Consider the following 57,266-nt stretch of genomic DNA (forward strand, 5'->3'; position numbering starts at 1 on the left):
ACAAGAGGCGTTGTTATAAGATTAAGTCGAAGAACTATCGCGAAGCGATTTTGTTCAATAGTAGGAAAGTAAAGTAAAACAGAGTGTCCGTTACTGGACAGAGAAGGAGCAGACTATGGAGTATAAATATCAGACCATAAGGGAAATCATTGAAAAGTATGAAGAAGACCATATCATGGATGCGCTGGATTTCATGCATCTGGAATTTGAGGAAGACGCTACGCTCGAAGAGCTCATAAGCATCCTGGAAGATGGACTGAAGCAGTATGGCATTGAACTTTTCTATATGCTGAGTCACGAAGACATGGTGCATCTTTCTGAGATGAAGAAAAATCATGGACGATTCACCTTCGAGGATGAAAAGGATCTGGAGGCAGGACCTCCTGAAGAGCTCATGGAAATCATCGGACTAATTGATCTATGCCTTGTGTATCCGGAAATGGATGATGAGGATATGAATCTTGTAGCGGTCCATGTGAGCAAGGAATTCATGGATCTTTTCGAAGACTTTCTGGTTCCGGAAAGACTCAGCATGGCTGGCTATCTGGACGAAGCGGCGAAAATCATCAAGGGTGCACTCTACTATTATGGTGCGCTGGAGCTGGAGAAGCTTCATGAAATCGTCATGAAGAATCACGGAAACATGGATCGAAAGCTTTTCAACAGAGTGCTGTCCTACAGACATTCCCTGACCCATGAATATGAATCCGTTTATCTGGAAGACAAGGAATACATCGTGGATATGGATTTTGCGAATTTCTATGAGATCGAAGACACACTGTCATGGAATAGAGGTCAAGGATATAAGGAATTTGAACGTCCTGATTTTCTGGATGCGGCGGACCCTCTTTTTGTGGAAAGAGAAGAAGAGTATGAAGAAATCCATAACTATTTCTTCGATAAGTTCGTAGTGAACGAGGAAGTCAAAGAGAAATATCCCCACATCCCTGACGGTTTCTACTATGCCTATTTCATCGAAATGCTTCTGGACCTGGGCAGAAAATCCCAGGAAACAGATGAGATCGTGGAAGCTTTCCTGGAAGAAATGAACTTCGCTTCCGAGCAGGAGAGGGTTCAGGGCAGAAAGCTTGTCATCGATTATCTCAATAAAATCAGCAGATGGGACAATCTCGGATTCGCCAATGATGAGATGCCGAAACTGAAGCTTGACAATCAGAATGTGGTTCACATGAAAGCCTATATGGGCAAAAAGAAAAAATAGGCATGATTCCCCGAATCTCTGGGCTAAGAGTCCCAGATTCAGTTGTTTGACAAGGGATTATGCATATACTATAATGATTAGGTCAAACGCTGTGAACAGGACAAGTATCTTCTGTGAAGAGGCTTATAGAGAGAGGTTGGCTGCTGAAAAACCTTAGCCTGAAAGAAGAGAATATCACCTGGGAGTGGACCTGCTGAAAAATGGAAGTAAGCGGATACGTTGTTTCGCGTTAAGAAATAGGATATGAAAGAGAAGAAATTCTCCGTGTATCTGAAAATGTATGTATTAGGTGGTATAGCGAGACCTCGCCCTATTTTGGGCGGGTCTTTTTTATATATTTAGGGAAGAAGAAGGAGTTGTAAGCATGTATAAAAAAGTTGATGCGGGAAAATCCTTTGTATCGATGGAAGATGAAGTAAGAGATCTTTGGCAGGAAAAGGAAATCGTGGAAAAGAATTATAAGCTGAACCAGGACGGTGAGGTATTCACATTCTTCGACGGACCTCCGACAGCCAACGGAAAGCCTCATGTTGGGCATGTGCTCACAAGAGTCATCAAGGACCTCATTCCGAGATACAAGGTCATGAAAGGATACAAGGTTCTGAGAAAGGCAGGGTGGGATACCCATGGACTGCCAGTGGAGCTGGAAATCGAGAAGAAGCTGGGAATCGACGGAAAAGAAGGCATCGAAGAATATGGAGTGGAAAACTTCATCAATGAATGTAAGGAAAGTGTATTCAAGTACACCAGCATGTGGAAGGAAATGTCTGAAAAGATCGGTTTCTGGGTAGACATGGAAGATCCTTACATCACCTACAAGAATGATTATATCGAATCTGAATGGTGGGCACTGAAAACCATGTGGGAATCGGATCTTCTCTACAAGGGGTTCAAGGTCATGCCTTATTGTCCACGCTGCGGAACAGGGCTTTCCTCCCACGAAGTGGCACAGGGCTATAAGGATGTCAAAGACAGCACAGCCATCGCCAAGTTCAAGGTGGCAGGAACAGAAAACAAGTACATTCTTGCCTGGACCACCACCCCATGGACACTGCCATCCAATGCAGCCCTTGCGGTGAACAGAACATTCACCTATGTGGAAGCCAAGGTGGAGGATGAAGTCTATATCCTGGCCAAGGAACTGGTGGAAAAGGTTCTGGACGGAAAAGAATATGAAATCGTTCGTGAATTCCTGGGTGAAGAACTGGTTAATATGGATTATGAGCAGCTGATGCCTTTCCATACACCGGAGAAGAGAGCGTTCTTCGTGATTCACGGAGACTTCGTCACACTTTCAGATGGTACCGGTGTGGTTCATACAGCACCTGCTTATGGTGAAGATGACTACATGGTGGGCATGAAGAACAACATTCCGTTCATCCATCTGGTCAATGAAGAAGGAAAGTTTACCGATGAAGTGGAACCTTTCAAGGGCATGGACGTTAGAAAGGCGGATAAGGCGATCTTGGATTGGCTTCATGAGGAGAACAAGCTTTTCCACACGGAAAAGTATACACACTCCTACCCGCACTGCTGGAGATGCGATACACCGCTGCTCTACTATCCAAAGGACAGCTGGTTTATCAGGATGAGCTCACTCCGAGACGAGCTTCTGGAAAACTCCAACAGCGTCAACTGGTATCCTGATAATGTAAGAACAGGCAGAATGGGTAAATTCCTGGAAAATGTCATCGACTGGGGAATCTCCAGAGATAGGTACTGGGGCACACCGCTTCCCATCTGGGAATGCTCCTGTGGTCATAGAGAATGCATCGGTTCCATTGAAGAGCTGAAGGAAAAGGGTATCGACGTTCCAGAAAACATCGAGCTTCATAAGCCCTACATCGACAAAGTGCATCTGAACTGTCCTAAGTGCGGCGGCGTCATGGATAGAACCCATGAAGTCATCGATGCATGGTTTGACTCAGGCTCCATGCCTTTTGCGCAGTGGCACTATCCATTTGAAAACAAGGAAATGTTCGAAGAGAACTTCCCTGCACAGTTCATTTCAGAGGCAGTGGACCAGACCAGAGGATGGTTCTATACACTCCTGGCCATCTCAACGGCCATCTTCAAGAAGAGTCCCTTTGAGAACGTCATTGTCATGGGACATGTACTGGACAAGAAGGGCATCAAGATGTCCAAGCATAAGGGAAATGTGGTTGAGCCTATGAAGGTCATCAACGAGCAGGGGGCTGACGCCACCAGATGGCATTTCTATACCGCTTCCATGCCATGGCTTCCTACAAGATTCTCACAGGATGATGTGGCGGAAAGCCAGAGAAAGTTCCTCTTGACCCTTTACAATGTCTATTCCTTCTATGTGCTCTATGCGGACATCGACAATTTCAATCCGCTGGACTACAAGGATCATGCATCGGACAACGTCATGGACAAATGGATTCTTTCCAAGCTGAACTCCCTGGTGAAGACCGTGACGGAAAACCTGGACGGATACAGAATCACTCAGGCGGCGCTTGCCATAGAAGACTTCACGGATGAGCTGTCCAACTGGTATGTAAGAAGAAACCGTTCCAGATTCTGGTCTGATGAACTCACAGAGGACAAGATCAGTGCTTACACCACGCTTTATAATGTGCTTGTGACGCTAGCCAAGACTGCAGCACCGTTTGTGCCATATATCGCAGAAACCATCTATCAGAATCTGGTGGTGGGTCTCAATAAGGATGCCAAGGAATCCATCCACTTCACAAGCTATCCTGAAGCGGATGAAACCCTCATCAATGAGGAACTGGAAAGAGAGATGGGACTAGCCTATAACCTGGTTACACTGGGAAGAAGTGCAAGAAACACCTCCAACATGAAGAACAGACAGCCTCTTTCACAGATGCTGATTTCCGAGAAGGAGCTGCCTGAGTATTATGGAGACATCATCAAAGATGAGCTGAACATCAAGGACGTTGTACTTGGTGCTGACCTTTCCAAGTATGTAAATTATGAAATCAAGCCGAACCTGCCGGTTCTCGGCAAATCCTACGGAAAGATGATTCCTAAGATCAGAGCTGCCATAAACGGTATGGATCAGATGGATCTCGCCCAGAAGGTCAGCCGCGGAGAAGATGTTTCCGTGTCCATTGATGGAGAGGAGATTCTTCTAAACGGAGACAATCTTCTTGTGACCATGCAGGGACTGGAAGGCTTCGCCTTTGCCGGAGAAGGAGAACTGGGTGTCATCCTGGATACGAACCTGACACCTGAGCTGAAGGAAGAAGGAGATGTACGTGAAATGATCTCCAAGATCCAGAACCTCAGAAAGGAATCCGGATTCCAGGTGGCGGACAAGATCAGACTGTATGTATCAGGAAATGAGAAGCTTACGGCCATCATGAAGAAATTTGAAGACCACCTGAAAAAGGAAACCCTCACGGTGGAAATCAGATACAATGAAGAACATGCAGCGGAAGAATTCAACATCAACGGAGAAGCGATTCAAATCGGCGTTGAAGTGGTGAAATAACCTCAATGTATAGAACAGCTTACAGAAAGAGGACCTGGCAAGGGAAAGCCAGGTCCTCTTTCTATGTTCATATTCAATAAAAACTGCAGATGATGCAGCACGAATGAAGGAATCTCCCATGCTTCATGATCTCGACGCCATTTTCAGAACCTGTCAAAGTATATCTGTCCAGATGGTCATCACATTTATACAGTTCGTATCCGAATTCCTCCACCAGCATTTCAGAAATCGTACTCTTCCCGCAGCATGGCGAACCCCCAATTCAATAGATTCTCACTTCTTCCAGCATAAAAACACCCCCATGTAAATTCAGGCATCACCAAATCCTTACTATGATTTGAACATTTTGACAGACAGATTCGTTCTGTCTTCTACCGGCGTTCCTATTTAATTATACACGCCTGTCATGATTAAATCAGTTTTTAATATGCAATGAAAACACAGGTTAAATTTTCATGAAACATTTTCATTTTTGCGCGGAAGATGTTAAGATAGTAAATAGATAGAATGTAAACTAAGAAAAAGATTTACATTTTCTTGAAAAAACTTGAAGTATTTTCAGTAAATATATATTACAATGTATATGATAAGGTTTACTGTTTAATATTTTAACCGAAATTACACAGAACATTCGTGTGTAAGGTGATATACTGATATAAGATATTGGATTTCAGCGAAGAATGAATATTAATTTATAAATATGAGGAGTGATAACATGGCAGCTTCAATCAAAGATGTTGCAAGAGAAGCGGGCGTATCCATCGCAACCGTATCTCGTGTACTTAACAATGTGGACGTAGTAAATGAAGACACAAAGAAGAGAGTTCAGGATGCTATCAAGAAACTGAGCTATAGACCGAATATCGTGGCGAGAAGCCTGAAGACCCAGAAGACCAAGACCATCGGCATTCTGGTGCCGGATATTTCCAATCAGTTCTATCCTGAAGTAGTTAGAGGAGCGGAAGATGTTGCGAATATCTATGACTACAACATCATTCTCTGTAACTCAGACTCAGATCTGGATAAAGAGAAAGAGTATATCCGTGTACTGAAGGAGAAAATGGTGGATGGTATGCTCTATATGAGTTCATCCCTGGAAGGCGAGATTCTGGATCTTATTGATGAACTGGAACTGAAGACCGTTCTTGTGGAAACAAAGATTTCAGGCGGGAAGCTTCCAAGCGTAACCATCGACAATAAAAAGGCCGCTTATGATGCAACCAAATATCTTCTTGAAAAAGGAAACAAAAAGGTTGCCTACATCGGGCTGAAAAAAGACAGAACCAACGCCGTATCCAGACGTTACAACGGATATGAGAAGGCGCTGAAGGACAGTGGCATCGAAGTGGATCCAGGTCTTGTGTACTTCGGAGGACTGAAAGCCGCTGACGGATACAACGGAATCAATGTGATTCTGGAAGACAGTGAAATCGATGCGGTATTCTGCGCTTCTGATGAAGTAGCCATGGGTGCAATCAACGCATTAAGAGACAAGGGACTGGACTGTCCTAAGGATGTGGATGTCATGGGATTCAACGACAACTCCATGGCCGCGGTGTTCTATCCAAAGATTTCCACAGTAGCTCAGCCTATGTATGACATGGGTTCCGTAGGTATGAGAATGCTCATCAAGATCGTGAACAACAAACCTCTTGATGATGATCAGTATGTACTTCAGTATTATCTGGTGGAAAGAGATTCTGTGAAATAGAAGGAGAGAGTATGGCTTACAAATATAATACGGATGAACTTCATAAGATGACCATTGAAACACTGGAACGAAGAGGCGTCACGCTGGATTCCATAGCGGACATCGTCATGATTCTCCAGGAAAAATATTATCCAGGACTCACCCGGGAATACTGTATAGAAAACATCATGGGTGTTCTTCGTAAAAGAGAAACCATTCATGCTGTGCTCACAGGGATTGCCATAGATGAGCTGGCAGAGAAGAGGCTTCTTCCGGAACCGCTTCAGGATATTGTGGAAAGTGATGAGGGGCTCTATGGGATCGATGAAATTCTCCCCTTGTCCATAGTGAATCTGTATGGAAGCATAGGGCTGACAAACTTCGGTTATCTGGATAAAGAAAAAATCGGAATCATCAAGAAACTGGATGAGGAAAAGCATGGAATACATGTGAACACTTTCCTCGATGACATCGTTGCGGCACTGGCGGCAGCGGCGGCTAGTAGAATAGCCCATTCTGATCGTCCATAGAGTCTTAAAGCAGTACAATTCGAAGAAAGATGCGCAAGGTATTTGTGTATCTTTCTTTTTTGAGTGCAATACAGATTTTTTGTAATGCAACCTGATTTTATGATTTCCCTATACCCATGGAGCTGTAATGGGACTATGATATTAGTTATGTTTATAGAACAGTTTTTTCTGGCTGCAAGATAGAAGGCAGAAGAAGCAAAAACAAAAGAAGGAATCCGCAGAGGATTCACAGTAGATGTCCTTTTGGACTTAGGAGGAATTAGAATTGGGCGATCGAGCTAAATTAATGAGGGAAGAGAAGATTTTCAAGCTGTTCTTGAGATTTTCCATTCCTGCCATCATCGGGATGATCATACAGTCCCTATATAATATTGTAGATAGAATATTCATCGGAAATATTCCGGTGACAGGAGGCCTTGCCATCAGCGGTATCGGTGTAATCCTGCCCATCACGTTCATCATCATGGGATTTTCCATGCTTTTCGGCATCGGTTCCGGCGCGAACATATCCATCAAGCTGGGACAGAACAAAAAGGATGAAGCGGAAAGAATCTTCGGAACAGGTTTCTTCATGCTGGTGGTCACAGGAATCGCCATCACGGTCATAGGACTTCTTTTTCTGGATCAGATCGTTGACCTCTATGGAGCAGACGATACCATCCGGTCCTATGCTACGGGATATTTCAGAATCATTCTCTTCGGGAATGTATTCAACACCATCGCCTTCGGTCTGAACAACATCATCAGAGCGGAAGGGAATGCGAAAATCGGTATGCTGACCATGGTCATCGGAGCCGTGACCAACATCATTCTGGATCCGATTCTGATATATGGACTGGACATGGGCGTTGAGGGTGCAGCGCTTGCTACAATCATTGCACAGTTTGCAAGCTTCGTGTGGACCATGAGATACTTCATGTCAGGAAAGAGCATGCTTACGCTACATAGAAGTTATATCCGATTCAAAAAGGAAACCGTACTGATGATCGTGTCCATCGGATCTTCTCCTTTTGCCATGCAGGTGGCAGGAAGCATCATCGGTATCCTTCTCAACAGAAGTCTTTCCGAATATGGAGGCCCTCTGGCCATTGGTGCCTACGCAGCCATCAACTCCGTTGTGATCCTTTTCTTCATGCCGATTTTTGGTATGAATCAGGGACTTCAGCCCATCATCGGATTCAACTATGGCGCGAAGAACTACAGCAGAGTCAAAGGTGCGCTGAAGGTGGGTATTCTATCGGCGACACTTGTAAGCGTCGTCGGATTCATCTTCATTCAGACAATACCTCATGTATTCATCAATTTCATCTCCAAGGATCCGGAAATCCGTGAAATGGGTGTCATGGGATTACGAAGATTCATGCTGGCCATGCCGGTCATAGGCATGCAGATCATCAGCGCCAATTTCTTCCAGGCCATCGGACAGGCGAAGAAAGCGTTCTTCCTTTCCATGTCCAGACAGGTGATTTTCCTGATTCCCCTGATTCTCATCCTGCCAAGATTCTTCGGGCTCATCGGAATTTTCTCTGCAGCGCCCATAGCGGATAGCGTGGCAACCATCACCACCATTGTGGTTCTCTATTTCCAGATCAGAACCATGAACAAAGAAGAAAAACTTTTCAGAGAGCATAGAATGGATGAAATCGAGGAAAGAGTAGAAGAGAAACTTGGTGTAGAGATCTAGCACAGAAAGTATAATAAAGGAACAGACGCCATGATTGAACCAAACTGGTACAATCACAGCGTCTGTTTTTGTTTTTCTGATAGAAAACAGTCCATAATCCCGAAGAAGTTCGGGATTATACTTTCTTTAATTGGTATAGTATGAGTATAATATCATTATAAGTAAAGATTGAGATACTATAGTGAAAGAATGGAGCATACCTGATCAATCGAAAAAGAAGAGAAGTGAAACAGGTGCTCTTGCATTTGAGAGAAGGAACAGAAATTTCACCTTTTCGCAGGATTTCAATCTGAATCAAAGGGAGGAAAATGATTATGGAACTGGGCATTGCAGCAGGGGTCATACTGATTCTGACATTGGAGTTTTTACGATCTGCCAGGATGATCAGGAGAAACAATGAAGAAATCATAAGACTTCAAAGTCGAGTGACGGAGCTGGAAAAACAGATAAATGAAGAAGGCTGATTAGATGGCTTTCCTTAGAGAAGAAAGGGTGGAGTAGAAATGAGAACCAAAGAAGAGTGGATCAGGGATCTTCATCTGATCCCGCATCCCGAAGGGGGATACTACAGGCAGACGGACCGATCCGAGGAGGTGTTTGGGGAAAAGAGGCTGCCTCTCTACACCAATATCTATTTTCTGCTGACGAAGGAAAGTCCGTCGCACTTTCATAGACTGACATCGGATGAGCTCTGGTTCTATCATGGAGGCAGTCCGCTGACCATTCATTCCATAAAACCGGACGGCGCCTATGTGAAAAATGTTCTGGGCCTTTCAGAAGGGCAGCTTCTTCACCATACTGTACCCGCAGGAGAGATCTTCGGATCCACGGTGGAGGAAGGGTTTGCTCTTGTAAGCTGCACTGTGGTGCCTGGATTTGATTTCTCGGATTTCAGGCTTTTCACAGAAGAGGAGCTTCTGAAAGAATACCCGCAGCATGAAGAAATCATCAGACTGCTGACCATAAAGAAAAAATAAGACGTTTTAAAATGATGATTCAATCGGTAGGCAAAATGGATTAATTTGGTAGAAATAGTTGTTTCAGAGCGAATATCAGACTTAGGGGGGGTATTATGAAGATTATTAAACCGTTTCTTCTTTCAGTGGCAGCCATGGTGCTCATGGCCGGATGCTTCGCATCTGAAGAGGAAAATCCTATCGAGGTTCCAGATGGTGATTCCGGATCAGCTGTAATGGAAAATACTTCCAATGAGACGGTCAAACGACTGGAAGAGAAGATCGTGGAGAAGAATGAAGAGATTCGGACTCTAGAAGAATTAAATGTCCAATACGCTGAGTTTCTTGAAGCTGCATCGGAATATCTGAATGAAGAAGAAATGAAGAATCTGGCAATGCTGAAGCATCGGTATACTTTGACCATTAATGGAGAAGAATATGAAGAAGGACAAGCGGTTACGCTTCCTGAAGGTCCTGTGGAAGTGAAGGTCACATCTGAAATGCTTCTGGACATCAATCTTCCTCAGAAGTTTGAGATGGCCGGATCCTTAACGGGAAACGTGGATGAACACATCAGCTTCAGGGAAGTGGACCCGGAAACCATGGATGTCACCGATGGAACCCGTGTGCAGGCTTTCATCTATACCTTCAGCAAGGAAAAGCCTCTGGAGAGGCTCACAATCTATCTGTCGGATGAACTGAAGGGGCATCTAGGACTGAATGGAAATGAAATTGAAATAAGTATGGAGAAATAAAGCAGCCAAGGTCAATTGAAGCTGACCTTACAAGGGGGAATAATGGAAAGATTTATATTTATGTACCTGATTCTGATACCGGTTTTTGCAGCCATACCGCTTCTGATTCTGTATTTCATCATTAAACTGGCAGTGAAAAACGCGATCAGAGAACTGAGAAAAGAAAACACACTATAGTGGACCGAAATCTCTAATGAATGGAGAAGAGTAAAATGAAGCATTTAGGCACGAAAGAACTTGAAACGGAAAGACTTCTGCTTCGTAGGTTCAGAGCAGATGATGCAGAGGCCATGTACAGAAACTGGGCCAGCGATCCAGAGGTCACAAAATATCTCATGTGGCCGACCCATAAGAACATCAGCGTATCCGAAACGGTGCTGGAGGACTGGGTGGAGAACTATGCCGACAAGACCTATTACCAGTGGGCCATAGTCCTGAAATCTGAAGGTCCTGAACCCATCGGCTCCATCAGTATCGTCAGGCAGGACAAGAACGTCAAGATGGTCCATGTGGGCTACTGCATCGGAAGAGAATGGTGGCATCACGGCATCACGTCAGAAGCCCTAGACAGGGTGGTCCGCTTCTTCTTTGAGGAAGTACGGGTGAATCGTTTTGAATCCAGATTTGATCCGAGAAACGCCAATTCAGGAAAGGTCATGGAAAAATGCGGTCTCCTCTATGAAGGAACCATGAAACAGGGAGACTGGAACAATCAGGGCATCTGTGATTACTCCATGTACGGGCTTGTGCGGGATGACTATGAGAAGAATAGAAATCTGTAAAGGAGAATGGAAATATGAAGAAGAGTGCAGCAGCCCTACTCCTTCTGATTCTGTTGCTTACCATGGGATGCACTGGTCAGGTGTGGTCCTCCTTCGAGGAGAAGGACCTGAACACCGTGCCTGAAATAGAGCTTGGTGAGGTGATACAGGACGGGAACATGCTGACTTATACGCTGTCAAACCATTCAGGTGAAACCATGTGGTATGGAGCCGAGATCCGCCTGGAAACAGAAAAACGCGGGGAGTGGTATAAAGTGGAGCCGGTGGCGGATTTCACCGCAGAGATTTACGGACTTTCTTCCGGTAGCGAAAAGGGGATGCGGCTCAATCTCGACAGCTTCAAGGACATAAAAAGCGGAACACACAGGCTAATAAAGACCTTCTATCTTACAGAGTACAATGAGTTGAGAAAGATGGAAGAACCCGGGAAAGAGATGTATCATGTTTCCTGTGAATTTGAAATAGAACAATAAAACCGTAGGAGGGAGCTTTAATGAAATACTTCCTAGCGTGGATTGGGCTAAGCACGGCAGTAGGATTTCTGCTGTACATCATTGTATCGGTCATGACCCGGGTAACATTTGGTAACATATTCCATGAATTTGAAATCATGCTGATGCTCATCGGGTTTTCGGCGGTGCTGTCCACGGTGACGGTGTGCACGAAAATTCTGACTGACAAACTAAATGCCATGAAATAGCACTTTCAACCTTGCTGTAACCATGAGAAAGAGCCTATGCAGAACCGGAAGATTGATCCGGCACTCTGCATAGGCTCTTGTTTTCAGTTTCAGGAAGCTTTTCTATACTTCAAACTGCGCATTGTACAGTTTTTCGTAGAAGCCCTTCTTTTCGATGAGCTCCTCATGGGTTCCGGTTTCCACGATGTCACCGTCATCCATGACCAGAATCACATCCGCAGTGCGGATGGTGGACAGTCTATGGGCGATGACAAAGCTTGTTCTGCCCTTCATGAGCTCTTCCATGCTTTCCTGTATCAGCACTTCCGTTCTGGTGTCTACGGAGCTTGTGGCTTCATCCAGGATGATGATGGAAGGATCTTTCAGGAACACACGGGCGATGGTCAGAAGCTGCTTCTGTCCCTGGCTGATGTTGGAGGCTTCCTCATTGATTTCCATGTCATACCCGCCAGGCAGGGTCTTCACGAAGTGATGCACATAGGAGGCCTTGGAGGCTTTCACCACATCTTCGTTGGAAGCGTCAAGCTTGCCGTACCGGATGTTATCCATGATGGAGCCGTGGAAGAGCCAGGTATCCTGCAGCACCATACCGATGGATTCACGAAGATCTCTTCGGTTCATTTTCCGGATGTCGATGCCATCAAGCTGAATGGTTCCGCTGTTCAGCTCATAATATCTCATGAGGAGCTTCACAAGGGTGGTCTTACCGGCACCGGTGGGACCCACGATGGCCACTCTCTGACCAGGCTTCACAGTAAGGGTGAAGTCCTTGATGATGATCTCGTCTTCTTTGTAGCCGAACTGGACGTTTTCGAAGGAGACAGCGCCTTTCACTTCATCCGGATTCACGCGGATGCCTTCTTCTTCTTCAATTTCTTCTTCCTCCAGGAATTCGAAGATTCTCTCGGAAGCGGCCACGGTGGACTGCAGCACGTTTGAAATCTGTGCCACCTGGGATATGGGCTGTGTGAACCTTCTGATGTACTGAATGAAGGACAGGATATGTCCGACCTTGATGGTACCTCTGATGGCCAGATATCCGCCCAGGATGGAGACAAATACATAACCGAGGTTTCCCACAAACATCATGATGGGCTGCGTCAGTCCGGAGAAGAACTGGGACTTCCATGCGGATTTCTGCAGTTTCTCATTGATTTCACTGAATTCCTCGATGGCTTTCTCTTCGCGGTTGAAGGCTTTCATGATCACATGTCCGCCATAGGCTTCTTCCACGTATCCGTTGGCCTCCCCGAGAAATGCCTGCTGCTCTTTGAAGAACCGCTGGGAACGCTTGATGATGGTCACCATGAGTCCCATGCTGATGGGGAGGATCAGAAGGGCGATGAGGGTCATGGGTACACTGATGGAAAGCATCATGATCATGATCCCGATGATGGTGGTCACCGAGGTGATGATCTGCGACAGAGACTGGTTAAGGCTCTGGGACACAGTGTCCACGTCATTGGTCATTCTGGAGAGTACGTCTCCATGACTGTTTTTATCGAAGTACTTCAGCGGCAGTTTATTGATCTTGTCTGAAATGCTGGTTCTCAGGTTATAGGATACCTTCTGGGCAACCCCTGATACAATGAAGTTCTGAATGAAGTTCAGAATGGCAGAGATCACATACAGTCCAAGGAGGATCAGAAGGGTTCTCTGGATGCTCTCGAAGTTTATGCCTTCTCCTGTGCCGGCCACTTTTCTCTGGAGTCCCTCGAAGATTTCATTGGTCACATCTCCTAGGATTCTGGGTCCGAGAATGGCGAACACGGTGCTTCCGATGGAAAAAATCATCACGAAGACCAAGGGTACCAGATAGGGCTTCAGAAATGTCCGAAGCTTTCGGAAGGTGTCTTTAAAGTTTTTAGGTTTATCTCCCATGGCGCCGGCTCCGGGATGTCCGAATCCTGGTCCTCTTGGGCCTTTCATTGGAGTCTTTGATTCTTTGCTCATGATGCCATCTCCTCCTTTGAAAGCTGTGATTTGGCGATTTCTATGTAGACCGGACAGTCTTTCAAGAGCTCCTCATGGGTGCCCTGGCCGACGATCTTTCCTTCATCGAGGACGATGATGCGGTCTGCGGTCTTGATGGTGCTGATTCTCTGGGCGACGATGATGACGGTGTTGTTGACTTCCTTCTTCAGGGTCGCTCTCAGTTTTGAATCTGTTTTATAGTCCAGTGCGGAGAAGCTGTCATCAAAGATGATGGCTTCCGCATCCGTGGCAAGGGCTCTGGCGATGGAGAGTCTCTGCCTCTGTCCGCCGGAGACGTTGCTTCCGCCCTGGGCGATACTGAAGTCGAATCTGTCCTCTTTCTCATTGATGAAGTCTTCCGCCTGGGCGATTCTTGCAGCTTTCTTCATTTTCTCATCACTCATATGCTCATCGGCATATTTGATGTTGGTCTCTGCAGTACCGGAGAAAAGGATACCCTTCTGCGGTACATAGGAGATTCTCTTTCTAAGCTCCTTCAGCGGAATGTCCTTGATGTTGACCCCGTTCAGGAGAATTTCTCCCTTGGTCACGTCGTAGAATCTTGGAATCAGGTTCACAAGGGTCGATTTACCCGAACCGGTGGATCCGATGAAGGCAGTGGTCTGGCCGTTGTGAGCCTGGAAGGAGATGTGCTCCAGAACGCAGTCCTCTGCGCCGGGATACCGGAAGGATACATCTTGAAACTCGATTTCTCCCTTGATGCCCGCAGGCAGTGCCTTGGACACTTCCGGATCCAGTATGGCGACTTCCTTGTCCAGAACCTCTCCGATTCTGTTCATGGACACCATAGCTCTTGGTAGAATGATGGAAACCATGGACAGCATCAGGAAGGACATCATGATCTGCATGGTGTACTGGATGTATGCCATCATATCACCTACCTGCATGTTCCCCAGGTCCACCTGGGACGAGCCCACCCAGACGATGAGAATGCTTAAGGCATTCATGATGAGCATCATCAGGGGCTGCATAATACCCATGAGTCTGGATACGAAGAGATTGGTCTTTGTCAGGTCTTTGTTTGCCACGTCGAATTTCTTCTCTTCATGTCTTTCCGTATTGAAGGCTCTGATGACCATGAGCCCCACCAGGGAGTCTCTCACCACCATGTTCACCTTATCCACAAGGGTCTGCAGTTTCTTGAACTTTGGCAGGGCGGTGCTGAACATGATGACCACCACTGTCAGGATGGCCATGACGCCCACAGCGATGACCCATGCCATGGATCTGTTGGTGTTCAGGGCTTTGATGATACCGCCCACACCTAGGATCGGTGCGAAGAACACCATTCTCAGAAGCATGACGGAAAACATCTGCACCTGCTGTATGTCATTGGTGCTTCTTGTAATGAGAGATGCCGTGGAAAAGTCGCCATACTCTTCATTGTTGAAGGAAGCCACTTTCCGAAAGAGTGAGGATCTCAGGTCTCTTCCCAGGAACGCGCTGACTCTGCTGGCGATGAAGCTCACTGAGACAGCCACAAGCATGGCGAGAAATGCGATGCCGATCATCTGAAGACCGGCCATGAGGACATAGTTCGTCTGGATTTTATTGAGATCCGCACCCAGTGCCTCATATTCTCCTCTGGTATATAAAACGGCGGTCTGCCTGATGACCTCTTCAGGCAGGATGGAGAGCTTTTCAAGAACAGTGTCGATGAATGCGCGCATCTCCCCTTCAGGCATCATGGAGATGGCCTGTATGGGTGAAACGCCTGCAGGAAGCTGAGAAAAGTCTCCGCCTGGAATCAGTGTTTCCGCCTGATTCACATCCCTTAACCCATACATCATAAGCAGATAAGGATTGAGATAGCTTAAAGATGCGTCCTCTGTTTTTTCAGTAAGCCTGTAAACGGGTTCGTCTCCGATACCAGGGTATTTTTCCAGAAGGTTCTCCTCTTCTCCTTCAAAAAGGGAATAGGAATCTCTGAATTTCTCGGTTTCTTCCTCTGTCATGAGATCTTCAAGAAGGGAAACTTCACTTTCCCGGATCACTTCAGGGTAGGGGGACTCGATGCCGCCCTGCTGAATGCCCACGTTGACGATCTTTGACATATAATCAGGAAGAGATAGTTCCAGTGCAGCCTGAGCAAACAGCAGTGCAATGACTACTAGAATATGCAGACTGTACTTCTTTAAAAATGACATTAATTTTATCATAATGAGGTCTCTCCTTTTGCGATGATCTGTATTATCCGACTGAACTGTCATAATATCCTATTCATTATATTTTAGAGAAAGTTATAAGTCAATAATAATTATGAATTCATAAATAGTTATTGCAAAACGTCGTGATTCTCCTTATAATCAAATGGAAGGAATGACTTGAAGAAAAGTGAGGAGAATTATTTTGGGAAACAGAGAAAAAATGAAGGAAGCAGGCGAAAACATACTCAGCATGACCATCGTCATGCACAGTAAATTCGTGAACTTCCATACCATATCAAAAACATGCGAAGTGCCGCAGAGCTATATCCGAGTGCTGTTCATCCTGAAGAAGTTCAGAGCCATGACCATGTCGGAAATGGCAAAGATCATGGTGATTTCAAAACCTAATCTCACTCCGGTCATCGACAGACTCATTGAGGATGGTTATGTGGAACGTATGCCGGGTCCCAAAGACCGCAGAAAGCTGGTCATCTCCCTCACGGATCAGGGCAGAACATATCTGGAAGAGGTGGAGGAAAAGGTGAAAGACCACACCGCCGGAAAGCTGGAGAGCCTTTCAGCGGAAGACCTGGATACGCTCAATGAAGCCTCTGGGAAAATCATCGAAATCATCCGAAAGCTGAAATGACAAGAGGAAGAGAAAGGAGCCTGCGGCATCCTGTTTCTCTTCCTCTTTCTGTGTCCTGCAACCGACTCTCTTCCTTACAATGATCTTTAATCGATCAGATGCCAAGCATATCCAGGAAGGGACTGATGTCGATGATTCCCTGAAGGTCCAGATAGTAGGCAATGAAAAATAAAATGGCTACAGTAAGTACAAATTTGAATGCTGATTTCATGATTTTCAAAACCACTACAATCGCAAAAAAGGACAAGGCTATTACGATGAAATCCAAGGGACGCGCCTCCTTTAAGACAAGTTTAATTATAAAAGTTTATAATCCATTATAGCACAAGCTTTCTTAAATATTGTGCGTGTCGCTTTGTTGATTAGGTAGAGGTGAAAACAATGAAAATGTTGATAATAGAGGACGATAAGCTCCTGGCGGAGTCCATAGCAGATTACTTAAGTGACAGTTTTTCTGTGGATCTTGCCCGCGATGGAGAAGAGGGACTTTATGAGGCAGAAAAGGATATATATGACTGCATTCTTCTGGACATCATGATGCCTGAGATGAACGGCTATGAAGTACTGGAGAATCTCAGAAAACAGGGGATCACGACGCCGGTGATCATGATCACGGCAAAAGACGGCCTGGATGACAAGATCAAAGGGTTGAAACTGGGTGCAGACGACTACATCGTCAAGCCTTTCTTCAGAGAAGAACTGCTCGCCCGAGTGGAAGCGGTTCTCAGAAGAAGCGGCAGACTCATGGATATCGCAACCATTAAATATAAGGATCTGACACTGGAGAGAAAGTCCAAGAGAGTGTTTCTAAGGGACAAGGAGATCTTTCTTCAGGGAAAACAGTATGATCTTCTGGAGTATCTCATCTCCAATAAGGACACCATCCTGACCAAGGAGCAGATTTTTGACAGAATCTGGGGATTTGATTCCGACACCATGGTCAGTGTCGTGGAAGTCTACGTGTCCAATCTCAGAAAAGCACTGAAAAATTACGGATATACACTTCCTATCAAGACCGTCAGGGGATTAGGGTATATGTTCTCTGTGGAGGAAGAGTCGGATGAAGAAGAAAAAGCTTAGGATCATCATCGGTTACGTATCCGCCTTTTTCGTCATCATCCTTTTGTTTGCGGTAAGCATCTTCATGTTTGTTTCCACAAACCAGATCAGCAAGGTGGATCAGGACCTGATGCTTTTTAAATCCGCAGTGCAGCGGGTCTATGACAGAGAGCTCAGGGTGGCGCTTCCGCTGAATCCCAAAACCATCACCATTGTAAGAGGGAGTGACGGAAAACTCGACCCCGAGTTTCCTTTAACGGAATTCTATCGGGACGGTCTCAGTGAGATTCAGGATATTCCTCTGGAAGAGATCAGAACCATCTCCTATAAAGGGGGACACTACAGAACCGTGCGCTTCAATCTGTTTCTGGAAGATGAACTAAGAGAAGTCCAGGTGCTCTACAACATCGATTCGGATATCAGGGTGCTGAACAGTCTCAAGAAGATTCTCATAAACGGCAGCATCCTCATCATCCTTACTTCCATCGGCATCAGTTATGTGCTGGCCAACGCCACCATACGGCCCATGAAGGAATCCATCGAAAAGGAAAGAGCTTTTCTTCAGGATGCTTCTCATGAGCTGAGAACACCCATTGCCGTGATTCAGAGCCGTCTGGAAGGACTGCTTCGAAATCCGGAAGAGAAGATCATCGATAAGTACGAGTACATCGAACCGGCCCTTCGTGAAAGCAGAAGAATCTCAAGAATGGTTTCCAATCTCATGATTCTCACAAGAGCCGATGCAGGGGCAACCCTTGATAAGGTGGAGCGGTTTGACCTCAGAAAACTGGGCGATGACATCGCCATCATCTATGGGGAATTCGCCATGATCCAGAACAAGAAATTCATGTATGCCCCTCCTTCCGAAGAAGTGGTTATTGAAGGAAATTATGAAAATCTTCATCAGCTGCTGATCATCCTCATGGACAATGCTTTGAAGTACACCAAGGATGAGGGCATTATAGAACTTGCGATATCTTCCACCAAGGACAGGGGTATCATCCGTGTCATGGACAACGGCGTGGGAATCAAGGAGGAAAACCTTAATAAGGTATTCACCAGATTCTTCAGAGAAGACAAGGCAAGAAACAGGAACAACGGTGGTACCGGGCTGGGCCTTTCCATCGCAAAATGGATTACGGACTGTCATGGTGGAACCATCACCGCGCAGAGAAGAAAAGAGGGCGGCACCATCATAGAAGTGCAGCTGCCCAAGGAAAATAAGAACCGAAACGGGAAACCGAAAGAAAAAGCATAGATAAAAATCATCTGGAGCAGAATGATACACAGTTCAGGCTGTTCCGGATGGTTTTTTTCAGTTTCACACTGGTTTTTCGCAAGAAAATTTCTTGAAAGAGAAATATTGGCAATTTCGCCGATTAAAGATATAATATACCGGAACTGAAAGAAATCAGTGCAATGTGTGTACTACTATTTGAGGGAAACGGGGAGAAAAGATTTGGAGAAATATAAAATCGGACTGATCAGTCTCGGCTGTGACAAGAATCGAGTGGATTCGGAGATCATGCTGGGTATGCTGAAAAATAAATATGAACTGACAGAAGATCCGAAGGAAGCGGAGATCATCATCGTCAATACCTGCGGCTTCATCGAAAGCGCCAAGCAGGAGTCCATCGACACCATCCTGGAGATGGCGGACTACAAGAAGCATCATAACTGCAAACTGCTCATGGCCACAGGATGCCTGACCCAGAGATACGGAGAAGAGCTGCTTACGCTCATGCCGGAGCTGGATATCATTCTAGGGGTGAACAACTACGGGTTCCTGGACCAGTATGTGGAGAAGTTCATCAAAACCAAAGAAAAGATCATGGCCATTGATTACCTGGAAGAAGGAATCAATGAAGGAGAGCGTGTTCTCACCACAGGGTTTGGACAGACAGCTTACCTTAGAATCTCCGAAGGCTGCAGCAATTTCTGTACCTACTGCATCATTCCGAAGATCAGGGGAAGATACAGAAGCAGATCCATGGAGAACATCCTGGAAGAGGCGAAGATCCTGGCCGATGGCGGTGTTTCGGAAATCATCGTGGTGGGACAGGATACCACAAGATACGGCACGGACATCTACGGAAAGAAGAGCCTGACGCTGCTGCTACAGAAGCTGAAGGAGATCGAAGGCATCCGTTGGATCAGAGTGCTTTATCTCTATCCTGAAGAGTTTGACGATGCGCTCATTGCGGAGATCAGAGACAATGAAAAAGTGGTGAAGTATCTGGATCTGCCCATTCAGCATATCAGTGACAGTGTCCTGAAAAGAATGGCCAGAAGAACCACAAAGGATGGCATTCTGACACTCATCGAGAAGCTGAGAAAGGAAGTGCCTGAGATTGTGCTAAGGACCTCTCTTATTGTCGGATTCCCTCAGGAAACGGAAGAGGAGTTCATGGAGCTTTATGACTTCGTGAAGGAAGTGAAGTTTGATAAGCTGGGCGTGTTCACCTATTCCAAGGAAGAAGGCACGGCGGCAGCCCTCATGAAGGGACAGGTGAAGAAGGCGGACAAGGAAAAGAGGCTGGATCTCATCATGACCCGGCAGCAGGAAGTCAGCAGAGAAGTCAATGAGAAGAAAATCGGAAGAGTCTATGACGTGCTGGTGGAAGGGCTGGATGAAAACGGATATTACGGTCGAAGCTACGAGATGGCACCGGAGATCGACGGCATGGTGCTGATTGATTCCAGGGAGGAGCTCATGGTCGGCTCCTTTGTGAAGGTTGTGATCACAGAAGCCATGGAGTATGATCTTGTGGGGGAGCTTGCGGCATCAGTATAAAGCAGTGAGGAAACCTGAAGATCTAATCCTCTAGGGGAGACTGAAGTCCAAAATCAAATCAGGAATATCAATGAGCAATAAGAAGACAAAGAAGGGCATTCGTATACTTATGATACGAATGCCCTTTATAATGGTCTTTTTCGATGATGGATCTGCTTTCAGCCTTCCAGAATCTCTTCCAGACGCTCCATATCGAGAATCTCGATGTTTCTCTGTCCTGACAGAGCAAGGATTCCTTCCTCCTGCATACTGGAGAGTTTTCTGGACAGGGTCTCCTGAGAAGTTCCGATGATGCTGGCCAGGGTCCCCTTGCTGAAGGGAAGCCGGAATGCACCCATGGAGAACTCTCTTGAGAGGTCCAGAAGATACTTTGCGATTCTCTGCTCCACATCATAAAGTCCCATGGATTCCACGATGGCCAGCACCTGAACGTTCTTTTTGGCATACTGAGCCAGAATTTTCAGGCCCATCTCCGGATGCTCCATGATCAGATCTCTGATGTCGGAGCCTTTCAGTATGCAGATGTTGGTCTTTTTCATGGCCTCTGCAGAGTTCATGATGGGTTTCTGGTCAAAGAGCGCATGTTCTCCGAGGAAATCCTTGGGTCCCAGCACATGGAGAATCTGCTGCTTCCCCTGACTGGACAGTTTGTATATTTTCACTTCTCCGCTGTTGATGATGTAGAGATTGTCTCCAGGGTCGCCAGGAGAGAAGATGAGTTCACCTTTTTCGTAGCTCTTATGCAGAGACTTTGAAAGAATGAGATTTTTCTGTTCAGTGGAAAGAGAGTCAAAAAGACTGATTTTATCCACACATGTGACGCCGTTTTTCTTGCAGCCTTCGCATGAGCATCCGCAGCCTGTTTCTAATAGCATGGGTTTCACCTGTCCTTCATTTATGTTGATTTATCTCTAGATTCAGTAAAACACGTATGAGAATAATTATCAATAAAAAAACAGAATGCGGATGCATTCTGTTTCCATTAGAGGATACCCTCTTTTTTCAGCAGTGATTCAAGACTGGATACTTTCTCTGAAAGGGACCTGAACTTTTCCTTGATGAGATCCTGTGCAGGCTCTTCTCCTAGAATCGCTTCCATATCTGATACTTCTGTCAGTGCATCTTCAATATCCTTGTTGATGGCATCAATGATTTCCTTTTTCATGCTTCACCTCTAATTTAATTCTTCGTGTTCTGGTTCCTGATTCATGGCGCCGATGAAAGGTGCTCTGAAAGAAAATTCTCTTTCATGACCACAGTTTTCACAGACACAGTGTGTAATATTTTCAGGTTTCCCGTTCTCAAAGGTGAGTCCTACAGATTCTGTGAGGAAATCTCCACCGCAGATTTCGCACGGGGTGTTGTTGATCACTATATATTCACTTTCCACGAATTTCATTACTTCATTTAAATTCACTAGTTAGCCTCCCTTAGGAATAATTCTTCATTATGTTAGCACTAAGATTCATTTAATGCAACAAAGAAAACTGGGCTAAGTAAAAAAGTTTATTTTATTGGTGGAGAAAAGCATTGTTATAATTTATAATAGGTAATAGACAGAATTTTATATCGATTATTCAGCGGGATAATGAGCGGTGCATGAACATTTCCCCTGAAGCCCTTGAAAAAACAGCGAATCGGGGATGTCGAAAATTCATGATGGAATAAGCTGTGATTTTGAAAAATTTCATGAGGTTTCTGTCTCTGGTCTAAATAATCAGGAAAGGTGGTGGGATTCCCGTGCAGAAGTCGTTCAATTCCTTCGAAGTCATTGATGACGATATCATCATCAAAAGAATAGACAAATCTCTTCTGACCTATGGTGAAATCAGGATTCCCAATTACCTGAGAGATTTCTTCCATTTCCATGAGATGGAAAAGCATGACAGATGGGACATCACCATCCATTACAACAAGACCGAATTTTATGGAGTGCTTTACCTGGATGACTACAAAAGGCTTCGAGGTAAGCTCAGGTGGGGAAAAGATCTTACAAGAGAACTCAGCAACGTCACTTCCAAATATGTGTTTGAAAGCTACGGCTATGAAATCAGAGAAGAAAGCACGCCGCTATTAAGGCTTCAGAAGATCGACAAGAAGACATTCAATGCGGACATCATCTTTCCGGAAGATGTGGAAAGAGATGCCAGGGAATATATGCTTCATGCGGACAAGTTCATCTACGGCGTGAAAGCGAGATTTGAAAACGATCCGGAAATCAGAATGAAGGTTTTGAAGCGCAAAGGCATGAGCTGCGCCATCTGCGGATTCAATTACGAGAATTATTATGGTGATGTGGCCAGGGGATATATTCAGATTCATCACATCATAAGAGATGAGAACCGTATGGAGGAATACGACATCGAGAAGGACTTCATACCCATCTGTGAGAACTGTCATGGGATCCTCCACAGAAACAAGGAGAATAATCTTTCGGTTTCAGAACTGAAACAGATCATAAAGCTCAGGCATGAACTGAGAAAAACAGAGAAAGAGTAAGGGATATCAGTTTTTATGATATGACCTTGCTCTTTTTGTCATTCTGCTCTTTTATGTAAAGGATTTCTTAATAAACAGTCAAATTCTCGTGGAGAGGTTTTATAACTTTTCTCTGTCTGCTATAATGAAGTATATGGACAAATAGAACTATTTGTAAATACACGAAGAACACAGGAGGTTTTGAAATGAGTAAGCTACTGGAAAGATTCCTGACAGAAAATCTGGATGACCTGAAGAAAAAAGGTCTCTACAATGAAATTGACGTATTAGAAGGAAGTAACGGACCAAAGATCACGATAAATGGAAGAGTGCTGATCAATCTCTCTTCAAACAACTATCTGGGCCTTGCGGGCAATGAAAGACTGAAGAAAGCCGCTAAGGATGCAACAGACAAATATGGAGTAGGTGCCGGTGCGGTGAGAACCATCAACGGAACCATGGACATCCATGTGGAGCTGGAAGAGAAGATTGCGAAGTTCAAGGGAACAGAAGCGGCCATCGCCTTCCAGTCCGGATTCAACTGCAACATGGGAGCCATCTCTGCCGTCATGACCAAGAAGGATGCGATTCTTTCAGATGAACTGAATCATGCCTCCATCATTGACGGATGCAGACTGTCCGGTGCAAAGATCATCCGAGTGAAGCACCAGGATATGGACGATCTGAGAGCCAAGGGAAAAGAAGCCATCGAGTCCGGTCTTTACGAAAAGATCATGTACATCAGTGACGGTGTATTCTCCATGGATGGCGATGTGGCGAATATCGACGGAATCGTTGAAGTCTGCAAGGAGCTGGATATCATATCCTACATCGACGATGCACACGGTTCAGGTGTCATGGGCAAAGGAGCAGGAACAGTGAAGCACTTCGGTCATGCCAAGGATATCGACTTCCAGATGGGTACACTTTCAAAAGCCATCGGTGTTGTAGGTGGATATGTGGCGGGAAGCAAGGACCTCATCGACTGGCTGAAAGTCAGAGCCAGACCGTTCCTTTTCTCCACATCCCTGACGCCAGCCAACGCTGCTGCCTGCATCGAAGCCATCACCATCATGGAAGAAGATCCGTCTCTTAATGAGAAACTGTGGGAAAACGGAAAATTCCTGAAGGAAGAGCTGAAGAATCTCGGCTTTGACATCGGACATTCGGAAACACCGATCACACCAGTGATCATCGGGGATGAAAACCTCACGCAGAAGTTCTCGAAGAGACTGAATGAAGAAGGAGTCTATGCAAAGTCCATCGTATTCCCTACAGTGCCACTAGGTACAGGAAGGGTGAGAAACATGCCCACAGCTGAGCATACAAAAGAGATGCTCATGGAAGCAGTGAGAATCTATGAAAAAGTAGGAAAAGAATTAGGTGTAATTTAAGGGAGACAAAGCATGAAGAAAATACTCATAACTGGAGCCATGGGACAACTTGGCTCAGAGCTGACCACTGTACTAAGAGAGCAGTATGGCGTGGATAACGTCATCGGAACAGACATCAGAAGACCGGATGAAGATTCACCTCTTCTGGCAGGACCTTTTGAGATTCTGAATGTGCTGGATGCACAGAATATGGCTGATATCGTGAAGAAGGAAAAGGTGGATACCATCATTCATCTGGCAGCGCTTCTGTCAGCAACTGCGGAAGCCAATCCGCAGCTGGCATGGAACATCAACATGGGTGGTCTTGTCAACGCGCTGGAAGTGGCTCGTGAAAATGATACACAGTTCTTCACCCCCAGCAGCATCGGTGCCTTCGGTCCCAGTACACCGAAGATCGCAACGCCTCAGGATACCATTCAGAGACCCACGACCATTTATGGCGTGACGAAGGTTTCCGGAGAGCTTCTATGCGACTACTACTTCCAGAAATTCGGCCTGGACACCAGAGGCGTAAGATTCCCTGGACTCATCGGGTATGTGACACCTCCTGGAGGTGGAACCACAGACTACGCAGTGGACATCTACTATGATGCCCTTATGAAGGGATCCTATGAATCCTACATAGACAAGGGAACCTTCATGGATATGATGTATATGCCAGATGCACTGGATGCCATCATCCAGCTTATGGAAGCGGATCCTTCGAAACTGATTCACAGAAATGCATTCAATATCTCTGCCATGTCTTTCGATCCTGAAATGATCGCCAGGGAAATCGGGAAGCACATCAAGGATTTCAAGATGACCTATCATGTGGATCCTGTTAGACAGGGCATAGCAGATAACTGGCCTGACAGCATCGATTACTCAGCAGCCATTGAGGAGTGGGGATTCAAGACCAGATACAATCTGGAAACCATGACCATCGATATGCTGGAAAAACTGAGAGTAAAACTTGGTGTAACAGACAGATAATAAAAAATGCGAAGAAGGTGACTAAAATGGACGATGAACTGTATATTGTAAACAGCAGGATTCTGCCGGAGATTTTTTCCAAGGTGCTGGAAGTCAAAACACTGATTCACACGGGAAAGGTCAAGGACATCAGCGAAGGTGTAAAAGCGGTAGGCATCTCCAGAAGTGCTTATTATAAGTACAAGGATCATGTGTTTCTGCTTTCGGAAGGAAGCAAGGGAAGAAAAGCGACCTTTTCATTTCTTATCAGCCATGAAGCGGGTGTGCTTTCCAGAATACTTGAAAAGCTGAGAGAATCGAAAGCCAACATCATAACCATCAATCAGGATATTCCGATCAATAATGCGGCAAGTGTGAATCTCACCGTGGATACTTCAGAAATGAGCATGAGTGTGAAGGAGCTTCTGGACAGTTTCGATCAGGAAGAATACATCATCAACGTGCAGCTGGTGGCTGTGGAATAAATACTGATTGAAGTTGAGTCAATCGGAATACAGATAAAAAACATACCGGATTTCAGAAGATGAAATCCGGTATGTTTTATTTTAAGTACGATCACGTCATGTACAGTATGGATAAGCATCACATGCTACTCAGTGATTTCATCCGCTCTCTCAGCCGCTCCACCAGTTTCAGCACCATGAAGAGCAGAGAGGTGTAGACTGGGAATTCAATGAGGTTCTTTATGACTCTTGCGCCAAGGAGCGCTATAAAGGCATCTCCGTACATCATACTCAGCCAGAGGGTAGTCAGCCCCAGATTGATCACCACGGTGATCACGAGTGCGCTTAGAAGCACGCTCATGAAGGTGAGCTTCTTCCTGTAGAAGAAGAATCCGAAGAACATGCCGATGAGTATGGCGTTCAGGGTGAAGCCTGGGAAGAAGAATCCGTGAGGACGGACGATATAACCCAGAATATCACTGACGAATCCGATGATGGCGCCAACGAAAGGACCGAAGAGCATACCGCCTGCGGCGATGGGCAGAGAAGCGAAGCTGATCTGCAGTGTAGGCCCTAGAGGAACCTTAAACAGAGACAGAACCACGCTGATGGCGATGAACATGCCGCCCAGAGCGATGACTCTGGTTTTCTTCATCTCTTGTGCGGACAACTTGAATAAACTTATCATTTTTTCCATAAAAAATGACCTCCCTTATTGGTGAAATAACCACACAAAGAGAAGACTCTTCTGTGGCAACGGAATGCGGAATAAACACCGTAAACCTCCATGAGGTTTTTCGTCCAGCGGCAACTTCCCGTCCTACTGGCACTTAACGCATCTATTCCTACTTTGCCTGTCTCTATTGTAAACAATCACCGGCGTATTTTCAACGGGGGCATGAAATATAACTGTTATGAGATGAACAGGCTTCTGCCTGACTGATCTGTTTTCCATGAGGGGTATTTTCGTTCAATTTCATCATGAAAAGAGAGCTACAGAACCTTATCCTGTGGTGCAGAAATAATCGATTCCTCTGTTAAGGCTTTCGTCATAGTGTGTTACAATTTAGTAAGAGACTGAAAAAATATCCTTGAGGAGGAAAAGAATGAAAGATTTTCATGTAAGCAGAAGAAATAAAATCGGTGAAATGATGAAAGACAATTCCATGCTGCTTCTTTTTGCCGGACAGGCACCCAAGAAGACAGCGGATGAAGCGTACAAATTCACTCCGAACCGCAATTTCTACTATATGACAGGAATTGATGAGGAACATGTGATTCTGGCCGTGAAGAAGCAGGAAGGAAAGATCACGGAAAGCCTCTTCATCAAAAGAAGAGATCCGGTGATGGTGAAATGGGTGGGAGAAACCATCTCTCCTGAAAAGGCGAAGGAAGTATCCGGTGTGGAGGATATAAAATATCTGGACACTTTTGATGGTTTTCTCAACCTGTCCATCGCAAAGGAAGATCTGTACAGAATCTACCTGGATATGGAGAAGGACAGCTATGACTCATTAGACACCAGAGGAGTGGCTTTTGCCAAAGAGATTCTATCGAAGTATCCTCAGGTGAAGGTGAAAAACATCTACAACGAGATCTGTGCACTGCGTGTGATCAAATCCTCCGAAGAAGTGGATAAGATCAGAAAAGCCATCGAAATCACCGGGGAAGGCATCCTGAATCTCATGAAGCATGCCAAACCTGGTATGAAAGAGAACGAGATGGAGGCCTATTTCGACTTCACACTGAAGTCCCGCGGTGTGAAGGATTTCGCCTTCACCACCATCTGTGCCGGCGGCCATAATGCCACCGTGCTTCATTACGTGGCCAACAATCAGGAAGTGAAAGAGAATGAAATGGTGCTGCTGGACCTGGGTGCACAGTATGAGTATTATCATGGAGACATCTCAAGAACCTTCCCTGTGAGCGGTAAGTTCACGGAAAGGCAGAGAACCTTCTATGAACTGGTCCTGAAAGCCCATGATGAAGTGCTGAAGATGCTGAAGCCTGGGGTGCCTTACAGCAGAATCAACGAACTGGTCCATGAAATCTATGCCAGGGAGCTGAAGGCTCTGGGGCTCATCGAGAAGGATGAGGATGTAAGGAAGTACTACTATCATAATACCTCCCATTATCTGGGCCTTGATACCCATGATGTAGGGAAGCGTGATGTGATTCTGGAAGAAGGTATGGTCATCACTGTAGAGCCTGGACTCTATATCGAGGAAGAAAGCATCGGAATCAGACTGGAAAATGATATTCTCATCACGAATGACGGCTGTGAGAATCTGTCCAAGGACATCCTCATCACGCCTGATGAAGTGGAGAAATTTCTGGCCACCAGATAGAAGCGGAAGGATTGCAGGAAATGAAAAGCAGAGATTTCTCATACGGACGGTATGAGAGACCTCTGCTTTATTCGTTCTGCTGATGATTCAATGAAGTTGTGATGTGTATTGAAAAAAAGGCATGAAAAAAGACTTCATTCTGAAATGAAGTCTTTTTCTGCTGGTGCAGATAACAGGAGTTGAACCTGCACGAGGTTGCCCCCACTAGCACCTGAAGCTAGCGCGTCTGCCAATTCCGCCATATCTGCATAAGTCAACTATTTCATTTTACAGCTTTTCTTCTGTTTTTTCAAGAACATTATTCAATATTTTTTTAAAAAATAGAAAATGAAATGATCAGAAACAGGAAATGTGTTCAGGCCCAGTGCAGAAGGGTGTTTTATTTTCCTGCTTCTGAAAGATTATATATCTAGGCAAGCAATCAATTGTCATCCATGAAATCGGATAACCTGCTGACCACAACATCAAGTTCTTCTCTGGTGGTATATCTTCCCAGACTGAATCGTACTGCACCTCTTCCTGTTTCCTCATCAGCGCCCATGGCTTTCAAGACAGGGGAAATGGCAGTCATACCGGTATGGCATGCTGAACCTGTAGAGACAGCAATGTCTTTCATAAACTGCATTATTTCGTGACCGTTGTGACCGAGAAAAGAGATGTTCAGCGTATTGTGCAGTCTCTTCTCCGGATGCCCATTAAGAACGATGGCTTCACCGAACTTCTTTTTCAGGGTGCGGTAGAAATAATCTGTGAGATCTTTGGTGTCCGAATGCTGCAGCCTATCCTGGGCGATTTCGCAGGCTTTACCTAATCCGACTTCAAGGATCAGGTAAAGCCTGCTCGTCTGCCGCTCTCATGACCGGCTCCATGAATCAGTGGTTCAATTTCGATGCCGTCACGAATGAATAGAGCACCTACACCTTTTGGTGCATACAGTTTATGCCCTGCCACAGTAAGAAAATCAACACCAAGCTCTCTTACATCCACAGGCACTTTCCCTATGGACTGGGCAGCATCAGTGTGGAAAAGCACGTTTCTCCGGCCACAGATCTCTGCAATCTCTTTGATGGGCTGAATGGTCCCCGTTTCATTATTGGCATGCATGATGGTCACCAAAATGGTCTCAGATGTGATGAGGCCATCAATTTCATCTGGATCGACTAATCCGTCCTGGTCCACTGAAACATAACTGACCACATACCCAAGCTCTTCCAGATAGCTTAATGGTTTCATGATCGCAGGGTGCTCCGTCTGAGACGTGATGATGTGATTTCCCTTATTCCTGTAGGTGTGGGCGACACCTTTTATAACCATATTGTTGGATTCACTGCCACCACTGGTAAATACGATTTCTTCGGCATCGCAGCCCAACAGGGCTGCCACCTGAAGGCGTGCTTCTAGAATGGGTTTTCTGGCGGAAAATCCGAAAGCATGACCACTGGATGGATTCCCGAAGGTTCCATAGAGATAGGGCAGCATAGCAGTGGCGACTTCTTCATCTATGGGAGTCGTGGCGTTGTAATCCAGATATATCATGATTTTTCTCCTTCATCTTTTCGGTGCTTCAGTGCGTATAGTCGAAAATCTTCACGCTTTCTCCGACTTTCTTCTCCACAGCGGCGATCATCTGTTCCGCATGAGGGCAGGCGAATCCGATGGGATTCCCTCTGGTGATGCAGGATGCGAATGCGATGGCTTCCGCCCCACGTTTCACCATTTCCGCAGCTCTGGTGACAGACTTTTTGCCGGGACATCCCCCGCAGGTGTTCACTCCGACAATTTCAATATCCTCAAGAACATCCTTAAAGGCAAGTTTATTGATGCTCATGACTTTAAAACAGATGGTGCCAGGGCACATATCCTCTGTCTGCAGGCATCTGATTAATCCGATTTTCATATAACATCTCCCCGATATGATCTTATTTTCATAGTTCCCTGTTTCCTGATTATCGAGAACAAGGTCTAGTAAAATATACCATCAGGGGTATTCCGTGTCAATGAAAGTAAGAACATCTCTTCCGGTGAAACGACAGGAACGGCAGCAAGTCTGAAATCCCGTTATTTTCTTTTCGCGCTGAAAACACAGAAGATACCATCTCCAGAGCCTTCAATGGGCTTCTGATAAATATTCTCCAGTGAGAATATGGTCTGATATTTCGCCTGGACGATGAAATCCGCTTGCTCAAGAAAGATCTCCATCTCCGAAGAGGTATGGAAAACAGCATCTTTATAGCTTTCATGAAGATGCTTGTTCTTTTCATAGAGTGCGCCCAGTGGTGTCGCTTTATCCAGAAAGGCGATGATCAGAATTCCGTCAGGTTTGAGGATCCGATGGATTTCTTCAAATGCCTTCGGTAAATCGGAAAGAAAACAGTCCACTGTAATCATCATGGCATAATCAAAGGCTGCATCCTCAGCAGGAAGATCTTCTGCGGTACCGATTGTAACGCAGATTCCTTTTCTGATGGCTTCTTCAGCCATGTTTTGTGAAGGCTCGATTCCGAATTTCACTCCCGTCCTCGACGCGAAAATGCCTGTGCCTACACCGATTTCGATGCCGGTTCCAGTAGAAGGCAGCACTTGATATATGGCATCCAGTTCCGATTCCAGAAGCTGATCATTGATCTTGAACCATTCTTCATAGTTCCTTACTTCATTGTCAAAGGGATTCTCTTTCTTCATAGTGACCTCCTTGTGTCAAGTTCAGTGGAATGCAGAAAGAAGGAAATTCCGGCAGGAAAACAGCAAAGGAACCTCCTTGCTGTAAGGAGATTCCTTTGCTGTTACGGTTTATTTATGGTGGAGACGATGGGACTCGAACCCACGACTTCCACACTGCCAGTGTGGCACTCTCCCAGCTGAGCTACGCCCCCGTACAAAGTATATTATAGTACAGGAAAGGGCAAATATCTATAGATTATTATAAAAAGTCAGGGGCAGCAGTTCTTCATGTGAATTTTCTGAAGTCTTCGAGGCTGAAAACCAAAGAGATGCATTGCATATTCCCTGATTCTTTGCTAGAATGAAATACGATATAGACTGAAAGACGAAGAAGAGAAGAGTACGAGATGGAATCCTTATAGAGAGCCTACGCATGGTGAAAGAGAGGCAGGAGAGAAGTTTCGGAAGATGGCCTCGGAGTCTTGCATCTGAATAGCTCAGGATGCACGGGTGCTACCGTTACATGGCCTTAGGTGATCTGCATCACCTTTAAAGGCATCGATGCTGCGAGGCAGATGCGAAATAGAGTGGTAACACGTATTGAATACGTCTCTATGGCTTACAGCCATAGAGATTTTTTATATTTTAGGAGGGAATTAAAGAATGAGTAAAACTTATTACATCACAACCCCGATCTACTACCCATCCGCAAATCTTCACATTGGGAACACCTATACCACCGTTGCGGCGGATGCTCTGGCAAGATACAAGAGAAAAGACGGATATGACGTGATGTTCCTCACTGGAAGTGACGAACATGGACAGAAGATCCAGAGACTGGCCGAAGAAAAAGGGGTAACACCGAAAGACTACGTGGATCATATTGTAGCGGGCATCAAGGATCTGTGGAAACTCATGGACATCAGCTATGATAAGTTCATCAGAACCACAGATGATTACCATATCAAAGCGGTACAGGATATCTTCAAGAAGCTTTATGATCAGGGAGACATCTACAAGAGTGTATATGAAGGATGGTACTGCACACCGGATGAGTCCTTCTGGACAGATTCACAGCTGGTGGACGGCAAATGTCCGGACTGCGGAAGAGCCGTGGAAAAGGCCAAGGAAGAAGCCTACTTCTTCAAGATGAGCAAATATGCGGACAGACTCATTAAGCATATTGAGGAGAATCCTCACTTTATCCAGCCGGAGTCCAGAAAGAATGAAATGCTCAACAACTTCTTAAGACCTGGTCTTACGGACCTGTGCGTTTCAAGAACCAGCTTTGACTGGGGAATCCCGGTGACTTTTGATGAGGGGCACGTGGTCTATGTATGGATCGATGCACTTTCAAACTACATCACCGCTTTGGGATACGGCAGCGAGAATACAGACTTCTTCAAGAAGTACTGGCCGGCGGATGTGCATCTCATCGGCAAGGACATCTTAAGGTTCCATACCATCTACTGGCCCATCATGCTCATGGCACTGGAAGTGGAGCTGCCAAAGCAGGTCTTCGGTCATGGATGGCTTCTGGTGGACGGAGGCAAAATGAGCAAGTCCAAGGGCAATGTGGTGGACCCTGTGGTCCTCGTGGAACATTTCGGTGTGGATGCAGTGAGATATTTCCTCCTAAGAGAAATTCCCTTCGGCAGTGATGGCCTGTTCAACAACGAAACGTTCATAAAGAAGATCAATTCGGATCTGGCCAATGATCTTGGAAATCTTCTGTCCCGTTCCGTTTCCATGGTGGACAAGTACTTTGAAGGCGTCATTCCGGAAAAGAAGATTGAAGGAGAATTTGATGCGGATCTCATCGCTTTATGCGAAAAGACACCAAAGCTTGTTTCCGATGCCATTGGCGGACTGAAGATTCCGGAAGCGCTCAGTCACATCTGGACACTGATTGGTCGTGCGAACAAGTATATAGATGAAACAACACCCTGGATTCTTGCAAGGGACGAAGAGCAGAAGGGAAGACTCGGTGGCGTGCTTTATAATCTCGTTGAGGTCCTACGCATCGTGGCGGCACTTGTGGAACCCTTCCTGCCGACAACTGCAGAGAAGATCAGAGTTCAGATCAGCGCGGAAGAAATCTCCTTTGACAGTGTTGCATCCTTCGGTGCCACAAAGTCAGGCGTCAAGGTGAACAAGGGAGAAATCATCTTCCCGAGAATCGATGTGGAAAAGAAACTGGAAGAACTGGCATCCCTTCAGGAAGAAGTGAAACCGAAGAAAGACATCAAGCCTCTCAAAGAGGAAATCACCATCGACGATTTCGCGAAACTTGATTTCAGAGTGGCCAAGGTTCTTGAATGCGAGCCTATGAAGGGCGCAAAGAAGCTTCTGAAGCTGAAAGTGGATCTGGGTAATGAAATCCGTCAGGTCATTTCAGGCATTGCGGAATATTACGATCCCAAGGACATCATCGGAAAGAAAGTGATTCTCGTAGCCAATCTCAAGAGTGCGAAGCTGAGAGGGGAAGTCTCCCAGGGCATGATTCTTGCAGCGGCGACAAAGGACAGTCTTGCGCTGGTGGGACTGGACCAGGACATGGAAGAAGGAACCGTAGTCAGCTAATAGAAAAGTAAATGAAAGAGATGAAGTGGAGCAGACTATGCGGCTCCGACTTCATCTCTTCTTATTTACAGGAATCAGTTTTCACTCTCTGATCTCGTTTTTCAGCTTCTGATTATACTTTCGGAGCTGATAGAGCATATAGATATAGAGCCCGATGATGGTGACATAGAACCAGATGAGCCACTGAAATTTTTCATATCCAGCTATGAGAAGGATCACGAAAAAGATGATCAGCATGTAGAACAGTGGGGTCAAAAGTTTCAGGAGACGGTTGTTCCGCTCGATAAGCGAGCTGTTTTCTGTGAAAATTTCAGGCCTCTGCGTAGTGTATGCCTTTCTCCACAGATACCATCCGCCGCCTCCGCTCCACTTCATCTGCCATCCGTCCTCCTCGAAAATGGACAGATAGTCCTCCTCGATTTCAGGCTGATAGTCCACAGAATACCGGACAGTCTCTTCCTGACCTTTCCTGAATCTGAAACGCAGACCGAAGAAATCCACCTGGAAGAGTTTCCAGCCTGAGGCTTCCATCCTTTCGAGCATATTCTCCATGTGCACAGGGTTCCATCCCCACCACCAGTACCAGACGGTTTTCATACGATTCATTTCTGCACCTCCGTTTCTCTGATTCCGTTTCTGACCAGTTCCTGCAGTCTGTTCAGTTCCAGCTGAAGAACGGCTCTCCCTTTGTCACTGAGACTGTATATTTTCTTGCGGTCCGTTTCCTGCTTCTGTAGAATCAGTTCTTCCTTTTCAAGTTTTGACAGCGTTCCGTAAATGGTTCCTGGCCCGATCCGGATTCTTCCTTCGGTGATTTCCTCCACATGCTGCATGATACCGTAGCCATGCCTTGGTTCATGGAGGCTGAGAAGGATGTAGTAGGCACTTTCCGTCATGGGCAGGAATTGCTTCATTAATATCTCCGTATCCATTGTATCCTCCTATATCATAAGTTGTTATATCAAGTTTCGATACAGTGAGTATATCATGGCGTGATACATCACGTCAAGATGTATCAGCGGGAAAAATCAAGAACCTGCGGAAGTTCCGGTATGGGATCAGAAATCAGAACCGGTGGAAGGAATCCCCATCGGAAAGTTTCTGATCCCATACCAGATGTTTATGGAACAACTCATTCATGTTACACTGAAAGAGTAAGGAATTCTGGCAACGGAAAATATATGACTCTGCTAGGGGTTTACTATGAGAAATCTGGAATATTATGACAGAATTCTTACAAATAGCGCCGGATTTAGAAAGTTTATAGCTGTGAAGATGTCTTCATAACTGCTGTACCCATTGAAATGACTACGTTTGATACATTTATGTACATATTATGAACGTTCGCGTTAATTGTTTACAATTCGTTCATGAATGTAAAGTTTTCACTTCACAAGTCCGGAAAATCGAAAACAGAAAGGTTGATGAAAAAATGGCACAGATATTTGACTCCCATGCCCATTATGACGACGAGCAGTTTGATGAAGACCGTGAAACGCTTCTTGAGGAATTGAAGGAAAATGGAGTAGGAGCAATCCTTAATATGTCCTCGGACTATGCGTCCGTAAAAAAGACCGTGGAGCTCACCGAAAAATATGATTTCATTTATGGAGCAGTAGGAATTCATCCGGAACATGCAGATGAATACAGTGAAGAAGTGAGAAAAGAACTGACGGAAATTCTGAAAGGAGAAAAGTTCAGAGCCGTGGGAGAAGTGGGACTTGATTACTACTGGGATTCGAATCCGCCCAAAGAAGTTCAGATTCGCGTGCTGAGGGATCAGTATGAGCTTGCGAAAAGCCTTGAACTACCTATCATTTTACACGATAGGGAATCTCATGAAGATATTCTCGCCATCGCAAAAGAATATAAAGATGTAGTATCGGTATTTCATTCCTACTCTGGAAGTGTGGAAATGGCCAGAGAGATCATCAAGATCGGAGGGTACATCGGTGTATCCGGAGTGATTACTTTCAAGAATGCGAGAAAGCTTCCTGATGTGGTGAAGGAAATTCCGATGGACCGGATACTCATCGAAACGGATGCACCCTACATGGCACCTGTTCCTTTTCGAGGGAAGAGAAACCGGTCAGATTACCTGCTTGGGGTCGCAGAGAAGATTGCGGAAATCAAAGGACTCACAAGAGAAGAAGTGCTGGAAATCACAGCAGATAATTTAAAACGATTACTTTCTATATAAATTATGATTTTCGATTGTGAAGTCGGGTGTTAACAAATTATTCATATTTAGAAGTTGAAAAAGCGTTACTCATTGATATTTAATGGTTAACGCTGTTTTTTGACACTTGAATTACCCGTAGCTATAATATGTCCGTAGCTCAAAGGAGGGTAATATGAAAAGATTTTTTTCAAAGAGTGTTTTCATTTCATTGTTTGCAGCGGTGGTCATACTGACAGTAGCCATAAGCGTAAACAGCATGAAGAAACACGTTACTATTGTTATCGATGGAAAAGAGCAAGTAGTATCAACATTTAAAAATACCGTGGATGAAGTTTTAGAAGAAAACGGCATCACATTGGAAAAGAAAGATAAAGTAGACAGAAATACATCTGATGTTTTAGCAAAGACAGACAAGATTGAGATCGATCGTGCAGTTCCTGTGGAACTCATTGCCGATGGAGCAGTTCAGTCTTATCTGACACCAGAAAAAACCGTACGAGCTTTCTTAAAAGCAGAAGATGTGACTTTATACGAAAAAGACAAACTATCAGTAGATCTGGATGCGCCAATCATCAGTGGCATGAGCATGACGGTCGATAGAGCAGTTTCAGTGGAACTGACAGCGGATGGTGAAGTAAAGACTTATCTTACACCGGAGAAAACGGTGAAGGAGTTTCTGGAAGCGGAAAAGATTCCTTTCAACGAAAAGGACAAATTCTCTGTAGCTCTGGAAGAACGCATTGAAAGCGGCATGAAAATGAGCATCGTCAGAGTGACTTCAGAAGTCATTGAAGAAACCCAGAGCATCGCATTCGGTGTTCAGGAAAAGAAAGACAGCACTATGCTTAAAGGAAAGAGTGTTGTGAAGCAGGAAGGTGTCAAGGGCGAGAAGAAGATCACGAAGGAAATCACCTATGAAGACGGCGTAGAAGTCGCTGTCGTGGAATTATCCGAAGAAGTGATCAAGGAGCCTGTGGACAAGATTGTTGCAGTAGGAACCAAAGTGGTGCAGACTGTCAAGAAACCTTCCACATCCTCAATCATCGCATCAAGAGGTGGATCTGTTCCAAGCAGCCTGAGTTATTCAAAGGCCTATACTGTGGAAGCCACAGCCTATGCTCTGGATGGCATCACTGCTACAGGAACCGTACCTAGAAGAGTGGAAGGCGGATGGTCTACCATCGCTGTAGATCCAAGAGTCATTCCATATGGTACGAAGGTTTATGTTGAAAACTACGGGTATGCCATTGCAGAAGATACCGGTGGAGCCATTAAAGGCAACAGAGTGGATCTTTACATGAATTCCGTCAGTGCAGCACTGACATGGGGTAGAAGAAACGTAACCATCTATATTTTAAACTAGTATGAAATAGTATTTTAAAATAGAAATCAGGGAATATTCAAGTGGAAAAACTTGTCTATTCCTTTTTTTCATGTATAATGGTTTTTCTGTTATAATAAGGGGTAGAAATTTTGAAGGTGATAATAATATGATAAAAGAAGTGATTGTGGTTGAAGGCAAAGATGATATCTCCGCCGTGAAGAAAGCGGTGGATGCGGAGGTCATTGCAGTCCACGGATACGGAATCAATGAGGATTCCATGAACAAGATCAGAGAAGCTGCAAAAAGAACCGGAGTCATCATTCTGACGGATCCCGACCATGCAGGAGAAAGAATCAGAAGGATGATCTCCAAAAGAGTGCCCGTTGCCAAGCATGCCTATATCATGAGAGACGAAGGCACGAAGAACGGAAACGTGGGTGTGGAGAATGCCGATGCTGCGGCCATCATCCGAGCGCTGGAAAATGCGAAGGCGGTGGTGGAAGACAAGGTGGTGCTGTTCAGCACCAGAGACATGGTCTTCTTCAAACTGTCTGGCGCAAAGGATTCGAAGAAGAGAAGACAGATCCTGGGGAAGGCTTTGGGGATCGGGTACGGAAATACTTCCTCCTTCCTGTCCAGGCTGAATTCCTACAGGATATCCAAGGAAGAATTCGAAAAAGCCATCGTAAGTAACTTTGAGGAGTACAAATATGAATAATTCAACAAAACAGATTGTGGAAAAATACGGGTTCCGTTTCACCAAGAGTCTGGGACAGAATTTCCTGGTGGACATGAATATCGTGAAGGATATCATAAAAGGTGCGGAAATCACAAAGGAAGATCATGTAATTGAAATTGGACCCGGTGTAGGAACCCTCACAAGAGGGCTTCTGGAAGCGGCAGGAAAGGTCACAGCCATTGAACTGGATGAGAAGCTGATTCCGATTCTTAAGGAAGAGCTGAAGGAGTACGAGCATTTCGTGCTTCTCCATGAAGATGCCACCAAGGTGGACCTAAGTGAATTGGCAGAGGGTGATTCCATAAAGCTTGTGGCGAATCTGCCCTATTATGTGACTACGCCCATCATCACGAAGATTCTCAATGACAAGACGGACTTCCAGTCCCTGACCATCATGATCCAGAAGGAAGTGGCGGAGCGCATGAACGCAGGACCGGGCACCAAGGATTATGGTGCACTGTCGGTGCTGGTTCAGTACTACTGTGACTCGAAGATCATTAGGACCGTTCCTCCTGAGTCTTTCATACCAAGACCCAAGGTGGATTCCACGGTCATAAGACTGACGAAGCTTTCTGAGCCTAGAGCGAAGGTCAAAGATGAAGCGCTCTTCTTCAAGCTTGTGAGACAGGTCTTCAACATGAGAAGAAAGACCCTGTCAAACAATCTCAAAGCCATGGGTTATTCCAGGGAATTCATTGAAGAAGCTCTGGAGAAAGCGGACATTGATCTCAAAGCAAGAGGAGAAACGCTGACTGTTGAGAGGTTTGCGCGTCTTGCCAATATCATCAAGGAGCTGAATAGTGGTGAAGACAAGTAAGAAAAACATACTGGTTCTTCTGGTTCTCGCAGTACTGATTCTTGGCGGCTGTACGAGACTGGACTCCCTGAAGGTGAAATACGGTTTCAGAAATACTGATTTTGAGTTCATGAATTCTCAGGAAATCAGTAAGATCATCATCCAAAGCACCAGAGACAAAGGATTCAGATTCATCGTCACAGACAAGAGCACCATAACAGGACTCTATGAGAGTCTCTCCACTGCGAAGAAAGTGGAAGAGATTATTTCCCATGAACCGGATTATGTGTTTGAAATACATGATATGGAGGGGCACATAATCTACTACAATTATGTGGCAGGAGTCTCGGATCAGGAGCAGGCGAATTTCTATAACGAGGAAGGGAGTTATGCCGTTACGGATCGTATCGATAACAACCTCATTCAGAACCTGTACACGATCCGTAAGCCGAAGTTCTTCCAGGAGATCTATTATGGATCCTTCATAGACCTTATCAAAACGGTGAAAGAGGAGTATAATGGGAAGAGCGTTGGCATTAAATTCTATGATGATATAGAAACCTTGAAGTATCAGCTTTCAAGAGATATCGAAGTTTTCAGGGAAGAAGCCTTGAAGGAAGGTGCAGTTGTCCTTTCTCACGGAGAAACGGCGGATGTGGTTCTGGAGGTCAACACCCAGGGGTATACGACAATTGTGTTTAAAGCAGTGGTGACATTGAAGATGAATGCTGAATATGTGAAGAAAGACTACTATATCCTGGGAAATTATGTCAATGACATGGAAGGATGGGAAACCATCATTTCTGATACGAAACCCGAAGGATTCTAGGAGGTAATATATGGTGAAGTGTGCTACATGCGCAGTAAAGAATAAATGTCTGAAAGATATGAAATGCGATCTGATCAAGCCCAAGTATGGCAAGATCAAGCATGTCGTAGGAGTCATAAGCGGTAAAGGTGGTGTCGGTAAATCCACCGTCACTGGAGTTTTAGCCGTACAGCTGAGAAAACTCGGTTATAAAGTAGGTGTCCTGGATGGAGACATCACAGGTCCATCCATGCCCAGATTCTTTGGTCTGGAAAAGGAGAAGACAGGATATGCGCCTACTGACGTGAAGGACGTGTACAAGTTCGTGCCTGTGGAAACAGGTCTTGGCATCAAGTCCATTTCCATGAACTTCATGATCGATGAAGAGGAGCCTCTTCTCTGGAAGGGGCCTGTTCTTGGAAATGTCCTGATGCAGCTGTTTACTGATACAGACTGGGGCGAACTGGACTATCTTCTGATCGATATGCCACCTGGTACAGGAGATGTGGCCATGACCATCATGGAGCAGTTCCCGGTGGACTACCTTGTGGTGGTTTCCACACCACAGAGCATGGTGTCCATGATCGTGCAGAAAGTGGTCAATATGGCAGAAAAGCTGGAGATTCCAGTGAAGGGTGTCATCCAGAACATGTCCTACATCACATGCGGCAAGTGCGGAGAACGCATGAATGTGTTCTCGAACAATTCAGCTGAGAGTCAGGCGGAAAAAATGGGGCTTCCCCTCATTGCAGAGCTGCCGATCAATCCTGAATTCGCGGAGCATATGGAATCAGGTCAGGCTGAAAGGTTTGCAGCGACCAACCCCGAATATGATGTGATCATGGAAGCGTTCAAGGACGATGAAGCGGACATCTATGCAAGAAACAAAGCAGTGAAGAGAAAAGTGATTCCTTTCCTGTAGAACCGGAAAAAGTATATGAAAAAACCGTCAGGGGATGAACCCTGGCGGTTTTTTCGTGTGAAGGTTAAGTTTACTGATGATCTGTGGAGCTCTTCATGGGCAGTCTGGGCTTTGTTCTTTCCAGAACCTTCATGAATCTTTCCCATGGAATCACAGCAAGGATCACAAGAAGAATGATCAGTTCCACCGCAACGAAGGAACCGTTATATCCTGTGGAGTAGATCCAGAGGCCCAGTCCTTCCTGCTGCCCGACAGGGGCATAGGAAGAGAAGAAGATCACTCCGGAAAGGACATGCATGAAAAGCCTAAGAGCCTGACCGATGATGCTGCCGAGATATCGGTTTCTGAAGTAACCGGATGCACCCACCAGCATGAAAGGCAGCGGATAATCCAGCAGCGTCTGCAGAGGATGGATGATATAGGGACCCAGGAACAGATTGACCACACCGAAAAGGAATCCGGTGAGCATGCCCACCTCGGGTCCATAGGCGTAGGCCATGATGATGATGGGGAGTGTGGACGCAAGGGTCACACTTCCACCCTGAGGCATTCTGAACATGGGAAATGCATTCAGTACTGCGCAGATGGCAACAGAAATACTGATCTGTGCCATGAGAAGAGGTGTCAGCTTCACTTTCTTCACCACCATGATGAAGATGATCATCATAAGGACGATTACAAGGGCGGCAAGTGATGCGGGTTCGGCAATGAGTGTGTTCAGTGCCTCCTTGGCACTGCTTAGAAATAGGGTCATTTTTTATACCTCCTTTTGTTAAAAGGCCAGGATAAAATAAAAAACTGCCTTACTTTTAGGTAAGACAGTTAAAACTTTCGTTTATCCGCTTCCCTACGCTGGTACTAACCAGATCAGGTAACAGGGTTGACATCATGTCTCTCAGCTTTTTAAGCACCCCTAGCCATAAATTGATTGTAGTATACGATTGGGACTTCGTCAAGGCTCTACTTTCCGATGATTCTCTCTACGCAGATCCCAACCAGTCCTTTTCCTGTATGAACACCCAGTGCGGGACTGATCTGATCATACTCCAGAGAAAGAATCCCTGGAAGGTCCTTGATGCGTTCTACGATTTTCTGCGCTTCTTTCTTCGCACCGCCATGCATGACCCATACCTTGCACTTGGTTTTCTCCAGATTATCCTTCAGGATGTCAATGAGTTTGCTGTATGCCTGATTGGTACCTCTGGCTTTGTCCACGGTGTAGTAGACGCCTTCTTCATTGACGGAAATGATGGGTTTGATGTTCAGCATCTGACCGATGGTTCCTGAAACTTTTCCGATTCTGCCTCCCTTGATGAGATATTCGAGGGTAGCCAGGCAGTAGTAGGTATCTACGGTCTTCTTCAGCTTTGGCAGAGTTTCCTTGATTTCATTGAAGCTTTTTCCTTCTCTGACCATTTTTGCTGCATTCAGTGCCTGAATGCCTTCTGCCATGGACAGATTCAGTGTATCGAAGATGAATGTCTCGATTTCAGGATGTTCCTGCGCTACCAGCTTTACAGAGTTCGCTGTACCTGAAAGGCCTCCGGAAATAAGAACACCGATGGCGTGGGTATAGCCTTCAGCGACAAGGTCCTTGAATAGCTGGTCGATGTCAACGCCTTTTGGAAGACTGGTTTTGGGCACTTCCTTCTCAAAGTTGTCATAGACTGTATCCGCGCTGATTTCCACACGGTCACGATAGGTTTTGTCTTTATATATGATCTGTAGTGGCAGAAATCTGATTCCATATTCTTCGAGATCTTTGTCCCGCAGGTCGCAGGCACTGTCTGTAAAAATTGCGATTTTTTCCATTAAATTTTCCTCCGAACGAGTTTAGTTGTATCAAGTATACCATTTCAGATTGGCTGTAGCAATGAAGAGACTATGAATAACCTGAGAGACAAAGTAGTACAGAGATTTGGCGAATCCACTATAGATGTATATTCGAGCACCTACTATTTTCAGCGTGCTTATAGTAGAATGAAAGATAGATATGAAAATTGAAAGGGTGATGAATTTGAAAATAACCATCGGACAGAAACAGGAAGCAGAACTGATTCTTGTATGTAAGGATCAGAAAAGTGAGGGATACGAGAAGGTTCTGGAACATCTGAAGAAGAGCAATCTCTTTAAAGGGGAAGCAGAAGAGCTTTTCAGCCATGTGAATGTGGAAAAAGAGACGGTTCAGATTTTCCTCGGACTTGGAGAAGAAGAGAAAGTGGATGAAGAGATTCTGAGACTTGCAGCATTCAAGGGAGCGAAAGAGCTTTCAAAGCTGAAGGTGAAGAAGGCTTCCGCGAAGCTTCCGAAGTTCTCGGGTCTATGCTACAGAAAATCGTCCAAAGCTTTCGCTGAAGGGCTCTATCATGCAGAATACAGATTCGATAAATACCTTTCCAAGAAGCAGGACTTCAATCTGGAGGAAGTATCTCTGATTCTTCTGGAAGGAAAAGAGGAAAAAGTCCTTCCGGAGCTTGCGGAAATCGAAAACATCATGGATGGAATCTTCCTGACACGTAATCTCATCAATGAACCTGCCATAACACTGACACCAGTGGCGCTGGCCAGGATTGCGAAGGAAGAGCTTGAACCGGCAGGTGTTGAAGTGACCATCCTCAGCAGAGAAGAATGCGAGAAGCTCGGTATGACGGCATTCCTGTCCGTTGCAAAGGGATCCACCAACGAGCCTCAGGGCATCATCATGAGATACAGGGGTGGAAAAGATGAAGCGCCCATCGGTCTTGTAGGCAAAGGGGTCACCTTTGATACAGGTGGATACTCACTGAAGCCAGGACCTTCCATGATCACCATGAACGGGGATATGGGCGGTTCAGGAGCTGTCATAGGCGCCATGAAAGCCATCGCGTTGAATAAAGTGGAAAGAAACGTCACGGCTGTGGTTCTGGCCACGGACAATGTCATTTCCGGAGATGCCTATGTACCTGGAGACATTGTGGGGTCCATGGCGGGAAAGACCATCGAAGTTCATAGTACGGATGCGGAAGGAAGACTCACACTGGCAGATGCCGTCTATTACAGCATCAAGCATGAAGGGGTCAGTGAGGTGGTGGATGTGGCCACGCTGACAGGTGCATGCGTGGTGGCGCTGGGTGAGTTCAATACCGGCGGATTCACCAACAACAAGGAACTCTATGCCCGAGTCGAGAAAGCGGCAGAAGAGGCTGGAGAGCCCATGTGGCAGCTTCCATTATCCAAAGGATACAGAGACCTCATCAAGGGAGACCGAGGAGACCTCAAGAACACCGGAGGCAGATGGGGCGGTGCCAGTACGGCAGCGGCCTTCATTGAAGCTTTTGTGGAAGATACGCCTTGGGTGCATCTGGATATCGCAGGCACCTCAGATATCGCTTCCGCCAGAGGCTATCTGCCAAAGGGGGCCACAGGTATGCCTGTGAAGACGCTGTACTACTACGCAAAGGGAAAAAAGAAATAGGGATGCTTCGGCATTTCAGAAACGAATAGAGGAGGGGGACTTTTTGTATTCAGAAAGAATTGTAAAACTGAAAGAACTGATGAAGGAAAAGAATCTGGAACAGCTTCTGGTCACAGACACTGCATCGATTTTCTATCTCACAGGACGCTGGATTGAGGCGGGAGAGAGACTTCTGGTTCTTCTTGTCCGTCCGTCGGGTAAACCGGTGCTCTTCATCAATGAACTGTTTCCGGAAAAGGAATCCGATGATCTGGACTTTGTCTGGATCAAGGATACCACGGACTCCATTTCGCTCCTTGCGGAAAAACTGGAAAAGGAAAAAGTGCTTGGAATCGATAAGAACTGGCCATCAGGATTTCTCATCAGGCTCATGGAAACAACGGGTTCGACAAGATATGTGAACTCATCCCTGCTTCTTGATCTGATAAGGTCTCAGAAAGACGAAGAAGAGATCCGTTTCATGAAAGAGGCATCGAAGCTCAATGATGATGCCATGACCATGCTCATTGATGCCATCCATGAAGACATGACGGAAAAAGAGATGGAGGAGAGACTCAGGGAGATCTATGAAACATTAGGCGCTGACGGGTTCTCTTTCACACCGATCATCGCCTATGGGAAAAACGGAGCGAATCCCCATCATGAAAACAGCCATAGGCTGCTCAAAGAGGGAGATTCCATCATTCTGGACATCGGATGCAGAAAAGACAACTATGCTTCAGATATGACGAGGACCGTGTTCTATGTGGAACTGGATGAAAAAGCGGGAGAAGTCTATGAAACCGTGCTGGAAGCGAACCGCAAAGCCATAGAAATGGTGAAGCCCGGCGTCAGATTCAGCGATATCGATAAAGCGGCAAGAGAAGTCATCGAGCAGAAAGGATATGGAGAATTCTTCACCCACAGGACAGGTCATTCCATCGGAATTGAAGTCCACGAGTATGGAGATGTATCCTCAGTCAATGATGATGTGCTGAAGCCTGGTATGATTTTTTCCGTGGAGCCTGGCATCTATCTGGAAGGAGAGCTGGGTGTGAGGATCGAGGATCTGGTTCTGGTGACGGAAGAAGGACATGAAGTCCTGAACAGATATCCCAAAGACCTTCAGGTGATATACTGATACAGAGTGGAATAAACAGACATGAAAAAGAAAGCCTGGCGTGAGCCAGGCTTTCGTGTCTTCTGTTATTTCTTCATTTCCGGAACAAGCAGTACAGAGGTGTGTGCTCGTCTAGCCAAGTTGTTGCTGTTGCTTCCGATGAAGATGTCCTTGATGATCCCTTTACCCTGTCTACCTAAGATCAGAAGATCCACATGGTTTTCATCCACCACACGGCTGATTTCTCTGAAAGGTCTACCCATTTCAAGGATGATATCCACATTTGTGGCTCCCTTTTCTTCCAGTCTCTTTTTCAGTTCTTCCAGCCTGTCACGGTCGATCTGGTTGAATTCGATGATTCTGTAATCCAGATAGGGGCTGATTTTGGAAATATCCTGTATATGCATCAGCGTCACTTTGCGGATCCCCGCTTCCACCATTCGTTCCAGGTAGGTGAAGGCCTGATGGGCATTTTCCGAAAAGTCTGTGGGGAACAGTACGTGACTTTCAGGGGATAACTCCGCAGGGGTTGTGGAGAATTTTTCATCTTCTTCATCGATTCTGACGATGAGGATCGGTTTACTTGGCATCTGAATCAGCTCGTAGGCGAATTCCGTATCGAAGATTCGTTTTCCCAGGGAAGATCTTTTTGCGCCGACCATTATAAGGGAGTCGTAAGTATCGTCATTCTGGACCAGCTTGTTGATGTCTTCCACGGGCAGGTCCTGAAGTTCCAGTGTACGGGTTGTAAATCCTTCCTTCTCGATCTCTTTGAGGCTTTCTTCAATGATAAGAGGATCATATCCATCTATGAGTCTGTCACTGAGTGTCGTGATGTTATTGGCGACAACCACTTCTTTTGCGCCTAGAAATTTCAGTGATCTGGCAAATTTCAGAACAAGATGATCATAGGGTAGTGTCTGGTTCACAACAAGTAATTTTTTAATCATGTTTATTGCCCCCTTTGATTAAAGTATTCAGGTCTATACTCTTATTTTACCACTAATATATTGAATATTAAGATAATTTAACGGAAACTTTATATTGTTAACGGTATATATGATTTTAATCATTTTACCATATAAAAAAGAGAGCCGAAGCTCTCCTTGAAATACGATTAGAATTCTGCGTTGTTTGTAGTTCTTGGGAAAGGAATCACGTCTCTGATGTTGGTCATACCCGTGATGTACATGATGAGTCTTTCGAAGCCGAGACCAAAGCCAGCATGCTTGGTGCCGCCGAACTTTCTCAGTTCCAGATACCACCAGTAATCCTCTTTGTTCAGTCCCATTTCCTCGATTCGGGCAAGAAGGACATCCATTCTTTCCTCTCTCTGGGAACCTCCGATGATTTCACCGACTCCGGGTACCAGGCAGTCCATGGCTGCTATGGTCTTTCCATCATCGTTCTGCCTCATGTAGAAGGCTTTGATCTCCTTTGGATAATCTGTGACAAACACAGGCATCTTGAATATTTCTTCTGTGAGATATCTTTCGTGCTCTGTCTGAAGATCGCTTCCCCAGGAGACGGGATATTCGAATTTCTTGCCTGATTTCTCAAGAAGCTCGACTGCTTCAGTGTAAGTCACATGCTTGAAGTCGGATTCCACAAGGAAGTTCAGTCTTTCAAGGAGTCCCTTGTCGATGAACTGGTTGAAGAACGCCATTTCTTCAGGAGCTTCTTCCAGACAGTAGCTGATGACATACTTCAGCATGTCTTCGGCCAGTTTCATATCGTCTCTGAGATCTGCAAATGCGATTTCAGGCTCGATCATCCAGAACTCGGCCGCATGTCGTGCGGTATTGGAGTTTTCCGCTCTGAAGGTAGGTCCGAAGGTATAGACATCCTTGAATGCGAGCGCATAGGCTTCTGCATTGAGCTGTCCGGATACGGTGAGGTTGGATTCTTTTCCGAAGAAATCTTCGCTGTAGTCCACTTTTCCGTCTTCCGTCAGTGGAGGATGAATGGGATCCAGCGTGCTCACTCTGAACATTTCACCTGCACCTTCGGCATCGCTGCCGGTGATGATTGGGGTATGCACATAGACGAAGCCTCTTTCCTGGAAAAACTTGTGTATGGCATAAGCTGCAAGGCTTCTGATTCTGAAGACTGCGGAATAGGTGTTTCCTCTTGGTCTTAAATGCGCAATGGATCTTAAGTATTCAAAGGTATGCCTCTTTTTCTGCAGCGGGAAATCCGAGGAAGAGCTTCCTTCCAGAATGATTTCAGATGCCTTGATTTCAAAAGGCTGCTTCGCATCTGGTGTATAGATCAGTGTACCCGTAACAGTCAGCGCGGTTGCGATATGATACTTGGAGACTTCAAGGAAATTCTCCAGCGTGTCATCGAAGACGATCTGTGCGTTCTTGAAGAATCCTCCGTCATTGAGTTCAATGAAGCCGAAGGCTTTGGATACTCTTGAAGTTCTGATCCAGCCACTTAGTGTGACGGTCTGTCCTTCATAGTCTTTTGCGTTTCTGTATAAATCTTTGATTCTAGCCATGATAACTCCTTCTTTCTATGATTATTTTTGCTTTTTCTGGTTTTTCTGTAAATAAAAAAGACCATCATCTCCATAAAGGGACGAGGATCTCGCGGTACCACCCAATTTACAAGGAAACACTTTCCTTGTCACTTTATCCTGTAACGGTAAGGTCCGTCTTTATGTACTCTTCCTTCCATAAAGATGCTCGGGGGCGTTTTTCATCAAAGGGCTTGCTGCTAAACTTTCACCATCATTAGCTCGCTGGATGCAGTTTCCTTTATTACTCTTCCCGTCTTCGCATGTAAACTATGCACTTTCGCTTCATTCAGTATATAACAAAACCCCTTGACTGGCAAGGGGGTATAGGTGGGGTGATTCACCCTTCATCCTGTTCTTCTACTTCGAAAGATCATACTCCAGCTGAAAATCCCGAGGGTCCTCTTCGTAGAATGTGGGATTGATTTCCAGGGCTTCTCTGCAGCCTAAGGCGAAATAGAAATTCACGGTTTCTTCAGCTGACCCTGCACAGATGTAGAGCTTATCGGCTTCCCAGCTGCGAGCGATATCTGCTGCCTTTTGAAACAGCGCTTTTCCGATGCCTTTTCTGCGATGACTCAACGTGATGAAGAGCTGGTCCAGCAGCACATGATGACAGGTTTTTCCGAAGAACGGCCGGTTCAGGGAAATGAATCCGAGAAGAGCTCCTTCTTCCGAAAAGGCGCCGATGGCAAATCCGTCATCTGAAAGGGTCTTATGAAGCGCATGCAGATGGGCTTCATAGCCTTCCGGCCAGGTGGGATCCTGGTAGCTGATCGTAACAAGAACTCTTCTTCCATCCACTTCCCGGTAGGCCCGATGAATGAACTGGGAAGCGTCGATTTCCTCGATTCTATGACATTCCTCCCGGGTAAGGGGGCGATATGTGATGTTCTTCATGGTCTTCCTCCTGGTGATGGGATTCATATCGGTTGCGTCTGGTCTTCAAGAAGTGGTTTCAGATACTCTGCCACCTTCACGGATTCTCCTGCGCCCATGGTCAGAATGATGTCTCCAGGCTTTGCGAGTTCGCTGAGATGCTTTGCTGCTTCTTCGAAGGTTTCAAAGTTCTCTGTATCTACGGTCTTTCTTCTTCTTATGGCATCTCCCAGTTCCTCTGCGCTGACCAGACCCGTGTCGGGTTCTCTGGCGGCATAGATGGGCAGAAGGGTGAGGCTGTCGACTCGGTCAAAACATTCCACAAAGTCATCAAAGAGCGCACGGGTTCTTGTATAAGTATGAGACTGGAACACCACATGCACTTTTCTGTGGTCCATTTTAAGGACCGTATCGATGGCGTTGACGACTTCTCCGGGATGATGCGCATAATCATCAATGACCATGATGCCGTTTTCCGTATAAAGATGCTGGAATCTTTTATCCACACCCATGTAGGTTTCCAGGCCTTTTTTTATGGAATCTATTCCTAATCCGCAGGAAAGAGAGGCACCGATGGCGCCCAGCGCGTTATAAATGTTGAATTCTCCGGGAACATTAAGGGTCAGTTCAGCGAGGAGTTCTCCCTGATAGACGACTTTGAAGCTGGGCTTTCCCTGTGGGTTGTAGGTGATGTCTTCCGCCCTCAGATCACCGCTGCGAATGCCGAAGGTCAGTGTTCTGATGGTGGCATCCTGCAGAACATAAGACATATTGGCATCGTCTGCATTGGCCACGACAACACCGTCTTCAGGCATGACGGAAACATAGACCCTGAAGGTGTCCAGTATATGGTTGAGATCTCTGTAGTAATCCAGATGATCCGCTTCGATGTTCAGAATCAGTGCCACTTTTCCGGGGAAACGCAGGAAGGACTCCTTGTATTCGCAGGCTTCCGTGATGAAGAAGTCGCTGTCTCCGATCCTGTAATTTCCGCCGATGAGGGGAAGATTTGCGCCTACCAGGATGGTAGGGTCCACTTCTGCCGCCAGCGATATGGCGGAAAGCATGGAGGTGGTGGAGGTTTTTCCGTGGGTTCCTGTCACTGCAATGGAGTTGGTGAAGTTCTGAATGATGTGCCCCAGAAACTCTGCTCTGTCATAGGTTATGATGCCGAGTTCCTTCGCTCTCATAAGCTCTTCATTGTCTTCCCTTATGGCTGCGGTATAGACCACGATGTCCTGATCGGTGATGTTTTCTTTATGATGGCCGAAAAAGATTTCGGCTCCCTTTTCTCTTAATCTTTTCACGTTTTCTGATTCCTTGAAATCAGATCCTGTGACTTTGATATTGCTGTTAAGAAGGATGGCTGCCAGTCCGCTCATGCTGACTCCGCCGATTCCGATAAAATGAACCTTCTTGTTCTCGTATTCCTTTAAATCAAATAACATGATCACACTTCCTTCCATTAACATCATAATCTATCCACCTTAAATTTCAAAGATTTTTTTGGAAAGGAATGTAACAGAGGAAGAATGGAAAAAGATGGGGTAACAATACGAATATTAGATAGTATTATATTGTAAAACATTCGATAATGTTATAAAATTAGAAGAGATAAAATCCATGTAGGAGGATCGTTATGCAAAAATATTCGAGAAACAGCCGAATAAGTGCCATTACAAAAATTCTGATTGAAAATCCCAATAAAATCATGAGTCTGAATTATTTTTCTGAAATGCTGAATGCCGCAAAATCGACAATCAGTGAAGATATTCTGGTGATCAGAGAAATCATGGAAACTCTGGAAATGGGGAAAATAGAAACCATTGCCGGTGCAACGGGTGGAGTCAGATATGTGGCGAGAATAGGAGAAGAGGAGGAAAAAGCCTTTGCGAATTCCATCTGTGAAACGCTGAGGGACAAATCTAGAATTGTGCCTGGTAATTTCCTTTACATTACGGATATTATGCTGGATCCGACCATTGTGCATCGTGCAGGTGTCATTCTGGCTTCGAAATTTTCAAAAGCCAAAGCCGACTATGTAATCACAGTCGAAACCAAGGGTATTCCGCTGGCTTATGAAGTGGCCAGATATCTGGGTGTACCACTGATCGTTGCAAGAAAGAACTCGAAAGTCACAGAAGGAACCAGTGTAACCATTAACTACGTATCAGGGACAACCGGTAGACTGGGGAACATGGGACTTGCCAAAAGAACACTGAAGACCTCTTCAAGATGTCTCTTCATCGATGACTTCCTAAGAGCCGGTGGTACAGTCAATGGTATCGCGGATCTTCTCAATGAATTCGATTCGGAGCTCATCGGCATTGGCGTCCTTGTGGACAGCAAGGAAGTGGTGAAGAAACTTCCAACTCCTCATACATCCCTTGTCGACTACCATGGAGTGGACGAAGAAGGAAATGTGATCATGGAAGCATCTGAAAAATAGTGCGATGGAAAAAACCGTAAAGCAAGGAGCTGTCTTCTGGAAGAATCAACTTCCAGAAGACAGCTCCTTTCGGGTTTCTATGAGGGTTCTAAGAGGTTACTTGTCGAGCTTTGTAAGGGTTTCCCAGATTCCTGTCATGTAAGAAGCGCCTAGGGCTCTGTCATGCAGGCCGTATCCTGGTCTTCCTGTTTCACCCCAGATCATTCTTCCGTGGTCTGGTCTCAGATATCCGTCGAAGCCGTTGCGATGCAGGGCTTTTAAGATCGCTACGATGTCCAGAGACCCGCATGGTGAATAATGCGCGCTTTCTTCAAAGCTGTCATCTGGATAGAGCTTCACATTTCTTACATGCATGAAGTGGATTCTGCCCATTTTGGAATACTTGTCCACCATGGCCAGCACGTCGTTGGCGTTGGAGGAACCAAAGGAGCCTGTACAGAATGTAAGACCGTTGTATTCACTGTCTACAATCTTCAGGAATCTGTCCAGATTCTTTTCTCCGGTGATGATTCTTGGCAGTCCGAAGATGGAGTATGGTGGATCATCGGGATGGATGGCCATTTTCACGCCTGCCTCCTCAGCTACTGGAATGATCGCTTTCAGGAAATATTCGAGATTCTCGAAGAGCTTCTCTTCATCCACTTCTTTGTATTTATCAAAGAGTTCCTTCAATCCTTCTTTCGTATAGCTGGAATCCCAGCCTGGAAGGGAAAGCTCTCCTGTCAGAGGATCCATTTTTTCAAGCTGCTCCTTGAAGTACACCAGTGCAGTGGATTTGTCAGGCAGCTCATAATCCAGCTGAGTTCTTGTCCAGTCGAAGATCGGCATGAAGTTGTAGCAGATTACTTTTACGCCTGCGGCGCCCAGTCTTCTGATGTTCTCCTTGTAGTTTTCGATGTACTGGTCTCGTGAAGGCAGTCCGATCTTGATGTCTTCATGCACGGGAACACTTTCGATGACGTCAAAGTGCAGTCCGTTGTCCTCTGTGATTTTCCTGAGTCTTTCGATACTCTCCACAGACCAGACTTCACCTACAGGAACATCGTATACTGCTGTTACAATGCTGTGCATGTTGGGGATCTGTCTGATGTATTCGATTTTTACGGGGTCGTCTTCTCCGTACCATCTGAATGATAGTTTCATTTAATTCATCTCCTATATATTTTTATGAAGTGCAACAACATCCCTCTTCTGCGACGTGAATGTCGATTTTTTCACCATGAATGGAAAAGGATAATCCATTGAAACAGTTGATATACACAACGTTTTCATAGATTATTAATTCTCTGTTCATAATTGAAAACAAAAGGGCGGAAATTAATCTCTTTGCTTAATAGTATCATATAGTGATGTTGTTTGATGATGATTTAAGTTGCCCATGGACTTGCAAATATTGCTCATTATCGATAAGATGAAAATAAGAAAAACTGGAGGAAATGGCATGAGCAAGCACAAGAATGATTATTCAAACAGACAGCACATGTATCGTATGGATTATGAACTGTTTTATTATAAAGACATGCAGTTCAAGAATGTTTCGCTGCACCATCACGATTTCTTCGAAGTGTATTTTTTCGTGAAAGGGGAAGTGAGCTATCAGATTGAAGGCAGAAACTATCATCTTGTGCCAGGGGACATTCTTCTTGTGAATCACAAGGAGCTCCATCAGGTGCTCATCGAGAATCCTGAGCATTATTATGAACGGTATGTTCTTTGGCTGAATAAAGAATTTATCAAGTCCCTTTCCAGTAAAAAGTCGGACCTGACCAGATGTTTTCTGGATCAGGAGAAAAAGACGCTGCTCAGAACCTCCATGGAAAACCATCAGCTCATAAGAGGAATCCTGGACAAGCTGCATTATCAGAACGCGGAAGACGGATTCGGAGCGGATCTTCTGCCAAAGGCCCTGCTGACCGAGCTCATGATCGAGCTGAATCGCATGAGTTTCGAAGAAGATAAACTGCAGCCGCAGGTGAAGAAGAATCAGCTCATTGATTCCGTCATCAGCTACATCAATGAGCATCTGGAAGAGGAAATCAATATGGACCAGCTGGCAGCGGAGTTCTTCATCAGCAAGTATCATCTTTCCCGCGAATTCAAGAAATACACCGGTACCACCCTCTATCGATTTGTGGTCCAGAAGAGGCTCATCAAGGCCAAAGGACTGATTCTGGAGGGGAATCCCATCACATCCGTTTACGAGGAATGCGGTTTCGGAGATTATTCCAATTTCTTCAGAGCATTCAAGAACGAATATGGACTCACACCGAAAGAATTTCTCAGCGTGATGGAAAAGCGGAAAGCCAGTGAAGACCAGCATAGATATAAGAATATAGCGGAATTCAACTAAAGGATAAAGAACAGAAGGTGTAAATTGAAAATAAGATACACCTTCTGTTCTTTTCTGATAAGATTATTATAATAGTCTGACTGTAGTCAAAGATTTTTCATATTTCTACTGTATGATAAATTAAATGCAATCAAAAAGAAATCTATATGGCATAATCGTCCCCGCAGGTGTGCAAGGAGAGTTTAAAATGCGAGAAAAGATTCATCTAAATGAAAGCTGGATGTTTTATCCGGATGTTGAGGATTACCCGAAAACGTCAGGTGAACTGAAGAACAGGAAGGGAGAACATGTGGATCTTCCTCATACAGTGAAGATGCTGCCTTTCAATAACTTCAATGAAAAGGAATACCAGTTTAAGAGCCTTTACAGAAAAGATATCTTCATTGATGAGGAATACAGGAATAAATCCCTGTTTCTTGTTTTTGAAGGCGCAGCGAATATGACTGTGGTATATATCAACGGAAAGAAGAGCTTTCACAGTGAAAGTGCCTTTCTTCCGTTTTCCAAAGAGATTTCAGAGGAAGTGAGATTCGGTGAAACGAACACCATCGAGGTCATGGTGGATTCAAGAGAGCTCGAATGGATTCCTCCTTTTGGTCATGTGGTGGATTTTCTCACATATGGGGGAATCTACAGAGAGGTGAGTCTGGAGATTCATGACAGGTATTTCATTCAGAATGTCTTCGCCTTTGCGGAACATGTCATGGAAGAAGAGAAACAGCTCACCGTACAGACCATTCTGTCAGCGGAAAGGGGAGGAAGTGTCATATATAAGCTCTTCGAAGGATCGGACACGAGTCAGTCTGGAGAAGCTCTCTTTTCCAGTATCCGCAATGTGGATGAGAAAAGAATGCGTAATACCCTTTCCATTAAGGGTGTATCGCTCTGGGATATCGATCATCCTCATCTCTATACCCTCGAGGTGACCCTGGTGGATCCTGATGGACGCGCTGTGGACAGGAAAACGGAAACCATCGGTTTTCGGGAAGCTATGTTCAAGGAAGACGGGTTCTATCTCAACGGAAGGAAGATCAAGCTGAGAGGACTCAACCGCCATCAGAGCTATCCATATGTGGGGTATGCCATGCCGAAGTCCATGCAGATTCTGGATGCGGAGATTCTGAAAAAGGACCTGGGGGTCAATATCGTTCGTACCTCCCATTATCCTCAATCCAGTCATTTTCTGGACCACTGTGATCGGATCGGACTTCTGGTCTTCGAGGAGATCCCCGGCTGGCAGCACATCGGGGATGAACATTTCAAGGAGAACAGCAAAGACAATCTGAAGAAAATGCTCAAGCGAGACCGCAATCACCCATCGATCATCATCTGGGGCGTGAGAATCAACGAATCCCAGGATGATACTGTGTTTTATGAGGAAATGAACAGGATCGCGCACATCTATGATGAATCAAGGCCAACGGGTGGGGTCAGAAATTTCGCCAAAAGTGAGTTTCTGGAGGATGTCTACACCTATAATGATTTTCTGCATAAGGGGGATAATGAGGGGCTTTCCAGTCCTAATCATATTCTGCCTTCTAAGGCGCCTTATCTTGTGACGGAACACAACGGACACATGTATCCTGTGAAGAGCGCCGATCCGGAAGAGAGAAGAACGGAGCATGCGCTGAGGCATGCCAGGGTTCTTGAATCCATGGAGAAGAACAGCAAGATTTCCGGTGCCATCGGATGGTGCATGGCGGATTACAACACACACGTGGATTTCGGCAGTGGAGACAGGGTCTGCTATCATGGGGTGCTGGATATGTTCCGTCAGAAGAAAACCGCCGCTTTTGTCTATTCCAGTCAGAAAGAGGAGCCTGTACTTCATATCTCCTCTTCCATGAATATCGGAGACCATGCGGGCGGGAATCTCGGAAATGTCTACGCCTTCACCAACTGTGACTATGTGGATCTTTATAAAAACGGCAGACGCATCAGGAGGTTCGAAAAAGACAGGAAAAAGAAGCTGAAGCATCCGCCGATTCTCATGGCTGATTTCATTGGGAATCTCCTGGAGGAGGATGAGGGGTTTTCTGGCGGTGATGCAGAGCGGGTGAAGAAAATCATCAGGAAGGCCGCTGTCTATGGCATGAATCTGCCGCTGACCTCCAAAATGGCCATGGGTAGAATCCTCCTGAAATATAAAATGAAAATGGATGATGCGGTGGCTCTTTTCGGCAAGTACTATGCCGGGTGGGGACAGGACCAGCTGACCTATACGTTCAAAGGGTACAAGAATGAAAAAGAAGTGGCCACCGTGACAAAAGGACCTGGTGCTTCGATGTATCTTGAGGTCATACCATCCAAGGAAGAACTTCTTGTGGAAGAAACCTATGATGTGGCCATGGTGTCCGTCTGTGCGAAGAATAATCACGAGGACATTCTTGTCTATTCCAGTGAAGTGATCCGTCTGGAAACTGAAGGGAATGTTGAGATACTAGGACCGGCCTGGTTTCCTCTGAGAGGGGGACAAGGAGCATTCTATGTGAGAAGCGGAAGAGGCGAAGGGGACGGCGCTGTGAAGATCCTGACGGAAAATATGGGAGAAAAGGAAATCAGGTTCACAGTGAGAGATGGTGGTTTTAGAAAGCTTTAGCGAGAAAAGATAAATGAGAGAAAGGATCCTGGAAATGAAGGTTTTCAGGATCTTTTCACCCCTACATAACAGAATAGAACCTTGTTTTCAACCACTCTTAAACCATTGGTATCACTAGCTTTAAAAAGTTAAATGCGAACAATTCATACCGAAGTGCGAACAATTCATACCTACCAGGAATTAATAGACAGAGATAATACTGTAAATAGAGACACTGAAAGAAGATCAATGTTTTACATACTTTCAGGGTATGAGGATCTTTTCAATAAGGTGGATGATATCTATAATTTTGAAGAACACTTCATAAAGCCGGAATGCCTTGAAGATAATAGTGGGGAGTTCAGTAGTACTGAAATAAAGTTGATTACACTTGCTTTCAATCATTACAACGGATATCCGGCTGATGTTCGTGATGTACTACATTCACTTGATGAAAACACTCTTGAATTAGCGCTTAATTCGATGAAATTAAGATATTTTAGATAGATTGATATCAAAAAGCAAAATAAAGAGCCACTCTAAAAGAGCAGCTCTTTATTTTGCCTTTAAACAAGAATATTAATAAAGAAATAGTTGATTTGATCAACTAAATTAAACTCAATACTAGGGACATTATTGGGAATTTTATTAAGGAAATTACATAATTGAACCATAATAGGGTTTTGATCTACAGATACAAATGGTAATCTCTCTTTTTCTGAATATATAATATCTATTTTAAATCAACGCTACGAAATATTAAGAGCCTCTATAGAAGTGTTGTTTTTGAAGAAGTATTGAATTTGTACATTATTTTCTCTTTATTTTTTTCACTGTAAATACAATAAGTGATATAAATAATCCTAAAACTATAACAATGAGCGTAAATGCAGTTAAGTCAAAACTTTCCATAAAATTCTCCTTTTAAATCCACCGATACTACAAACAACTTACATTGACTTTTTCTTGTAAAAACATCTCCTCTCATTAAACTTTAAATAGCAATATTTTTAGTTAGTGCATTGCTATTTATTTATCAATTTAACTACATCAGGTTAGGCCACAGATGTCTAAATAGAATTATTGCTTTGATAACTCATCTACTTTCATCAGTCTATAAACAAACAGTGTGTAAACTGATATTATTAACAAATTAATAGTATCATGTAAATAACACAGCAAACCCCGAACTTCTTCGGGATTTGAGGCTTTTTTTAAGGAAAAACACAATATTTGGCATAATTGTATAAAAGATAAGAGTGTGAAGAGGGGAATTGCTGGAAAAATAATATTTTAAATATAGATTTTGATAATAAGATATAATTTTTACTTTTATTACAAGTAATTTTTATTTATATTCATTATCAAAATCAGAAGTTTTTACTCTCATATACTCAACAGCTTTTTTCCTGGCATTATCATACATTACTCTAATGTCTCGCTGCCTTTCTTTTGGAACAAGTTCTACTAATGCTTGTGCATTTAAAAAAGTAGACGTTGCACTCATATGACCTGCTTTACTCGAAATACTGGCTAATCTTTCAATATGGGGTTTCATTACAGCATCCAATTGTTGCCTAACGACACTGGCTACTAGGTCAAGATTTTCTTCTGCTAACTTTTCTTGTAGTCCTTGATCTATAAATTCTCTAAGTAATTCGGTCACCATTATTCCTCTTTTATGAGCAAGATTTTTGATTTTTTTGTAGTCATCATCCGTCACTCTTAAATGAATTTGTTGTGCGTTTTTCACAGACATGATTATCAGCAGTAAGATTGAAAGGGGAGAATCCCCATGCTGCGGCTATCAGAGAGCTGAAAGAACAAACCGGCATCGAGGCG

Annotated in this window: 56 protein-coding genes, 2 tRNA genes, 2 riboswitches and 3 other annotated features (1 of these 63 running past the window's edge); of the genes, 35 read left to right on the forward strand and 23 right to left on the reverse strand. The window is 45.1% G+C overall.

What is annotated here, in order from left to right; genetic code table 11:
- Positions 1–115: 115 nt before the first annotated feature.
- From ACHAL6_RS10775 to ACHAL6_RS10830, 12 genes are all read left to right on the forward strand, one after another.
- Entirely contained in the window at positions 116–1,222 is a 1,107-nt protein-coding gene (locus ACHAL6_RS10775; RefSeq protein ID WP_395270677.1) for a hypothetical protein, read from the forward strand.
- Between the two features lie 82 nt (positions 1,223–1,304).
- Positions 1,305–1,538, forward strand: a binding site (T-box leader).
- A gap of 48 nt (positions 1,539–1,586) precedes the next feature.
- Positions 1,587–4,700: an isoleucine--tRNA ligase gene (ileS, locus tag ACHAL6_RS10780; RefSeq protein WP_395270678.1), complete on the forward strand. Its 3,114-nt coding sequence runs from the start codon at positions 1,587–1,589 to the stop codon at positions 4,698–4,700.
- 715 nt (positions 4,701–5,415) lie between these two features.
- Positions 5,416–6,411 carry a LacI family DNA-binding transcriptional regulator gene (locus tag ACHAL6_RS10785; RefSeq protein WP_395270679.1) on the forward strand — a complete coding sequence of 332 codons (996 nt, stop codon included), beginning with the start codon at positions 5,416–5,418 and terminating at the stop codon, positions 6,409–6,411.
- Positions 6,412–6,422: 11 nt separating this feature from the next.
- Positions 6,423–6,920 carry a phosphatidylglycerophosphatase A gene (locus ACHAL6_RS10790; protein WP_395270680.1) on the forward strand — a complete coding sequence of 166 codons (498 nt, stop codon included), beginning with the start codon at positions 6,423–6,425 and terminating at the stop codon, positions 6,918–6,920.
- A 265-nt stretch (positions 6,921–7,185) separates the two neighbouring features.
- Entirely contained in the window at positions 7,186–8,604 is a 1,419-nt protein-coding gene (locus tag ACHAL6_RS10795) for an MATE family efflux transporter (protein ID WP_395270681.1), read from the forward strand.
- Between the two features lie 314 nt (positions 8,605–8,918).
- Entirely contained in the window at positions 8,919–9,068 is a 150-nt protein-coding gene (locus ACHAL6_RS10800; RefSeq protein ID WP_395270682.1) for a hypothetical protein, read from the forward strand.
- Positions 9,069–9,107: 39 nt separating this feature from the next.
- Positions 9,108–9,581 (forward strand): cupin domain-containing protein, encoded by a 474-nt coding sequence (locus ACHAL6_RS10805; RefSeq protein WP_395270683.1) that lies wholly within the window; start codon positions 9,108–9,110, stop codon positions 9,579–9,581.
- A 95-nt stretch (positions 9,582–9,676) separates the two neighbouring features.
- A complete protein-coding gene (locus tag ACHAL6_RS10810; RefSeq protein WP_395270684.1) occupies positions 9,677–10,315 on the forward strand; it encodes a hypothetical protein in 639 nt (212 codons plus the stop codon).
- Positions 10,316–10,357: 42 nt separating this feature from the next.
- A complete protein-coding gene (locus ACHAL6_RS10815; RefSeq protein ID WP_242694081.1) occupies positions 10,358–10,492 on the forward strand; it encodes a DUF6019 family protein in 135 nt (44 codons plus the stop codon).
- 35 nt (positions 10,493–10,527) lie between these two features.
- Entirely contained in the window at positions 10,528–11,097 is a 570-nt protein-coding gene (locus tag ACHAL6_RS10820) for a GNAT family N-acetyltransferase (protein ID WP_395270685.1), read from the forward strand.
- 14 nt (positions 11,098–11,111) lie between these two features.
- Positions 11,112–11,570: an immunoglobulin-like domain-containing protein gene (locus tag ACHAL6_RS10825; protein ID WP_395270686.1), complete on the forward strand. Its 459-nt coding sequence runs from the start codon at positions 11,112–11,114 to the stop codon at positions 11,568–11,570.
- A 20-nt stretch (positions 11,571–11,590) separates the two neighbouring features.
- Complete coding sequence (locus ACHAL6_RS10830; RefSeq protein ID WP_395270687.1) at positions 11,591–11,797, forward strand: hypothetical protein; 207 nt, start codon at positions 11,591–11,593, stop codon at positions 11,795–11,797.
- 102 nt (positions 11,798–11,899) lie between these two features.
- Here the strand turns inward: ACHAL6_RS10830 and ACHAL6_RS10835 are convergent, their stop codons facing one another.
- Entirely contained in the window at positions 11,900–13,750 is a 1,851-nt protein-coding gene (locus tag ACHAL6_RS10835; RefSeq protein ID WP_395270688.1) for an ABC transporter ATP-binding protein, read from the reverse strand.
- Positions 13,747–15,951 (reverse strand): ABC transporter ATP-binding protein, encoded by a 2,205-nt coding sequence (locus tag ACHAL6_RS10840; RefSeq protein WP_395270689.1) that lies wholly within the window; start codon positions 15,949–15,951, stop codon positions 13,747–13,749. The genes ACHAL6_RS10835 and ACHAL6_RS10840 overlap by 4 nt, the downstream gene beginning before the upstream one ends.
- 190 nt (positions 15,952–16,141) lie before the next feature.
- On the opposite strand from ACHAL6_RS10840, the gene ACHAL6_RS10845 reads away from it, so the two are divergent.
- Complete coding sequence (locus tag ACHAL6_RS10845) at positions 16,142–16,588, forward strand: MarR family winged helix-turn-helix transcriptional regulator (RefSeq protein WP_395270690.1); 447 nt, start codon at positions 16,142–16,144, stop codon at positions 16,586–16,588.
- 94 nt (positions 16,589–16,682) lie between these two features.
- On the opposite strand, the gene ACHAL6_RS10850 is transcribed toward ACHAL6_RS10845, so the two are convergent.
- Complete coding sequence (locus ACHAL6_RS10850; protein ID WP_395270691.1) at positions 16,683–16,856, reverse strand: hypothetical protein; 174 nt, start codon at positions 16,854–16,856, stop codon at positions 16,683–16,685.
- A 113-nt stretch (positions 16,857–16,969) separates the two neighbouring features.
- On the opposite strand from ACHAL6_RS10850, the gene ACHAL6_RS10855 reads away from it, so the two are divergent.
- The 3 genes from ACHAL6_RS10855 (at position 16,970) to rimO (ending at position 20,441) form a co-directional block, all read left to right on the forward strand.
- The gene (locus tag ACHAL6_RS10855; protein ID WP_395270692.1) at positions 16,970–17,668 is read left to right on the forward strand and encodes a response regulator transcription factor; all 699 of its coding nucleotides are present in this window, start codon (positions 16,970–16,972) and stop codon (positions 17,666–17,668) included.
- Positions 17,649–18,905, forward strand: a complete 1,257-nt coding sequence (locus ACHAL6_RS10860; RefSeq protein WP_395270693.1) for a sensor histidine kinase — start codon at positions 17,649–17,651, stop codon at positions 18,903–18,905. The genes ACHAL6_RS10855 and ACHAL6_RS10860 overlap by 20 nt, the downstream gene beginning before the upstream one ends.
- Positions 18,906–19,106: 201 nt before the next feature.
- The gene (rimO, locus tag ACHAL6_RS10865) at positions 19,107–20,441 is read left to right on the forward strand and encodes a 30S ribosomal protein S12 methylthiotransferase RimO (protein WP_395270694.1); all 1,335 of its coding nucleotides are present in this window, start codon (positions 19,107–19,109) and stop codon (positions 20,439–20,441) included.
- 158 nt (positions 20,442–20,599) lie between these two features.
- Here rimO and ACHAL6_RS10870 read toward each other — a convergent pair whose 3' ends face one another.
- The 3 genes from ACHAL6_RS10870 to ACHAL6_RS10880 form a co-directional block, all read right to left on the reverse strand.
- Positions 20,600–21,316 (reverse strand): Crp/Fnr family transcriptional regulator, encoded by a 717-nt coding sequence (locus tag ACHAL6_RS10870; protein ID WP_395270695.1) that lies wholly within the window; start codon positions 21,314–21,316, stop codon positions 20,600–20,602.
- Between the two features lie 107 nt (positions 21,317–21,423).
- Positions 21,424–21,606 (reverse strand): hypothetical protein, encoded by a 183-nt coding sequence (locus tag ACHAL6_RS10875; RefSeq protein ID WP_395270696.1) that lies wholly within the window; start codon positions 21,604–21,606, stop codon positions 21,424–21,426.
- A 9-nt stretch (positions 21,607–21,615) separates the two neighbouring features.
- The gene (locus tag ACHAL6_RS10880; RefSeq protein WP_395270697.1) at positions 21,616–21,858 is read right to left on the reverse strand and encodes a metal-binding protein; all 243 of its coding nucleotides are present in this window, start codon (positions 21,856–21,858) and stop codon (positions 21,616–21,618) included.
- A gap of 323 nt (positions 21,859–22,181) precedes the next feature.
- Here ACHAL6_RS10880 and ACHAL6_RS10885 point away from each other — a divergent pair, with 323 nt between their 5' ends.
- The 4 genes from ACHAL6_RS10885 (at position 22,182) to ACHAL6_RS10900 (ending at position 25,752) form a co-directional block, all read left to right on the forward strand.
- Positions 22,182–22,940, forward strand: a complete 759-nt coding sequence (locus tag ACHAL6_RS10885) for a hypothetical protein (RefSeq protein WP_395270698.1) — start codon at positions 22,182–22,184, stop codon at positions 22,938–22,940.
- Positions 22,941–23,125: 185 nt separating this feature from the next.
- Complete coding sequence (locus ACHAL6_RS10890) at positions 23,126–24,313, forward strand: glycine C-acetyltransferase (RefSeq protein ID WP_395270699.1); 1,188 nt, start codon at positions 23,126–23,128, stop codon at positions 24,311–24,313.
- Positions 24,314–24,325: 12 nt separating this feature from the next.
- Positions 24,326–25,288: an L-threonine 3-dehydrogenase gene (locus ACHAL6_RS10895; RefSeq protein ID WP_395270700.1), complete on the forward strand. Its 963-nt coding sequence runs from the start codon at positions 24,326–24,328 to the stop codon at positions 25,286–25,288.
- 26 nt (positions 25,289–25,314) lie between these two features.
- Positions 25,315–25,752, forward strand: coding sequence for an ACT domain-containing protein (locus ACHAL6_RS10900; RefSeq protein WP_395270701.1), 438 nt, complete (start codon positions 25,315–25,317; stop codon positions 25,750–25,752).
- 118 nt (positions 25,753–25,870) lie between these two features.
- Here the strand turns inward: ACHAL6_RS10900 and ACHAL6_RS10905 are convergent, their stop codons facing one another.
- Positions 25,871–26,428 carry a folate family ECF transporter S component gene (locus ACHAL6_RS10905; RefSeq protein ID WP_395270702.1) on the reverse strand — a complete coding sequence of 186 codons (558 nt, stop codon included), beginning with the start codon at positions 26,426–26,428 and terminating at the stop codon, positions 25,871–25,873.
- Between the two features lie 55 nt (positions 26,429–26,483).
- Positions 26,484–26,586, reverse strand: a riboswitch (THF riboswitch).
- Between the two features lie 251 nt (positions 26,587–26,837).
- Here ACHAL6_RS10905 and ACHAL6_RS10910 point away from each other — a divergent pair.
- Positions 26,838–28,079, forward strand: a complete 1,242-nt coding sequence (locus ACHAL6_RS10910; RefSeq protein ID WP_395270703.1) for an aminopeptidase P family protein — start codon at positions 26,838–26,840, stop codon at positions 28,077–28,079.
- A 161-nt stretch (positions 28,080–28,240) separates the two neighbouring features.
- Here ACHAL6_RS10910 and ACHAL6_RS10915 read toward each other — a convergent pair.
- The 6 genes from ACHAL6_RS10915 to ACHAL6_RS10940 form a co-directional block, all read right to left on the reverse strand.
- Positions 28,241–28,327, reverse strand: a tRNA-Leu gene (locus tag ACHAL6_RS10915).
- Between the two features lie 173 nt (positions 28,328–28,500).
- Positions 28,501–28,908 (reverse strand): aminotransferase class V-fold PLP-dependent enzyme, encoded by a 408-nt coding sequence (locus ACHAL6_RS10920; RefSeq protein ID WP_395270731.1) that lies wholly within the window; start codon positions 28,906–28,908, stop codon positions 28,501–28,503.
- Positions 28,905–29,615 (reverse strand): cysteine desulfurase family protein, encoded by a 711-nt coding sequence (locus ACHAL6_RS10925; protein ID WP_395270704.1) that lies wholly within the window; start codon positions 29,613–29,615, stop codon positions 28,905–28,907. The genes ACHAL6_RS10920 and ACHAL6_RS10925 overlap by 4 nt, the downstream gene beginning before the upstream one ends.
- Before the next feature lie 28 nt (positions 29,616–29,643).
- A complete protein-coding gene (locus ACHAL6_RS10930; RefSeq protein ID WP_395270705.1) occupies positions 29,644–29,976 on the reverse strand; it encodes a CGGC domain-containing protein in 333 nt (110 codons plus the stop codon).
- A gap of 161 nt (positions 29,977–30,137) precedes the next feature.
- Positions 30,138–30,761: a class I SAM-dependent methyltransferase gene (locus tag ACHAL6_RS10935; protein ID WP_395270706.1), complete on the reverse strand. Its 624-nt coding sequence runs from the start codon at positions 30,759–30,761 to the stop codon at positions 30,138–30,140.
- A 115-nt stretch (positions 30,762–30,876) separates the two neighbouring features.
- Positions 30,877–30,952 (reverse strand) — tRNA-Ala (locus ACHAL6_RS10940).
- Between the two features lie 167 nt (positions 30,953–31,119).
- Positions 31,120–31,357: a binding site (T-box leader), on the forward strand.
- A gap of 46 nt (positions 31,358–31,403) precedes the next feature.
- Here ACHAL6_RS10940 and metG point away from each other — a divergent pair.
- Positions 31,404–33,323 (forward strand): methionine--tRNA ligase, encoded by a 1,920-nt coding sequence (metG, locus tag ACHAL6_RS10945; protein WP_395270707.1) that lies wholly within the window; start codon positions 31,404–31,406, stop codon positions 33,321–33,323.
- A gap of 81 nt (positions 33,324–33,404) precedes the next feature.
- Here the strand turns inward: metG and ACHAL6_RS10950 are convergent, their stop codons facing one another.
- On the reverse strand, positions 33,405–33,929 hold the full coding sequence (locus ACHAL6_RS10950; RefSeq protein ID WP_395270708.1) for a DUF2812 domain-containing protein: 525 nt from the start codon (positions 33,927–33,929) through the stop codon (positions 33,405–33,407).
- The gene (locus tag ACHAL6_RS10955) at positions 33,926–34,255 is read right to left on the reverse strand and encodes a PadR family transcriptional regulator (RefSeq protein ID WP_395270709.1); all 330 of its coding nucleotides are present in this window, start codon (positions 34,253–34,255) and stop codon (positions 33,926–33,928) included. The genes ACHAL6_RS10950 and ACHAL6_RS10955 overlap by 4 nt, the downstream gene beginning before the upstream one ends.
- Positions 34,256–34,755: 500 nt before the next feature.
- Here ACHAL6_RS10955 and ACHAL6_RS10960 point away from each other — a divergent pair, with 500 nt between their 5' ends.
- From ACHAL6_RS10960 to ACHAL6_RS10985, 6 genes are all read left to right on the forward strand, one after another.
- The gene (locus tag ACHAL6_RS10960; protein WP_395270710.1) at positions 34,756–35,523 is read left to right on the forward strand and encodes a TatD family hydrolase; all 768 of its coding nucleotides are present in this window, start codon (positions 34,756–34,758) and stop codon (positions 35,521–35,523) included.
- A 154-nt stretch (positions 35,524–35,677) separates the two neighbouring features.
- Positions 35,678–36,868 carry a ubiquitin-like domain-containing protein gene (locus ACHAL6_RS10965; protein WP_395270711.1) on the forward strand — a complete coding sequence of 397 codons (1,191 nt, stop codon included), beginning with the start codon at positions 35,678–35,680 and terminating at the stop codon, positions 36,866–36,868.
- A 127-nt stretch (positions 36,869–36,995) separates the two neighbouring features.
- The gene (rnmV, locus tag ACHAL6_RS10970; RefSeq protein WP_395270712.1) at positions 36,996–37,547 is read left to right on the forward strand and encodes a ribonuclease M5; all 552 of its coding nucleotides are present in this window, start codon (positions 36,996–36,998) and stop codon (positions 37,545–37,547) included.
- A complete protein-coding gene (gene rsmA, locus ACHAL6_RS10975) occupies positions 37,540–38,385 on the forward strand; it encodes a 16S rRNA (adenine(1518)-N(6)/adenine(1519)-N(6))-dimethyltransferase RsmA (protein ID WP_395270713.1) in 846 nt (281 codons plus the stop codon). The genes rnmV and rsmA overlap by 8 nt, the downstream gene beginning before the upstream one ends.
- Entirely contained in the window at positions 38,369–39,193 is an 825-nt protein-coding gene (locus tag ACHAL6_RS10980; protein ID WP_395270714.1) for a hypothetical protein, read from the forward strand. The genes rsmA and ACHAL6_RS10980 overlap by 17 nt, the downstream gene beginning before the upstream one ends.
- Before the next feature lie 10 nt (positions 39,194–39,203).
- Positions 39,204–40,094, forward strand: a complete 891-nt coding sequence (locus ACHAL6_RS10985) for an Mrp/NBP35 family ATP-binding protein (protein WP_395270715.1) — start codon at positions 39,204–39,206, stop codon at positions 40,092–40,094.
- Positions 40,095–40,164: 70 nt separating this feature from the next.
- Here ACHAL6_RS10985 and thiT read toward each other — a convergent pair whose 3' ends face one another.
- Entirely contained in the window at positions 40,165–40,848 is a 684-nt protein-coding gene (gene thiT / locus ACHAL6_RS10990) for an energy-coupled thiamine transporter ThiT (RefSeq protein WP_395270716.1), read from the reverse strand.
- A gap of 73 nt (positions 40,849–40,921) precedes the next feature.
- Positions 40,922–41,019, reverse strand: a riboswitch (TPP riboswitch).
- Positions 41,020–41,054: 35 nt separating this feature from the next.
- A complete protein-coding gene (locus ACHAL6_RS10995; protein WP_395270717.1) occupies positions 41,055–41,906 on the reverse strand; it encodes a DegV family protein in 852 nt (283 codons plus the stop codon).
- Positions 41,907–42,105: 199 nt separating this feature from the next.
- Here ACHAL6_RS10995 and ACHAL6_RS11000 point away from each other — a divergent pair, with 199 nt between their 5' ends.
- Positions 42,106–43,548, forward strand: coding sequence for a leucyl aminopeptidase (locus ACHAL6_RS11000; protein WP_395270718.1), 1,443 nt, complete (start codon positions 42,106–42,108; stop codon positions 43,546–43,548).
- Between the two features lie 43 nt (positions 43,549–43,591).
- Positions 43,592–44,668 carry a M24 family metallopeptidase gene (locus tag ACHAL6_RS11005; RefSeq protein WP_395270719.1) on the forward strand — a complete coding sequence of 359 codons (1,077 nt, stop codon included), beginning with the start codon at positions 43,592–43,594 and terminating at the stop codon, positions 44,666–44,668.
- Positions 44,669–44,733: 65 nt separating this feature from the next.
- On the opposite strand, the gene ACHAL6_RS11010 is transcribed toward ACHAL6_RS11005, so the two are convergent.
- From ACHAL6_RS11010 to murC, 4 genes are all read right to left on the reverse strand, one after another.
- Positions 44,734–45,597, reverse strand: a complete 864-nt coding sequence (locus tag ACHAL6_RS11010) for a universal stress protein (protein WP_395270720.1) — start codon at positions 45,595–45,597, stop codon at positions 44,734–44,736.
- A gap of 167 nt (positions 45,598–45,764) precedes the next feature.
- Positions 45,765–47,150, reverse strand: a complete 1,386-nt coding sequence (gene asnS, locus ACHAL6_RS11015) for an asparagine--tRNA ligase (protein WP_395270721.1) — start codon at positions 47,148–47,150, stop codon at positions 45,765–45,767.
- 73 nt (positions 47,151–47,223) lie between these two features.
- Positions 47,224–47,437 (reverse strand) — a binding site (T-box leader).
- A gap of 91 nt (positions 47,438–47,528) precedes the next feature.
- A complete protein-coding gene (locus ACHAL6_RS11020) occupies positions 47,529–48,068 on the reverse strand; it encodes a GNAT family N-acetyltransferase (protein ID WP_395270722.1) in 540 nt (179 codons plus the stop codon).
- Positions 48,069–48,091: 23 nt separating this feature from the next.
- Positions 48,092–49,495, reverse strand: a complete 1,404-nt coding sequence (murC, locus tag ACHAL6_RS11025; RefSeq protein WP_395270732.1) for a UDP-N-acetylmuramate--L-alanine ligase — start codon at positions 49,493–49,495, stop codon at positions 48,092–48,094.
- A gap of 191 nt (positions 49,496–49,686) precedes the next feature.
- On the opposite strand from murC, the gene purR reads away from it, so the two are divergent.
- Complete coding sequence (gene purR, locus ACHAL6_RS11030; protein ID WP_395270723.1) at positions 49,687–50,496, forward strand: pur operon repressor; 810 nt, start codon at positions 49,687–49,689, stop codon at positions 50,494–50,496.
- A 96-nt stretch (positions 50,497–50,592) separates the two neighbouring features.
- Here purR and uxuA read toward each other — a convergent pair whose 3' ends face one another.
- A complete protein-coding gene (uxuA, locus tag ACHAL6_RS11035; protein WP_395270724.1) occupies positions 50,593–51,639 on the reverse strand; it encodes a mannonate dehydratase in 1,047 nt (348 codons plus the stop codon).
- Between the two features lie 298 nt (positions 51,640–51,937).
- On the opposite strand from uxuA, the gene ACHAL6_RS11040 reads away from it, so the two are divergent.
- The 3 genes from ACHAL6_RS11040 (at position 51,938) to ACHAL6_RS11050 (ending at position 55,931) form a co-directional block, all read left to right on the forward strand.
- Positions 51,938–52,846 carry an AraC family transcriptional regulator gene (locus tag ACHAL6_RS11040; RefSeq protein WP_395270725.1) on the forward strand — a complete coding sequence of 303 codons (909 nt, stop codon included), beginning with the start codon at positions 51,938–51,940 and terminating at the stop codon, positions 52,844–52,846.
- 187 nt (positions 52,847–53,033) lie between these two features.
- Positions 53,034–55,445 carry a glycoside hydrolase family 2 protein gene (locus ACHAL6_RS11045; RefSeq protein ID WP_395270726.1) on the forward strand — a complete coding sequence of 804 codons (2,412 nt, stop codon included), beginning with the start codon at positions 53,034–53,036 and terminating at the stop codon, positions 55,443–55,445.
- 132 nt (positions 55,446–55,577) lie between these two features.
- Positions 55,578–55,931, forward strand: coding sequence for a DUF6075 family protein (locus ACHAL6_RS11050; RefSeq protein ID WP_395270727.1), 354 nt, complete (start codon positions 55,578–55,580; stop codon positions 55,929–55,931).
- An 841-nt stretch (positions 55,932–56,772) separates the two neighbouring features.
- Here the strand turns inward: ACHAL6_RS11050 and ACHAL6_RS11055 are convergent.
- Positions 56,773–57,183 (reverse strand): hypothetical protein, encoded by a 411-nt coding sequence (locus ACHAL6_RS11055; protein WP_395270728.1) that lies wholly within the window; start codon positions 57,181–57,183, stop codon positions 56,773–56,775.
- Between the two features lie 17 nt (positions 57,184–57,200).
- Between ACHAL6_RS11055 and ACHAL6_RS11060 the strand changes: the two genes are divergently transcribed.
- Positions 57,201–57,266, forward strand: partial view of an NUDIX domain-containing protein gene (locus ACHAL6_RS11060; RefSeq protein ID WP_395270729.1) — the 5' portion only. 48 nt of this gene lie beyond the right edge of the window; the window shows 66 of its 114 coding nt (coding positions 1–66); the start codon lies at positions 57,201–57,203; its stop codon lies off the right edge, out of view.

The organism is Proteiniclasticum sp. C24MP (genome assembly GCF_043951855.1).
Taxonomy (GTDB): Bacteria; Bacillota; Clostridia; order Clostridiales; family Clostridiaceae; genus Proteiniclasticum.

Excerpts from the sequence above, each read along its gene's own strand:
- ACHAL6_RS10775 (WP_395270677.1), top strand. The coding sequence starts at position 116 with ATGGAGTATAAATATCAGACCATAAGGGAAATCATTGAAAAGTATGAA.
- ileS (WP_395270678.1), top strand. The coding sequence starts at position 1,587 with ATGTATAAAAAAGTTGATGCGGGAAAATCCTTTGTATCGATGGAAGAT.
- ACHAL6_RS10785 (WP_395270679.1), top strand. The coding sequence starts at position 5,416 with ATGGCAGCTTCAATCAAAGATGTTGCAAGAGAAGCGGGCGTATCCATC.
- ACHAL6_RS10790 (WP_395270680.1), top strand. The coding sequence starts at position 6,423 with ATGGCTTACAAATATAATACGGATGAACTTCATAAGATGACCATTGAA.
- ACHAL6_RS10800 (WP_395270682.1), top strand. The coding sequence starts at position 8,919 with ATGGAACTGGGCATTGCAGCAGGGGTCATACTGATTCTGACATTGGAG.
- ACHAL6_RS10805 (WP_395270683.1), top strand. The coding sequence starts at position 9,108 with ATGAGAACCAAAGAAGAGTGGATCAGGGATCTTCATCTGATCCCGCAT.
- ACHAL6_RS10810 (WP_395270684.1), top strand. The coding sequence starts at position 9,677 with ATGAAGATTATTAAACCGTTTCTTCTTTCAGTGGCAGCCATGGTGCTC.
- ACHAL6_RS10815 (WP_242694081.1), top strand. The coding sequence starts at position 10,358 with ATGGAAAGATTTATATTTATGTACCTGATTCTGATACCGGTTTTTGCA.
- ACHAL6_RS10820 (WP_395270685.1), top strand. The coding sequence starts at position 10,528 with ATGAAGCATTTAGGCACGAAAGAACTTGAAACGGAAAGACTTCTGCTT.
- ACHAL6_RS10825 (WP_395270686.1), top strand. The coding sequence starts at position 11,112 with ATGAAGAAGAGTGCAGCAGCCCTACTCCTTCTGATTCTGTTGCTTACC.
- ACHAL6_RS10830 (WP_395270687.1), top strand. The coding sequence starts at position 11,591 with ATGAAATACTTCCTAGCGTGGATTGGGCTAAGCACGGCAGTAGGATTT.
- ACHAL6_RS10835 (WP_395270688.1), bottom strand. The coding sequence starts at position 13,750 with ATGAGCAAAGAATCAAAGACTCCAATGAAAGGCCCAAGAGGACCAGGA.
- ACHAL6_RS10840 (WP_395270689.1), bottom strand. The coding sequence starts at position 15,951 with ATGATAAAATTAATGTCATTTTTAAAGAAGTACAGTCTGCATATTCTA.
- ACHAL6_RS10855 (WP_395270692.1), top strand. The coding sequence starts at position 16,970 with ATGAAAATGTTGATAATAGAGGACGATAAGCTCCTGGCGGAGTCCATA.
- ACHAL6_RS10860 (WP_395270693.1), top strand. The coding sequence starts at position 17,649 with ATGAAGAAGAAAAAGCTTAGGATCATCATCGGTTACGTATCCGCCTTT.
- ACHAL6_RS10870 (WP_395270695.1), bottom strand. The coding sequence starts at position 21,316 with ATGCTATTAGAAACAGGCTGCGGATGCTCATGCGAAGGCTGCAAGAAA.
- ACHAL6_RS10875 (WP_395270696.1), bottom strand. The coding sequence starts at position 21,606 with ATGAAAAAGGAAATCATTGATGCCATCAACAAGGATATTGAAGATGCA.
- ACHAL6_RS10890 (WP_395270699.1), top strand. The coding sequence starts at position 23,126 with ATGAGTAAGCTACTGGAAAGATTCCTGACAGAAAATCTGGATGACCTG.
- ACHAL6_RS10895 (WP_395270700.1), top strand. The coding sequence starts at position 24,326 with ATGAAGAAAATACTCATAACTGGAGCCATGGGACAACTTGGCTCAGAG.
- ACHAL6_RS10900 (WP_395270701.1), top strand. The coding sequence starts at position 25,315 with ATGGACGATGAACTGTATATTGTAAACAGCAGGATTCTGCCGGAGATT.
- ACHAL6_RS10905 (WP_395270702.1), bottom strand. The coding sequence starts at position 26,428 with ATGGAAAAAATGATAAGTTTATTCAAGTTGTCCGCACAAGAGATGAAG.
- ACHAL6_RS10910 (WP_395270703.1), top strand. The coding sequence starts at position 26,838 with ATGAAAGATTTTCATGTAAGCAGAAGAAATAAAATCGGTGAAATGATG.
- ACHAL6_RS10925 (WP_395270704.1), bottom strand. The coding sequence starts at position 29,615 with ATGATATATCTGGATTACAACGCCACGACTCCCATAGATGAAGAAGTC.
- ACHAL6_RS10930 (WP_395270705.1), bottom strand. The coding sequence starts at position 29,976 with ATGAAAATCGGATTAATCAGATGCCTGCAGACAGAGGATATGTGCCCT.
- ACHAL6_RS10935 (WP_395270706.1), bottom strand. The coding sequence starts at position 30,761 with ATGAAGAAAGAGAATCCCTTTGACAATGAAGTAAGGAACTATGAAGAA.
- metG (WP_395270707.1), top strand. The coding sequence starts at position 31,404 with ATGAGTAAAACTTATTACATCACAACCCCGATCTACTACCCATCCGCA.
- ACHAL6_RS10950 (WP_395270708.1), bottom strand. The coding sequence starts at position 33,929 with ATGAATCGTATGAAAACCGTCTGGTACTGGTGGTGGGGATGGAACCCT.
- ACHAL6_RS10955 (WP_395270709.1), bottom strand. The coding sequence starts at position 34,255 with ATGGATACGGAGATATTAATGAAGCAATTCCTGCCCATGACGGAAAGT.
- ACHAL6_RS10960 (WP_395270710.1), top strand. The coding sequence starts at position 34,756 with ATGGCACAGATATTTGACTCCCATGCCCATTATGACGACGAGCAGTTT.
- ACHAL6_RS10965 (WP_395270711.1), top strand. The coding sequence starts at position 35,678 with ATGAAAAGATTTTTTTCAAAGAGTGTTTTCATTTCATTGTTTGCAGCG.
- rnmV (WP_395270712.1), top strand. The coding sequence starts at position 36,996 with ATGATAAAAGAAGTGATTGTGGTTGAAGGCAAAGATGATATCTCCGCC.
- rsmA (WP_395270713.1), top strand. The coding sequence starts at position 37,540 with ATGAATAATTCAACAAAACAGATTGTGGAAAAATACGGGTTCCGTTTC.
- ACHAL6_RS10985 (WP_395270715.1), top strand. The coding sequence starts at position 39,204 with ATGGTGAAGTGTGCTACATGCGCAGTAAAGAATAAATGTCTGAAAGAT.
- thiT (WP_395270716.1), bottom strand. The coding sequence starts at position 40,848 with ATGACCCTATTTCTAAGCAGTGCCAAGGAGGCACTGAACACACTCATT.
- ACHAL6_RS10995 (WP_395270717.1), bottom strand. The coding sequence starts at position 41,906 with ATGGAAAAAATCGCAATTTTTACAGACAGTGCCTGCGACCTGCGGGAC.
- ACHAL6_RS11000 (WP_395270718.1), top strand. The coding sequence starts at position 42,106 with ATGAATTTGAAAATAACCATCGGACAGAAACAGGAAGCAGAACTGATT.
- ACHAL6_RS11010 (WP_395270720.1), bottom strand. The coding sequence starts at position 45,597 with ATGATTAAAAAATTACTTGTTGTGAACCAGACACTACCCTATGATCAT.
- asnS (WP_395270721.1), bottom strand. The coding sequence starts at position 47,150 with ATGGCTAGAATCAAAGATTTATACAGAAACGCAAAAGACTATGAAGGA.
- ACHAL6_RS11020 (WP_395270722.1), bottom strand. The coding sequence starts at position 48,068 with ATGAAGAACATCACATATCGCCCCCTTACCCGGGAGGAATGTCATAGA.
- murC (WP_395270732.1), bottom strand. The coding sequence starts at position 49,495 with ATGTTATTTGATTTAAAGGAATACGAGAACAAGAAGGTTCATTTTATC.
- purR (WP_395270723.1), top strand. The coding sequence starts at position 49,687 with ATGCAAAAATATTCGAGAAACAGCCGAATAAGTGCCATTACAAAAATT.
- uxuA (WP_395270724.1), bottom strand. The coding sequence starts at position 51,639 with ATGAAACTATCATTCAGATGGTACGGAGAAGACGACCCCGTAAAAATC.
- ACHAL6_RS11040 (WP_395270725.1), top strand. The coding sequence starts at position 51,938 with ATGAGCAAGCACAAGAATGATTATTCAAACAGACAGCACATGTATCGT.
- ACHAL6_RS11045 (WP_395270726.1), top strand. The coding sequence starts at position 53,034 with ATGCGAGAAAAGATTCATCTAAATGAAAGCTGGATGTTTTATCCGGAT.
- ACHAL6_RS11050 (WP_395270727.1), top strand. The coding sequence starts at position 55,578 with ATGCGAACAATTCATACCGAAGTGCGAACAATTCATACCTACCAGGAA.
- ACHAL6_RS11055 (WP_395270728.1), bottom strand. The coding sequence starts at position 57,183 with ATGTCTGTGAAAAACGCACAACAAATTCATTTAAGAGTGACGGATGAT.